Source organism: Microcoleus sp. A2-C3, assembly GCF_036706065.1.
Classification (GTDB): domain Bacteria; phylum Cyanobacteriota; class Cyanobacteriia; order Cyanobacteriales; family Microcoleaceae; genus Microcoleus.
This window is the reverse complement of the sequence record NZ_JAUBVX010000003.1, coordinates 1-56,672: the sequence shown is the minus strand read 5'-3', so window position 1 is coordinate 56,672 and position 56,672 is coordinate 1. Positions and strand designations below refer to the sequence as shown.

Below are 56,672 nucleotides of genomic sequence, written 5' to 3'. Positions count from 1 at the left end.
CATTCTCCTCAAACTCAAATTGAGCAACCTGTCGCCCCGCTAAATTCCACAGCCGCACCGTCTTGTCAATTCCCACAGTAGCCAGCCTTTCTCCGTCTGGACTAAAACTAATTGATTTGGCATCAAAATGCAAGGTTTGAAATTCATTAATTAATTGTTTTTCTGACAGGTTCCACAGCCCGACTTTGCCGTTCAATGTTACTGTAGCAAAGCGATACTGCTGTTGAGCAGGACTGAAGCTGATACCGATTGCCTGCACCGGCAGTGTTTTTTTTAGTTGTCCTGACACATTCCAAATCCGCACTGTAGATTTGCCGTCTAAAGTCGTGAGAAACTCTCCGTTAGGGCTGAAATTTACGCTTCTAACTAAGCCGTTATGACCGGGAAGTTTTACAGTAGATGATATTACTTTTGGCTGTTTTGATAGCGGCCAAATTGCAGCACTGCTGTCTATTCCTGCCGCTGCTAAAAATTTATCGTCGGAACTAAAACTGATGCTGGTAACTGAGCCTTCAAGTGCTTGAAAACTAGAAATATTTTCCCCTGATAAGTTCCAAAATTTAACTGTGCCGTCCTTTCCTGCCGTTGCTAAAAACTTGCCATCCGGGCTAAAGCTTACTATATTAACTGACTGCTGCAAAGCTTTCCATTCAGCAATTTTAGACCCGGAAAAGTTCCAAATCCGAACTCTATCGTCTATACCTGCGGTTGCTAAAATTTGTCTGTCAGGGCTAAAACTGACGCTGGTAACTGCACCTACATGAGCTTGCCACTTCACCACTTGCGGAAATGATGATGCTTTTATTTGCTGTTTTTTGCTGATTTTATCGAGAATTATTTGTAATGCTAGCAGCGGCCTTGTAGCTGGATATTGTTCTAAATTTGGTTTATTATTAACCAGGGTTTTTAATTTTTCCCCGGAGGCGATCGCCCTTAGCAAAGCTTCTGATAAAGCTTGGGTGTTTTCGGTCTTTTGAGATACCGCCAATAGTAAAGCATCGCTGCCATTTTGTTCGATCTCAATACTTGCTTGTGCGAGTTTAAACCGCTGGTAAGCGAGAGTTGAAAAGCCGATCGCCCCAATCAACGATCCGGCCAGTACCGCCGAACCAATTCCTATCCACTGTTTGGCTTTTCGCTTGGCTGCGTTAGCTTCCGTTAAGGCTTTTGCTGCATCACTCACAGCTTTTTTAGTTTCGAGTGTAGCTGCCAGCAGCAGTTGATTTTGGTCGCTCAAAATCACTTTTTGGCTAGCTGTCAAAAACTGAAAATCTTCGTTTCTCAAACTTTTATCTGCCGCCCAAACCAATGCTGACTGCAAATCTTCCCCTCGCAACAATTGCGAATCATCTTGAGAGTTAGAATTCAGCCAGAATTTGATTGCTTCCGAATAAGGCGAGAGTTTTTCTAATTTTTGGGCGATTAAGTCTTGGTTAAATACAGCTTGATAAATAGGATTAGAACTTGTGAGTTTTTCCCGGTGTTTGACGATTAATCCACTTAATCGCAATTCCATTTGTTCCGCACTACCATCGGGGACGATTTCAATTTGCTGTAAAATTTGTTGATATAATCCGAGTCTTCTGATAATTCGCTGATTTTCTCTAAAAAGCCGATCGCGAATTGTGGACAAATGTTCGGGCACATCCTGAGATTCCCAATTTTCCACAATCTTCAAGCGTACTACTTTCTCAACCCACTCTTTGGGATTTTGGATTAATCCGGCATTTTCAAAGAGAAGTTTACACAGCTTTTGAGTCAGGAATGGCTGGCCGCCCGTCCAATACAAAACCTCTCTCAAAACTTCCTGAGGGCTGTCTGTCAGCTCTGCCAAACCCGCTGCTAGGGGTTGGGCTTCTGTTTCGTCAAAACCAGTTAATTCGATCGCCTTACCGATATTAAAAGGCGTGTTGCTGCTGAGATTCTTGTCGCGGCACAAATCCGTCGGGGATGCTACGCCCAACAGAGCCCACGTCAGGCGATCGAACTCTGGATTGTTGGCGCGCTTGTTGTAGCACGATCGAATTAAGGCTAAAAAATCGTCTGCGGGAAAATCCAGGGCGAGAATGCTGTCGATTTCGTCGATAAAGATGACAATATTGCTGGAAATGTTGGCTAACAGTATGGTTTCGATAAATTCGCTCAATCTTTGAACCGGAGTTAAAAAATTGCGATCGCGCCACCAAGTCCGCACGTTGACAACATCCGACAGGTTAAAGTTATTTTCCAGAATGCGGAGTAACCCAGCATACCACTGTTCGGGAGTCACGCTGCGGTTGCCAATTTCCGAAATGTCGATCGCAGCACAAGCAATTCCTTCATCTCTCAGCCGTTGAATTGTCCGCACCTGCAAGCTAGACTTGCCCATTTGTCGGGAATTCAAAACATAGCAAAATTCCCCCCCTTTCAATCCGTTGTAGAAGTCGTCATCTGCTTGACGCTTCACATAATTCGGAGAGTTATTAGTGAGACTGCCGCCTACTTGATAGTAACTCGGTTTTGTGGTAAACTTCATATAAGTTATTCGGCGGTTAAAACCGCTACTACACAAACAAAGTCCGCCTTCGCGGACTGAAGAAGTGAGGCGGTATTAAAGCATAATTTTGTATGATAAATTGTAGCATAATACAGCATGAAAACTGATTGGACTGGATATCACCAAGAAAAAGACCAGTTAAGATCGGAAATTTGGTCTTTGCTGAAGCAGCAAGCCGCATCTATTGGCGATCCGTTCGGTCATATTCCCAACTTTGTCGGTGCACAGGTGGCTGCCGAAAACCTGGCAAAATTACCAATTTGGCAACAGGCAAAATCGATCAAGTGCAATCCCGATTCGCCGCAAAATCCAGTGCGATTGCGCGCTTTGCAAGATGGAAAACGCTTGTATATGGCTGTACCGCGCTTGACAGACGATCGCTGTTTTGTCGAGTTAACCGCCGAAAACTTGCACAATCGCAATATCCCCCTAGCCGAAGCTGCGATCGCCCGCAAAGCAGTCACCTGCGGCCGATTAGTGAGTTTTGCAGAAATGCAGCCAATTGACTTAGCAATAGTCGGTTGCGTAGCCGCGGGGCGCCACGGTGGACGCACGGGGAAAGGAGCAGGATTTGCGGATTTGGAACTGGCGATGCTGGCGGAATTTGGATTAGTTAAAAATGATACTCCGATTGTCACAACAGTGCATCCTTTGCAAATTGTCGCAGATTCGCGTTTGCCAATGCAGCCTCACGATTGGGCGCTCAACTGGATTGTAACTTCCGAGGAGGTAATTGAAACTAATACAATGTATCCGCGTCCAATTGGGTTAAATTGGGAAGAATTGCGATCGGAACAGTTAGAAAATATTCCTATTTTACGCAAATTGCAGGGGCGGGTTCAGCTTAGGATTTATGAGAAAAGCCAGTAGATGAGTGCAAAATCAGCCCTCCCCATGTAATGTTCATTTGTAAAATTCCATCAAAATTAAGGCAAAAGAGCATCTACAGCGATCGCCCCAATTTCTATCCCTTCAATAATAATCGGTATAACAGCCGATCGCCCGTAAATCAACATTTGCCCGTAATCCGGCGCTTCAGAGTCTCCCGAAGGTCGATCGTACACCTCAACCTGTCCTTCCACCAGATTGACAATCCAATAAACCGGAATTCCCGCGCGGGCATAAGTCCGTTTCTTGATAGTGCGATCGCGCCCAAGCGTAGTATCCGATACTTCGATCACAATAGCAACATCTTCAGCGCCCGGATGGCGATCGAGATATTGTCGCGTATCGCCTCGAACCACCACTATATCCGGTTCGGGTTCACTATTTTGCAGCGTAATCGGTTCCTGAGAATCAACATACCATCCGGGAGGTAAAATATTCTCTAAAGCTGTTCTAACAAGGCGAGTTGCTACTCGATGGGGCGGATTTTTGGGCATTTTGAAAACAAGCCATCCCTCTAGCAGTTCTACTGGATCGTCATCCGCCAAAATGCCAGCTTGAATCATAGCATGATACTGCTCGACGCTCAAGCGCAAAATCAAATCGTTCGGGATTGCTGCGACACTTTCAACAGGCGACATCATAGTCTGCGGGAGTTGATTACTTTCTGATTATACCTCTATCTTAACAGCTACTTTGCAGCCATAATGCGCCACATAATAAAAACAGTCAAACCGAGATAGCCAAACACCGCTATCCAGTCTAGCCAATTATCGGAAGTTATCAAAAAAATATCGTTCATGGGCTGTTTTAATCTAAAAAGAGGTAGATTGTGATTTGTCGTTTGGTGGGGGCTGGTTTATGAAATTGTCAGTTTTAGGCCATTATTTTCGGTGAACCCGCCCCTACAATATCTGGAATTATATGATAACAGAGCGATCGAACTTACCCGATCGCGCTCAAGTGCGATCGAAAATATTGCCGATACAATTCACACCTCGGAACACACTCATTTCCCTGCAACTTCACCAACCCCAAACTATCCAATTTAAACGCCTGCATCGACTTTAATTGAACAGGAATGTCCGCCGCTGCAATCTCTCTCATTCCCTCCGCTAACTCTGGATATTCTTCTAAATTCCACAGTTGGCGGCGCAGGTGGTCGCTATAAATTCCCGCATCGCTGGTAGCAGTTTCTTTTAATTCATCAAGGGTCAAATCCGATCGCGAAATGTGATATAATGCAACTCGCACTAAATACGGATGACCGCCGACCATTGCCGTCAGTTGCTCAACTTCGGCATCTGACCATTGCAAATTGTGGCGCGCTGCTAAATCTTGAATTTGCTGATGGTTGAATTCGGGCAAATCCACGGGTAGTCCGACGTTGAAAGGCGATTGATTGATGTTCATCGGGATGTAAACTTCGGTGGAGTGAACTACAATTAAGCGCAGTTTTTTCCAGATATCGCGCCGTTTTGATTCTTCGTGCCACGCCCGCAACAGTCCTAAAAAGTCTTCGGCAATATCTGGATATTGGAAAACGCGATCGATCTCGTCTAATCCTAAAATTAAAGGACTGTCGATTTGCGGCAAAATATATTTTTCAAAGTAATCTTTGCAGTTGACTTTGCTGCCAAAAATCTCGTCCCAATAATCGTCTAATTGATTTGGTAAGTGCAACTCGCGCCCGACATAAGCACAGAACCATTTTAAGAATTTATCTAAGTTGGCGAATACCGCTTTATCTACTAACTGAAAAGTTAGCGGCACCGTGCAATAACCTTGAAGGCTTCCGTGATGCAAAATTTTTGCCATCAAGGAAGTTTTTCCCATTTGTCTGGGGGCTTTGATTCTAATTAAAGCGCTGGGCTGTACAATAGTTTGATAGCAGCGTTCTTCGATGGGCTGGCGTTCTACATAAAATTGAGAAGCAACATCGACTTGTCCTCCCGGTAATTCCGGTTCGGCGACTGGTTGGGGTATTTCGTCGCTGCTAATTTCTAATACTTGGTTTGGCGTTAAGTCTTCCGCTTCTTCTGGGAGTGGTGCGGGAGTTTCTGCTAGCAAATTTAGAACTTCTTCGATGATAATTGGAGTGTCGGCGGTGGTTTTCCATTCCCTTTGTTTGATGCGGTACAGATAGCCCCGCAAGTCGTGGTTTAAAGGCGCGTTTAGCGGGAAACCGACGCGGATGGGGAGAATTATCGGTTTTTTGTCAGGACGGGAATCTTGCAGTTCTTTTGCTTGCTGAACTTGATATGTTAGTATTTCGCTTTGGCTGACTGTTGGTGGCAGTAGCAACAGCAAATAATCGCATTCTTTGAGGAAGAAGTTAATGCGATCGAACCAATTATCTCCCAATCTAATGTTATTTTCTGCTGTGAAGACTGTATGCCCGATCGCACTTAACGCCATTTCCAACTGTTTTCCCAACTCGCGATCGGGTTCAGCGCTGCGATAACTCACAAATACTTTAACACTTCTGCTGCTGGCTGTATCTTCCGCTGCGGGCAAATTGTCCGACTCGCCGACATCTCCGGCATCGTCTAGTTTAGCCGATCGATGGTCGCCATTCATCAGAGTCAGCTCAAACGCCGCAAACAACTGCCGCAGTTTACTTAAATCCGCACCTTCTCTACCCTGCTTAATTTTACTGACTGTATCTGCGCCAACGCCCGACTCTGCCTCGATTTCCGTCAGAGTACCTCTAATGTTATATCGGTCAGACCATTCTTGGAGCGCCTCGTTGAGCTTCTTTAAGCCCGGGGCTGTGAGAATTCGACCGCGATCGCGTTTTGACTTGAGCACTTCGGTTGCACTGAAAGGGGAAGGAATTTAGGAGGTTTAACGCCTTAAGTGCCTATCTTAAGCGATTTTAAGGGAGATAGTCAGCCAGCCGGAATTTAAGGAATTTTACTACGCCCGGGGTTTTGGGCGATCGATCTCCTCAAACTCTGTCCTGATAACGGCTTCAACCTTTGAATATATTTGAAAATAAAAAACTTTTCTTAACTCCCCAATCTCCCCTGCGAGTAAGCACTGATTTTTTTTAGAGTAGATACATCAAGCCAAAAAGGAGCATCACCATGAGTAAAATCTTACACAGACTCGCAATGGCAGCTTTAGGAACCGCAGCGATTTTCACAATTAATACACTTAACAATTTAACCGAAGCATCGGCCGCTGGTAAATTTGACCAACCCGAAGTTCATCAAAACACAGTTTTTCCAGTTGCATTACCTAGTCAGTTCCATAAATAGGAAATTTGTTACTTTAATCAAGGAGAAATTATGAAGTCTACACTTTACTCGCCCACAGCTACCGCCACCAAATCTGACTTAGTTGATGCTGATGCGATCGATGCCTGCACAGCCCTTGCTTGGGTTGAATTGGTAGCCCTAGATGGCAACGCTCTCACGGGTGATGATTGGCTGGTTCTGTGCGATGATATTGATAGCGGGGAAATCTACCGCGGCTGGTTTCTGTGGCACGATCGCGAAGTTAGCGGTAATTGGGAAGCTTACGACCATTTCAGCGATCGCCGATTTGTCGCCAAAAGCCAAGTTTTTGCCAAAAGTGCGATCGACTCGATCGAAGATGCGAGAAATCTGGCGATCAGACAATTAGAATTTGCTATCTAAAACAAATACAATTCGCGTCGAGGAAACAATAATTCTGCGAAGATAATTCCCGACTGAATGAACTTTCCGATCTACGCGAGACTAGAATAAAAAGGTTTAATATAACCGGATGCGATATAATTCCCGGAAACCGAATATTCTCAAAGAAAATAATAAAAATTACGGGTGCGGGCAAGAGTTAACTGTATGATGCTAGGTGGTTCGCCTCGAAAGCGGTTGAAAACGTTGTTTCAGCCACCTTGTCGCAGCCGTTAAACTCTTACTCCTCACATATGACTCCAAAACTGCGATGGCTGTTGCCAACTTTAATTAGTGTTTTGTCGATCGCCCTACCTGCAAAAGCTGATACACTAACATCCTGGCACTTCGACGCCAGCCAAAATCAACTCAACTTAACCACAGATTCAGGAGTCCAGCCGCAAGTTAAACTAATCGCCAATCCCACCCGCCTAGTAATTGACTTGCCCGGAATAGTCTTAGAATATCCCGAAAGTCCTCAAAGCTACAACTCAGCTATTCAAGAAATTAGAGTCGGGCAATTTGATAGCGAAACTACCAGATTAGTAATAGAATTAACTCCCGGTTATAAATTAGACCCGCAAAAAGTCCGAGTAATTAGAGAATCTGCCACTCGCTGGTCGTTTCAGTTACCGAATCCCGAACAAATAGCAGCAAACGAGTCTTTTCCACCAGCAGCTATTACCCAAGTAGAACAAAAATCTGGTCAAGTTCCCCTAACTGTTGCTTCAGCAAGTCCAAGAAACTATGCCGCTGATTTGGCGATGCGGGCGGGTTCGGAAATGAGCGCGATCAAGCCGCAAGTCGAAAGTGCGATCGCACAATACAAATCCCTCAGCGCCGGAATGTTCTTTCTGGATTTAGACACCGGAGACTATTTGGACATAAAAGGCGATCGAGTATTTCCAGCAGCGAGTACAATCAAATTACCAATCCTAATTGCATTTTATCAAGATGTAGACGCAGGCAAAATTAGCCTCAACGAAACATTAGTTATGAAGTCAGACTTAGTAGCCAGCGGCTCTGGAACTATGCAAGACGAACCAGATGGCACTCGGTTTAGCATCAGAGAAACCGTAGATAAAATGATTACCATCAGCGACAATACAGCCACCAACATGATTATTGAACGTTTGGGCGGAATTGCTAAAGTCAACGAGCGTTTTCGCACTTGGGGATTAACTGACACCAGAATTCGCAATTGGCTCGGCGATTTTCAAGGAACAAATACCACAAGTTCTGTCGATATGGTAAAATTGTTATCCATGCTATCTCGCGATAAATTAGTCTCTGAATCTAGTCGAGAACAAGCTTTAGAATTACTGCGGCGCACCACAACTAGAACGTTGTTGCCTTCTGGTTTGGGGGCGGGAGCAGTGATTGCTGACAAAACCGGAGATATCGGTTTTGTAGTTGGCGATGCGGGGATTATTGATATGCCGAATGGCAAGCGTTATTTAGCAGCAATTTTTGTAAAACGTCCTTACAATGACCCGATTGTCAGAGATTTTGTGCGTCGAATTTCGCGGATTGTTTACAATTATTTAGACCAGCCTGGGGCGAAAGCATCGAATTAAGCTGTTGCATATTTCTCGTTTCCAGGCTCTGCCTCCGGTAAACTGAGACGAGAAACAGCGAGACAGAGCCTCTAGATATGCGTTACTTTCGCAGAACCTGGTAACGAGAGTAATGCCATTACAAGCGAAAAGAAGCAATCTCAGACTCTGGGATTGCTTCTTTTCGCTTGTAATGAAAAATTAGATTATTGAATGACTTAATCACTGCGGACTAATTACTACTCTTTCCGCTCGATAGCTACAGTCAAATGAGCCACAACTGCCCCAACTGCCCCAAGTGCAGCAGCTATTGGAAAGATTACACTCCCTGCAACGCCGCCTACCAATCCCGCCATCAGCGGAATGTCTGCCAAAGTCCGCCCTTCTGAGTTTTTGATGACGAGGCGGCGCAGTTTTCCTTGCTGAATTAGTTCTTTGACTTTACCAATTAAACTGTCGGCGCTAATCTTAAATTCTTCGACTCTAACTTTTTCCTCTGTTACGAACTCTGAGGCAAATAAAGGTGTTTCAACTGTTGGGTTGTCTGAATTTCCGGCCGCTGCTGTTTCGTCTTGCAGGATTGTTACTTGTTGTTCTAGTTGTGAGTTCATTTTATGTAGGGCGGGCGAACACCAGCCGTTTAATTTCTATACTCCTATCTTCTGCGATCGCACTTCGCAACGACAGGCAAGAAAACCCTACAATCTGCATCGTACTTTCCACCCCCACATTTTTACTCAAAACATTATCTCTGGCTATAGCTGGGCGGGTTTATCTATTCCTAAAGGTAGAGAGGCTGTTTTTGAAACAACCCGTTGACAGTTGACAGTTGACCAATGACTAATGACCAATGACAAATGACTACTGACTAATTCCGCCTTATTTATGTCTAATTAGCTCGTAAATTTCCACATAGTCTTTAGCTGGATATTTCCACGAATTATCGCAATTCATACCTTGAATCATGAGTTTTTCAAATTCATCATGGTAGTCATACCACAATCCGATCGCCCGATCGAGCACCGACTCTAAAGCGTAGTAGTCACTTTGGTAAAATACGTAACCGTTGCGCTCTTCGGGGGGGTGGCTGGTGCCGTAATCGCGATCGAACACCGTATTCACCAAACCGCCCACACCCCGCACCACAGGCACTGTACCGTACCTCAACCCGATCATCTGAGTCAGCCCGCAGGGTTCGTAATTGCTCGGCACCACGATCATATCCGCACCCGCGTAAATTAAGTGCGACAGTTCCTCATTAAAACCTAGTTCTAAATGGCAGTCTGGATTATCATTTAAAAACTGTTTTTCGTGCTGGAAATGATCGTTAATTCCCGCTTCCGTCGCCGAACCCAAAAGCACGAATTGCGCGCCTTTACTCAGAGAATAATAAATGGCGTGGTGGAGGAGGTGAACGCCTTTTTGATCGTCCAAACGACCGATAAAGGTAATCATAGGCTTGTCAGCATCGCGCAATAAAAGCCGATCGCGCAAAGCTTGTTTAGTTTTGGCTTTTCCTGCCAGATCCTTGTCAGTGTAGTGCTGCGGAATATAGCGATCGCTCTCAGGATTCCATACATCATAATCGATGCCGTTGAGCACCCCGCGAAACTTGTCTTGATATATATGCAAAGTGTGGCCCAAACCGTAGCCGAACTCGCCGACGTGAGCTTCCCAAGCGTGGTGCGGCGAAACCGTCGTCACAAAGTTCGAGTACACAATGCCACCTTTCATAAAATTGATGGCAAAAGGGTTAAAATTGTCTTGCAGGCGATCGTACTGAAAATAATAATCATCTCGATTCAAACCCGTTGCTTGCAAAACGTCGCTACCGCCCATACCTTGATGTTTGAAATTGTGAATGGTATAGCAGACTCGCTGATTTTCCATCCAATTGTATTTGTAAATTTCAAACAGCATGACTGGAACCAAACCAGTTTGCCAATCGTGACAGTGAATCACATCCGGGCGCTTGTTGCTTCTGAGCAAAAATTCCAAAGCAGCTTTGCTAAAAAATGCAAACCGCATATTGTCATCATTGCAACCGTAATAACAGCCGCGGTTAAAAAAGTTATCTTGCGATCGAGGTTCGATGAAAAAACACAAAACCTCGTGCACCCAGCCGCAGTAGACATCACATAAGATTTCGCCACCGTACCAGGGCACCGCCAGCTCTCGATAGGCATCGTGAAGCCCCCAAATGTGGTCATACCTCATGCAGTCGTATTTGGGCAGAATAATCTCGACAGCATGGCCGGAATTCTGCAACTCCCGACTCAAACCGTAAACTACGTCCCCCAAACCCCCTGCTTTGATGACGGGGGCGCATTCTGAGGCAATTTGTACGATGTACATTTTTTTTGCTTACTCCTAGATGAATCCAAAAATATTTTCTTAACTTGACAAAGTATATGATTTCTCGGCAGATAAGCAAGCCGGCCATTGGGAATACAGGAAAAATACGCGCCGACGATCGCAAGTTGAGGTCGATTCGGGCGATCGGGCTGTTGCTTAAAATATAGGTACGGACACGGCACTCTCGTGTCCCTGCTGCTTCAAATACAGGTAGAAACGCGCACAGCGCCTTCTGCTGCTGAGGAAAGAGGCAACTCGCTGTATCATCTTGTTGCAAATATCGATCGCACAATTCCCTGTAACCTTCTACAACTACTCTCTTTATCTGTCTTCACTTCCTCTGCGCCATGCAAGCAGTTAGCTAAAAAATCAATCTAATTCACAAATGAAATAGCATTGCTTCCGACCTTTTGTACGGCGACTCTGCTAATGTTAAATTATCTAGCTATCTTAGGAATAGCAGACAATGCCGCTCCACAATTATGCGAGAAAAACTTATGTCTGCGATCGCACCATCCCCAAACCCACCAGTTTTAGAAGAAATCAACTCAGGATTGCCCAACATTTGCGGTTCCGAAGCAGAAATCAGTGCCGCAGCCAACAGCAACGAACCAGTCTTTTTACCTACAACAAATCTGCGCCTGGAAAACATTCAAGCCGGATTTGCCTGCGCCCTGCATATGCACCAACCCACAATTCCAGCAGGTGCAAACGGCGAACTTATCTGCAATTTGCAGAATATGTTTGAAAATCCCAACCAAGGAGACAACCACAACGCCGGAGTATTTGCTTGGTGCTATTCCCGCATGGGAGAATTCATTCCCCAACTGATTGCCGAAGGCTGCAACCCGCGAATTATGCTCGATTATTCGGGCAATTTATTGTGGGGATTGCGTCAAATGGGACGCGATGATGTCCTCAACAATCTCAAGCGGATTACCTGCGAACCTGAATACCAACCTTATGTAGAATGGCTGGGGACAATGTGGAGTCATGCCGTCATTCCCTCAACTCCCATTCCCGACATCAAACTTCAAATTCAAGCATGGCAACATCATTTTGCGGCAATTTTTGGCTTGGATGCTTTGAAGCGGGTTAAAGGTTTTTCGCCCCCAGAAATGCACTTTCCCAATCACCCAGACACACTTTACGAATACATCAAAGCTTTGAAAGAATGCGGCTATCGCTGGCTGATGGTGCAGGAACATTCTGTAGAAAATCCCGACGGTTCGGGATTGTCGCAAGACCAAAAATATATTCCCAACCGTTTGATGGCGCGCAATTCTCGCGGCGAAACAATTAGCATTACGGCTTTGATTAAAACCCAAGGTTCTGATACAAAATTGGTTGGTCAAATGCAGCCTTACTACGAAGCAAAAGGACGTAATAAACAGCAAATTGGCAATGTCACAGTTCCTTCTTTGGTGACTCAAATTGCTGACGGCGAAAATGGCGGCGTGATGATGAATGAATTTCCCAGCGCTTTTGTCAAAGCTTGGCACGAAAACCGGGAAAATGGCGGCGGAAAATCGGGTGTTGTTGGTTTAAATGGGACTGAATATTTGGAGATAATTGAAGCTGCTGGTGTTAATCCTGATGATTATCCTGTTTGTCAAGGAATCAACCAGCACAAAATTTGGCAGCTAGTCGATCCAGATACTGCAACACCGGAAAAAGTCGAAAGTGCGATCGCCCAAATCAAGCAAACAGACCACAATTTTCACATGGATGGTGCCTCTTGGACTAACGATTTGAGTTGGGTGAAAGGCTACGAAAATGTCTTAGAACCGATGAATCAACTCAGCGCAGCATTTCACAAAAAATATGATCCGCTGGTGCAGCAAGATGCTACTGTTACCAAGCAGTTTGAATACCAGCAAGCTTTGCTTTACAACTTGCTGTTACAAACAAGCTGTTTCCGGTATTGGGGACAGGGAACTTGGACTGATTACGCCCGCGAACTTTACAACCGCGGCGCTGCTTTAATGCAGTAACAAAATTTATGGTAGGGTGCGTCAGAAACCAACTATTTGATCGGTGTCAAATCTCTGGGCTGACGCACCTTACACCTGTTGGCAAAGTCCGGCAATTACCAATTACCAATTACCCAAATCCTACATTTCCTGCATCAATCGCAAATAATTTTGTCTCATCTGCGTCATATTTTCCATCATTCTATTAGCCATATCTTTCTCAACCTCGCTCATTTGCTGCCAAAATAAAGCTGAACGCCTCGCCAGAATTGCGTCTTCCCACAACATCTCTAAAAGTTGCGCCGCCATCGGATTTTCAGCATCTATAATCCCGCACAATTGCTCGAAAGCTCGGTGAGCTTCGGCGTGACTCCCAACATCCTGAGCGAGTGTCAGGCATTTTTTGAGTTGTACGATCGGGTTTTCAGAAGAGTAAGCCATAATTTCACTAAGTTTAAACTACCAAATTTACACTGACACCTTTGAGATTACTAGAGTTGTGACACGGCCGTACAGTTCCCCAAATACCACCGCCAAGGCAAATCAATCCCTTTAGTAATCCCGATCCGCGTAGTTTGCACCAGATTTATTGTACCTTCCTCGACAGCGGCACGAAAGTCCTCGCTCCGGTGTTCCAACCGCAGCGGTTGGCCTCCATCCAAGGGTAAACCGCTGAAAGTTCGATCGATCTCCAGTACCTTACACAGCTTCCCAGGCCCCGCAGCGAGGCGCAACTGCTTCTTCTGAGGAATTCCAGCGAACGCTTTGGGAAACGCATCTAGCTGCAAAGCTCGAATCAGCACACCGCTAGCAACCCCCTCTGCATCCGTCACCACGTTAAAACAGTGATACATCCCGTAGATTAAGTAAACGTAGCTCATACCGGCAGGCCCGAACATCGCCTGATTGCGAGGAGTGCGCCGCTGGTAAGCGTGACAAGCGGGATCTCCCGGCCCGTAAGCTTCGGTTTCAACAATCATTCCCCGAATCGTCTCGCCGTCGGGAAACTGCCGCACCAGAGTACAGCCCAGCAAATCAGGCGCTACGGTGGTAGATGGCCGCGCCAGCCAAAAAGATTCTACAATCTGAGTATTTGCACTCAATAGGAGACAGTAAATTATGGACGTTAAGTTAGTTTTAGCAGTCTTGACGGCAGTTTTCACCGTTTGCTGTCTGTTCTTCGGCACAAAAAACGGATTCTACGACAGCGACAAGTATCACGGTAACGGTTCTGCTCACTAATTTTAGCTGGCAATTAGTTGCTTAAAAAAACCGCCGCCTGTTATTCAGGCTGCGGTTTTTTTTTGAATGAACCGCAGAGACCACAGAGGACACAGAGAAAGAGAAAAGAAAGAGAAAAAGTTAACAAATTAAGGGTGAATGTTGCCATCGGGCATTTTAGTTTCCTGCATTTTAGCATTCTCAAATTCGGCGCATCCCGGCAGGTTGAAACGCATTGTGGCTCCTCGATCTGTTGATTTTATGTTGAAACCAACTACTGCATTTTCTGGGTTATTTTTTTCGGGAACGGCACTTACCTTGAAATCCATATTTGCTGCTTGACCATTGGTATCAAGATTGAAACTTATGCCACTACAGCCTAAATCAGAACCAGTCAGGTTGGCTTTGTTCAAGTTGGCATTTTTGAGGTTGGCATTGGCCAATTTTGCTTCTGATAAGTTGGCACCTTCGAGGTTGGCTCCTTGCAAGTTAAATCCTTGTAAGTCCATTCCCTTCAAGTTGACATTGCTGAGATTGCATTCGGGACACTGTTTTGTCTCTAGCAATTGCTTGACTTGGTTTTGCTGGTTTAAATCTGGTATATATTTGGTGGCAGCTAATAAAAGGGCGATCGACAATCCAACAGTAACTAAATTTTTTAATTTCATAAATATCCGAAAAGCTCCGGCGGCTTTCTCTTGCGGTTAATTATTAATACAGGAGTGCGATCGACATCTCCAGAATTTCCACAAAAAAATTGCCTGCATCTGAGACAAGCAGGGATGCGCAATTAAATCCCGCCTTCTCTCCCTCGCCAGTGCTGCTTTCGGTTTCGGACTCGCCCCGTCCGCCTGCTTCACTTCGCTTTCAGCCGTCTACCCACAAACGGAATTTATTTTTACCAGAGAGCGCGCATTTACATATACCTGCGGACTGAAATAACAGAAACTTTATTTATATCCCTGGCATGAGTAAATCTTAGAAAAATTTGAGGATGATTAAAGAGAAATGCAATACCGTACCTGCGCTGTTATAAGTTCTCAGCAACTACTTTTGTCAAAATTGCTTTGAGAAATTCATTTACTTACAAAACGGTTGGCAGCAGCTCAGGTTCCTCAACCTCGCCAGAACACACCCACCTGTAATCCCGACCATTTGGAGCCGCAATGAACACAATCAAACTCGAACCCAAAAGATCGCGCTTCATGGCTCTGCTGCTGACAACGCTGCTGACCTTTCCGTTTTTGAGTGCTTGCGGTTCTAGCCAGCAAAGTTCCACTCCCCCGCCTCCTGTTGACGACACTCGCGCTGGCTCAGTGCAAACTAATCGCGGCCCTAGTCCTACGCCCGAAGCAAAAAAAGGCTTGAACAATGCTCAAAAAGTAGGGATTACTTTAGTAGGAGCAGCAGCCCTTTACTACCTCTACCGCCAGCACCAAAACAAGCAAGAACAGGGGCCGCAGGGAAAATATTACCTTTCCAAAAACGGTCGCGTTTACTACCGCGATGCCCAGAATCGCGCTCACTGGGTAACGCCCCCGCCTGAAGGAATTAAAGTTCCAGAGTCCGAGGCAGCGCGTTACCGCGATTTCCAGGGGTACAACAACCAAACTACTGGCCGAGACCTCAGAAGCTTACCTGAAGCTACAAGTCCTGTTCCGGCACAGTAATCAAACAATTTTAGATTGCCGATTTGAGATTTTCCATAAAATCTGGAATTCCCAATCTACAACAGCAGTTTTTCAACACATAAATAAAGAGGAACTTGATCATGGTAGATGGATTTTTGCGGAAGTTAAAAGATGCGATCGTCGGGCCAGACAACGAGCAAGTCGATCCTGATGCCAATTATGACGATCGCCAAAATCCCGGACAGTTCGGCAACGTGCGTCCGGCCAGCGAAGACCCCTATGGCGACCCGGCCGACAACGTAGCGGGTGCCGGACAGTTCGGCAACGTGCGTCCGGCCAGCGAAGACCCCTATGGCGACCCGGCCGACAACGTAGCGGATGCCGGACAGTTCGGCAACGTGCGTCCGGCCAGCGAAGACCCCTACGGCGACCCGGCTGATGAGGAAACAGTTTGAGTTTGAGCGACTTAGCTAGAAAAATTACCCGGTAAGCAACATCACCCCTGCGGGGGTGTTTTTTTTTGGAAATACCAGCGGTATGTCATGTTATTTAAAGAGCAAAAAATATTTACATTCTTTTCTTGTTTTGCTTTTTTAATTCTTTTTGTTGTGTTATCATCTGAGCAGCACAGAAAATTTTAGGAGCTATGGCACAGGATGTTGGCCGGGAACAGCACGTTAAATGGCTCAAAGAGCAAATTGCCCAGCAGAAGTCGGAACTTGCTGAAATAGAGGCGAAAGCTTTACAACTAAAAGCAAGTATTGTTTATTACGAGGGTATGCTGGCGCTGGTAGTTAGTGATGAAGTGGCATTAACACTCACAGATGTGTTTTCCGAAACAGAAGCACTGACTTTGAATGGGAGCCAAGTAGCTTCAACAAGTTCTCTGGGTGCAGACGAACATCTCAAAGGAGGTATACCCAATGTTAATCTTGCTTCTCAAGATGCCAGTCTTGAAAAAGCAAGCTCTCAAAACAGACATCAGCGCAACCCTGTAGAGATGAAGCGTCCTCAGTACGTGGGGCTGACCTTTGCAGAATCCATAGAAAAGATTTTGAACGATAGTCAAGAGCCTATGCAAGTCGATCGGATTGTCGAAGCCATATTTGACGCGCCATCTGAAGAGGAATTTTGGCGAGCCAAAAACTCCTTGAGCGTAGAATTACGTCGGGGTGCAGATCCACAATTTAAAAGGTGGAAGAAGCTTAATCGATATACTTATGCTTCAAATTCGTTTAACGAACAATCAGGGTCAAATAGTGCTAGCACCATGATGACGACACCGCAAATGAGATTTTCTTCGTTAATAAACAGTGGCGATTCTTTGAGTTCCTAGTTCAAAGTATCGCCGCTGCATTTTACTTGGGGATGTGGCGGAACAGGAGAACGCATCCGGCTCCTAACCGGATAACCTGCCAGGGTTTTTGTGGGTTCGAGTCCCACCATCCCCACAGATAACGAACTTGCTCGGTAGTGGCTTTGGGTTATACACCTGAGCTGCAAGAATTTAATTTCTTGCGGTCTAGAGTTTCTTGTGCTTTTATCATAGCACATTTGTCAACCCTTAGCTACTACCACACGGTCACAAATATGTCAAGAGTGTTTTTGATTTTAGTGGAGGGTTTTTCAATATGGGCAAATTACGGAGTTACAGTATGGACTACAAAGGTTTTGCAATTCATCGTCAGCATAACGGTGGGCTAGTGTGTCTGACTGATATGTGGAGGGCTGCCGGGTCTGTCAAATCTCAGAAGGCAGATTATTGGCTTCAGCAGGAGGACACCTGTCATCTGCTGTTGCATTTTGTACTGGAAGCCAAGCCTGAGTTAAAATCTATCCTAGATAGAATTCTGGAAGCCAAGCCAACATCAGGTTGTAGAACTCAGGCCTACAGACATTGGGCAAAACAAGTTAAGCAAGTAGCTATTGATACTGGCTTGATTACCATCAAGAGAGGCAGTGCTAATGGTTGTGGAACTTACGCGATCGACAAATTAGCTATTGATTACGCTAAGTCATTGTCTCCAGAGTTCTATGTGTGGGTACTCGCTGCTGTCAAAGAACGAATTGAAGAGGATGCTGACCCAGAGCTTGGCATTCGCCGCAGTCGGCAGCGCGCAGTTAAGAATTGGGAAAAACAAGGCAAAAGCCCTGAATATATTGGAGCCCGTCTTGACTCCATTCCCAAAGAAGACCACTATGAGGCTGTTTTGTCTGAACATGGAGTTAAGGTTCCAAGCCACTTTGGTATCTGCAAGGCGAACGTGTATCAACCGATTATTGGTCGTACCCAAGATTTCCGAGCAGAAAGAGGACTAAAAAAAGGACAAAACTGCAAAGATGGTATGACAATGGAGGAACTGGCTGCTACAGATTTTGCCAAAGTTCTCAGTGCCAAGCGGATCAACACGCTCAATCCTAATGGGGTGAACTCATGCGCTAGCATCTCCCACTCCACAGCGCAGCAAGTTGCTAATCTGCTAAATCAGTAGCCCCGTTAACTTAAGACAGTACACTATGCTACTTGCTTACGTTTACAAGCTAAATCCATCGCTCAAACAAGCTCAAACAATCGAGCGGTGGATTCATTTGCTTCGCTTGCAATACAACTTCAGAGTCAGAGAGCGGACAGAAGCCTACGAGCAAGCAAGATTTCCTCGTATGGGGAACTACTGCTTCATTGAAACTCAAGCCGAGTGTTGCCCCTTCGCTTGCTCGTTAAGCAAAGGTGCTTTGTACGGCAATCCTTGGACAGCAAAAGGCAAGAAAAGGACTCCGCTCGCTCAACAAGATGCCAATTTGGTTGACTTGAAGCAGGAGCGTCCTTGGTACAGAGAAATCTATCACCATGTTTTGCAACAAATGCTGAAACAGGTTGATGCTGCTTTTGGGCGTTTTTTCCGAGGATTCGGCAAATATCCGAAAACAAAGTGGCAGGGTAAATTTCGCTCTTTCACCTACCCGCCTAGAGATGTCGGCTTTAAAGCGAATAAAGTCCGACTTCCCGGTATTGGCTGGATGTCGTTTTTTCAGTCCCGACCGTTTCCTAAGGGTTTCAGCATTCGTTCCGTCACTGTCCGGAAAAAAGCAGATGGCTTTTATATCTCTGTTCGGTTGCAAGATGAGTCGGTTCCAGATGTTCCAGCAGTGAATAAAGTTAAAACCGCAGTAGGAGTAGATCTGGGTATCAAGAAGCTAATGTCTCTGAGTACGGGACAAACCATTGTCAATCCCAGGTTTTACAAGCGGACGGAACGGAAGCGGAAGCGACTAAACCGTGCTGTCAGCCGCAAGGTTTTGCGTTCGGGCCGCAGAAGAAAAGCCAGCCAGCGCTTAGCAAGATTGGAACAAAAAGTTGCCAATCGACGAGAGGATTACCAATGGAAGATAGCTAATAGCTTGGTCAGGCAGTTTGACCTGATTGTGTTCGAGAATCTTAACATTCAAGGCATGATGGCACGCTGCAAACCAAAGCAAGATGAGTTTGGAAATTATTTGCCGAATCGTCAGTCTGCTAAATCAGCATTGAACAAAGCCATTGCTGATGCTGCTTGGGGTTCCATAAAACAGAAAGTCAAGATTTTGTCCGAAAGGGCAGGCGTTCTGGTTCATGAAGCGGTGCCTCACTTTAGCTCTCAGGAATGCAGCGAGTGCGGGTATGTTAGTCCAACCAACCGAGATAAGGAGAAGTTTATCTGTGAAGAATGTGGGCATCATGAAGATGCCGATGTGGATGCTGCAAAAGTTATTTTGAAGCGCGGTCTGGATCGACTGGGAATCTGTTTGGATGCTGTACCGAGAGTCCCTCGGAAACAGGATAAAAGTACGCCCGAGGAGCCTGTTGGAATACAGGGAAAATCATCCGCGTTAGTGGGTGAGCCTGGGAACCCTCTCTAGTTCCAGCAATTGGAGTTATTTGAGTGGAGGGGAGTTTGAGCGATCGACTCTCAGCCTTTAGGGCTGTCAATTGAAATCAGGTGTGTCTGACCAAGTTGCGATCGTCCAAAAATTGGGCATTTTCTCAAAAACGGAGAGGGTGGGATTTGAACCCACGGAACCTTTCGGTTCACTCGATTTCAAGTCGAGCGCATTCGACCACTCTGCCACCTCTCCCGGCGCATAAATTTTATCATACCAGGACTTGCCCCTAACTACAAGTAGTTGCAGATCCAGTCGGCCGATAAAGAATTTGTTCTCTTTCCACCGCGAAATCTTCCCCTACCCACACCAGAGATACTTCCGACACTGCTCCATTTTCTAGCAGGACGATCGAGAAATTGCGCAGTTTCGAGCACTCTCTCTCCACAATTCGCGGTACGCTGGCCGCATTCAAATACACCGTACCCTCAGCACTCACCAGTGACTTCCGCCACTCTTTTTTGATGTGTCGCAGTTGGTGGTGCATATGACCAAAAGTTACCAGAGGTATGTGCTTTCCCGAACTCCGAGTTCGATCGATCGCCTCCGCAAAATCCGGGTCGCCCCAATCCCCCCCTAACGGCTTCCAATCTCGCCCGCAGGGGTCTTCAGGAGCCTCTCCCAGCCCCTTCGGGCCCGTATGACCCAAAAAAATCACATTTTCGCAGTCAGCATCCGCCGCAGCCCCTGCAATGCGTCTGGCAGACTCCTCAAAACTTTCTACCCCAAACCACTCCGAGTAAAAATCCCCGTACTTCCACTCCGATCCCCCCCAAGTAAACGGGCGGCTTCCCACCACAGTTACGCCCAATTCTGGAAAATCTCGCTTCCCGTAACCGACGTGGGCTTCCCCCATTAAATCTAACTGCTGTTTGACTCGATTCTCAAGAGTGCGATCGTAAGGGCACTGACTGCGGCCCCAATCCGTCGCCGTGTACCAAGCATCATGGTTCCCAAACACTGCGGCTTTCGGAATGTCCAAAGATGCGATCGCCCGCACCACCTCCACCGACTCATTGCCAAAATCCCCCACAAACAGCACCAAATCAACGCCCAGATGCTTCAGGGCCTCGCCGTCTTCTGGTTCCCAGTGATCGTGAACGTCCCCCACCACGGCAATTTTGATAGATTTAGTCTGATTCATTTGATTTGTCATGTGCGATCGATCCCTAGCCCCTTCTTATTATCAGCATAAGAAACAGCGACCAATTTTTGCACTCTCCCCCAGCCATTTTTAGATTTTAGATTTTAGATTTTAGATTAATTCAACCCAACCACCCGCTTACCACCATTTTTGGTGAATTCAACTATAATTCAAATACACTTGAGTCTAGCCGCCACCTTCCCCGGAATATTCTAACTGTGTTTACCACCGCACCAGCTCCGAATTTTACTCAAACCAGACTGCCCGACGACTTGTTTGCAGCAATTAACGCCCTCAAACAAGAGTTAAACGCCGTCATTCTCGCCCACTATTACCAAGACTCCGACATTCAAGACATCGCAGACTTCATTGGCGACTCCCTCGAACTTGCCCGCAAAGCCGCCAACACCAACGCCGATGTCATAGTTTTTGCCGGAGTTCATTTCATGGCAGAAACCGCCAAAATCCTCAATCCAGACAAATTAGTATTATTGCCAGACTTAAATGCAGGTTGTTCCCTCGCCGACAGTTGCCCGCCCGAAGCCTTTGCAGCATTCAAAGCCGATCGACCAAAACACTTAGTTATTTCCTACATTAACTGTACTGCTGAAATTAAGGCAATGAGCGACATAATTTGCACCAGCTCCAACGCCGTTAAAATTGTCAACCAAATTCCCGAAAATCAGCCAATAATCTTTGGGCCCGATCGCAATCTCGGCCGCTACGTCATGGAACAAAGCGGTAGACACATGGAACTTTGGCAAGGAGCCTGCATCGTCCACGAAAACTTCTCAGAAAAAAAGATAGTTCAACTCAAAATCGAAAATCCCGAAGCCGAAATCATCGCCCACCCAGAATGCGAACCTCCCGTACTTCGCCACGCGAATTATATCGGTTCCACCACAGCTTTGCTCAAATATTCTCAATCCAGTTCCAGCCAAGCTTTTATTGTGGCGACTGAACCGGGAATCATTCACCAAATGCAAAAGCAAACACCGCACAAACGCTTTATTCCCGCTCCTCCCAACAATAATAGTTGTGCTTGCAACGAATGCCCGCACATGAGATTAAATACCTTGGAAAAATTGTATCTAGCTATGAAAAATAAAACCCCCGAAATTACCATGTCCCAAGAGCTGCAACTAGCGGCGTTGCAACCCATCCAACGAATGCTAGAAATGAGCTAACCGTCAATAAGTAATTTTTAGTTAATCTATTGTAGGGTGTATTGGGCGCGACGATTAACTTAAGTCACCAACAAACAAATCTTAAACCGCGCCCAACACACCAATATTCATCAGCAATCCGTGCATCATTTGTCCATTTTTCATTTTCTATTCCTCTGCAACGAAAGCGGTTCATTCCTTGAAAAATTAGGAGCGATAAATGATTCCAGTTTCACAAGGAAATGCAACTTTAGGCAAGAACCAAACCCTTAACTGATAAGTCATTCCCAATTCCCAATTCCCAATTCCCAATTCCCAATTCCCAATTCCCAATTGTCAAATGGTATGATTCCAGAAAAACTGATGGTTTTCACCCGCTATCCCGAACCGGGAAAAACCAAAACTCGACTAATTCCCGTGCTGGGAGAAACAGGCGCTGCCAACCTGCACCGCTTGATGGCCCAAAAGGCGATCGCCGGTGGCATCTCTCTCCAAAACTCCCGCCGACTATCCGTTGAAATTCACCACACAGGCGGCAGCCAACAACAGATGCAAGACTGGTTGGGAAGCGATATTATTTATCAAAATCAAATAGACGGCGATTTGGGTGCAAGAATGACAGCCGCGTTTCAAAAGTCTTTTAATTCAGGGGTAGACAAAGCTGTAATTATCGGCACTGATTGTCCTGCGTTGAAAGCAGAAATCATCGCACAAGCTTTTGACAAACTTAGCCAGCACGATTTAGTTTTGGGCCCAGCAAAAGACGGCGGTTATTATCTGATCGGGCTGCGGCGATCAATACCGGAATTGTTCAGGGGCATTAACTGGGGAACCAGTGAGGTATTTGCTGCTACGCGGGCGATCGCCCAAAATCTTGATCTCAATATTGCTAATCTTCCCACTCTTGCAGATATCGATCTACCAGAGGATTTACTCGGTTTAGATATGAATATCTTGAAATAACTAAACTATATTTAATGGATTTAATAAATCAGAAATTCTCATAGTTGATTGATTAAAAATACTTGATTGTGTAACCACAAGGTCATAATATAGTAAGTGTATTTGTCTAACCAAATGCACTGGTTAGACAGCGCTTGCGACAATAGTCGCAGGCGCGAGAAAAAGCAAATAATTAGCAAAAAATTACCAGAAAGAATTGGTTTAAAGCCTGAACCCTGATCGGGAGAAATTAAAATCAGACTCTTCATTGCTTCAATCCTCTTCCTTCCACGTAAAGTGCTGTCAACTGTCAACTGTCAACTGTCAACTGAACGATCAGTTTTGTACAAAGTCTACCCTGGCACGTTAATGCTGAATGTGAGGGCGGGTTAAGCGTAAAAAATTAGCAAATAACAGATAAGCTTTGTACAAAACCCGCCATTTCTCTTTCAAGTGGTGATCAATTCTCTATGTCGCCCGAAAATCTCAATCTCAAAATTTCCATTATCATTCCAGCCTTAAACGAAGCACCTACGATCGCCTCTGTCATCTGCACCGCCCAAAATGCCAAAAATGTTGAAATCATTGTCGCCGACGGCGGTAGCAGCGATCGCACCGCAGATATAGCGCAATCTTTAGGCGTGCGAGTTATCTCCACCGCGCGAGGTCGTGCTGCTCAAATGAATGCAGGTGCCGCCTCCGCTACTGGTGATATTCTGCTGTTCCTCCACGCCGACACTCTTTTGCCTTGTGGGTACGACTCTGGCGCACGCCTCGCACTAGCAAAACCGGAAACAGTAGGGGGGGCTTACTCACTCAAGATTGATGCCCCTCAGCACTGTCTGCGGCTGGTAGAAATAGGGGTAAACTGGCGATCGCGCTTTCTGCAAATGCCCTACGGCGACCAAGCCATTTTCCTCACCGCAGCTACCTTTGACAAAATCGGCGGTTTTCCCGACTTACCCCTGATGGAAGACTTTGAATTCGTGCGCCGATTGAAAAAACAAGGTCGCATCGAAATAGTGCCACAGCCCCTGTTCACATCCGCCCGCCGCTGGCAGCAGCTTGGGGTCATCCAAACCACCGTCATCAATCAAATAGTAATTATTGCTTATTTTTTCGGAGTACCGCCCGATCGACTCGCTTTCTGGTATAAGAGACAAAAGAAAAATTCTTCCGAAAACTAAAGAATAGTGAACTTTTCTAAAGCTAGCTGCCAATTATGCAAATAGGAAACCCGTCCCTGCGTAAAATATGACTTGAACGCCTCAAAATTTACGCACAGCGAGGAAAAAGAGAATATGGCCGATCCCAGAGATGCAGAACTTATTAAACCCTTTAACGGCGACCCCTTCACGGGTCATCTAGCAACTCCCATCAGTGCTTCTGATTTCACAAAAGCATTTATCGGGAACTTGCCAATCTACCGCAAAGGACTCTCGCCCCTAGTTCGAGGTCTAGAAATCGGTTTGGCACACGGTTATTTCCTCGTCGGCCCCGAAATCGTCTTCGGACCCCTGCGGGATTATCCAGAAGCAGCTAATCTCGGGGGACTAATTACAGCCCTCGTGATAGTTCTGCTCGGCACACTAGGTATGTCTGCCTACGGTTTGGTCTCTTTCCAGCAAGACAACATCAGCTACCCCAGTGCTAATCCCATGACTCCCGATTCCCTCAGAAATGCTGAAGGATGGAGCCAATTGACCGCTGGTTTCTTCATTGGCGGCATGAGCGGCGTCTTTGCTGCCTACTTCTTGCTCGAAAACTTTAATGGCGTTGATGCCATTTTCCGGGGTTTAGTCAACAATTAGACTCCACTCCTCGATATCCCTGTTGGAACACGCTAACTTTAGTTTGGAGAATTTGACATGACAGGTACCTACGCTGCTTCTTTCTTGCCTTGGATTTTGATTCCGGTCGTTTGCTGGCTGATGCCAGTTGTGGTAATGGGTTTGTTGTTTATCCACATTGAAAGCGACGCCTGAGCTTTACCTGCTGAGCAACACCGAAGTTGGAAGACAGACAACTGCTCTGAAACTTCTCTCCTAAATCTAGGGAAAATCAGAAAAAATTGTTTTGAGATTGCTGGTAATTAGGAAATTTGCTTTCTTTACCCCAACCCCCAGACTCGACTGTCTGGAGCAATCCTTCTGTCTTCTTCCATCTGAATTCGCCATTGCCAAAAATCCTCTGCCTTGCGGGCAGAGGATTTTTTTACAAATATTTTTATCCCGCAGGCACAAATCACCCGATCGCACAAGACAAATTGCGAAGTCGTGAGTCACAATTGTAATCGGAAAGTATCTGATAAGGAGACAACGATGCCATTTCCATCCGCGCGCAAAATCTTAGCTCCATTTCTGATGTCGGTACTCCTGTTAGTAACCGCCTGCGGTCAAACCCAAGCCCCATCCCGCTGGGACAAAGCTCAGCAGGAAAGCACCCAAACACCTGGTAAAGCCAAGCAGACAACTGCTGATAAATCAACTGCTCAAAATCCCAACCTGCCCAAGAAGGCTGTAGATGGTAGCAAGTTAAATAAATACTTCCCGTCATCCGGCGGCGGATTCAATCGCGTCTTTGCTCAAGAAAAATCAGGTTTTGCTGAAGCTAAGTTGAACAAAGGCGGTAAAAATGTCGCCATGCTCTCGATTAACGACATCGCCGGCAACCCCTCAGCAGGGACAAAATTCCAGCAAAGTACCAAGAAAATTGGCGGCTATCCTGCCGTCAATCAGGGTGCTAATATCACTGCTGTGTTAGTGGCAAATCGCTATCAGGTGAAAGTTCAATCCCGCGATCCCTCTTTTACCGCTAGCGATCGCGAAGCTTGGCTGTCAAAATTTAACCTGGGCGGCCTTGCTAGTGTTAAATAGCAATGTCTCTAGTCAAACTCCGCGCTCGACTACAGTCTGGCGCTATCACAACTTGCGTCTCCCACAATGAGACTGTGAAGTTTTTGTCATCTGCCAAAAGTAATACCTTTGATTTCTGTTCAACAAGGAGTTTTTTGTGAGCAAAACAGTCTTTGAATTAGTCGATCAACTACCTAAAGACAACATGACTGTCAAAGCCCTCCGAGCCCTTGACTTTGTGGTTCCCGGCGAGTGGAACAATTTAGTTGGTTTTGAAAATACGATTCGCACCGTTACTGGCGAAACAGACGAAGATCTGATCCAGCAAATTGGCGATCGGGCGATCACCCTCTACAACGATAAAGCTGAAGGCTACCAACGCGCTCTCTGGCTCTACCAAACCATCGACAGTGCCTCCGGTGCCCTAGGCGCGGCTGCTATGGCCAACAAAGTATCCGAAAATGTCCCGTTTTTGGGCTTCCTCGGCAATCTCACCCCGAAACCAGAAAAAGCTCAGACGATCGACCTTTCTTTGAAATTAGTCACCGAATTGCTGGCTTTTTGCCAAATCAATGGGCTTCCGGGCGATAGCATCGGCGATTTTGCCGGAGCTTTGGGAGACTACGGCGGTGAATCCCTGATGCGGATGGCTGCTTTGGTTTGTTTCGATGGTTTGATTCCCCTGGGCCCGGACTTTATTATGGCCACTCAGTCTTGGATTCAACGCCTTTCCCCGCAAGATTTGCAAGATAATGTGGCGTTTAAGTCGATCGGCGGCATGATTCCTGGTGGTAATCCCGCTGGCCAACTCGGCTTTATCGGCGAAAGCTTTAACTCGGTTTCTGGCTGGATGGGCTCTTTTGTGAGCGATCGAGGTTTGACTCCCGAAAACGTACTCGGCCACTTGCAGAATTTTGTGGAAATTTCTGCCGATAAGGTGGACTATGTGGGCGCATTCCTCGACATTTCTACCAACTACTACGAACACACCGGCGTTCAAACTCTCGCCCGCCGTTTGATTGAACGAGCTGTCGCTGAGATTTAGAATAGTCATTAGTCATTAGTCATTAGTCATTAGTTATTAGTCAGAGCCTCTGATCGTCCCGAAGAGAGAGCTTGAGTCTGCTAACTAATGACTACTGACTCCTCTACTCATCACTTTTAACAGGAAGCGTTAATGTCAGAAGAACCGAAAAATCCAACCGCTGGCGACTCCGAAACTCCCAGTGATGCGATCGAGAACGCCCCGACAAGTTCCGACGCACCGCAGACAGGCGACTTACCAAGCGCTGACAAACCTGCGGCTGCTGCTAAAAAGCCCGCAGCCAAAGCTGACGGCGACAAGCCCCCAGCTAAAGCTAAAAAGGAAAAAGCACCTGCTGTTGAAGACAAGCCCTTTGCGGAATTTATTCAACAAGATTATTTGCCCGCCTTGCAAACTGCTTTAACTAAACAGGGTGTTAAGGATTTAGAGGTAAATTTTGCTAAGCAAAAACTCCCCGTTGCTGGCATGAGTTCCGCCGGAGATTGCTGGCAGGTAATTGGTAAATTTCAAGCAGGTCAGCGCCAATTTAACCTGTATTTTCCTCAAGAAAATATTCAAAGTCAAAGAGCGTTTTCCTGCGCTGAAAATAACACAAAAACCAGCACTTTAGAGCCTTTTTTGATTGATGAACGCAAGATTACGTTAGACCTCATGGTCTTTGGTGTCGTCCAGCGGCTTAATGCTCAAAAATGGCTGAATCTTAATTAGTCATTGGTCATTAGTCATTGGTCATTAGTCATCAGTCATTAGTAGCTTGTCTCCCGATACTTGCTAATGACTGTAAGAGGGGTATATTTAGATATAAACTTTACCGATAGCCCACTCTGTAATTTTGTCGCTACTGACTAATGACTACTGACTACTGACTACTGACCAATGACCAATGACCAATGACTAATGACTGCTGACTAATGACAGATTTTCTTCAGATTCAGTCAAAAAATTGTGAGCTTGCACGATCGCATAAAGGTCTACATCTGTTTCTAACAAACAAGCATGACCGCTGTTAGCCAGCATCACCATTTCAGCATTCGGAATTACCTTGACTAAAAGCTTCGCTTCTGCTAAAGAAGGCAACAGGCGATCGGCACCACTAGCAATTACTAACGTCGGCTGTTCGATCGCACGCAACTGATTTTCGTCAACATCAAACGATCGCACTAACGCCAATCTCCACACAGACGTGTTTTGCGGTACTGCTTGCATCGCCTCTAGCAAAGCGCGCCGATCGTCGCGCGCAATCTTTCCCAACGATGCTAACATCGGCAACAGACCGATTACCGACAGCGGATAAAGGTTCGCCGGCAGCCACTGAGTCAAGTACGAACCCCACTGCACCCAAGGCTGCTGTCGGAAGGAAGAAGCTGGATTGACTAAAATTAGTCGATCGCACAATTGGGGCGCTTCTAAAACAATTTTCATCGCCAAACAGCCCCCAAAGGACTCGCCGCACAGATAAACTGACCGCTGATTGGCTTCCTTTTCTGCTGCAATTAAGGCAATTGTTTCCGTCACAAGTACCTCCCAACTAGCCATGTCGTCAGCAGGTAAAGTTAAGCAGCGAATGTCAAAATGATTTGCTAATTTAGCAATTTGCGGCCGCAGCAGTAAACCGCTACCATCCATACCCGGTAAAAATACAAATAAAGGGCGATCGCCTTTCGGCGGTTTGGGGGTTAGAAAACGAACCTTGTTAGCATTTGGCATGATTAAAATCAGAAATTAAATTGTATGAACTCTATCAGTCGGGGATTGCTGTCAAAAATAGGGGATAATCAGAGAGCAAGAACAATCAATTAAAACATCAGACGAATCTGGAATCTTAAACCAGGAAGCGACTAAGAATCAGCCGAGGACGGCGACACAAGGACAATGCAAGCCCAAATCGAAAATTTATTCCCTCTTCCTTCTTCCCTCTTCCTTCTTCCTTCTTCCTTCTTCCTTCTTTACAAACACCCTCGATCGAGTAATTGTGCAATTTCTCCCTGACAGTGTTCTGTAAGTTCCGCCACAACTACTTTGGCTTGTTTCCCTCGATACTGCTGCTGTCGATCGACTGTAATCCAGTAAGGGCGGCCGATTAAAACATTAACTCGTTGATAAACTATCACAGGATGCCACCCAGGGCGATCGAACAAAGGTTCCGAAGGATCGAACAAACTCAGTAATTTCAGCGGTAAACCCGATCGCACCGACTCTTCCTCCATCGAAGCAATCGCCACCGGCAACACCGCCAAATCCCGCACCGGCGCCCGCAAAGCCAAATGAGCAAATCCCCGCTGAAACTTCCCCATAGTATTCGGTTGAGTAAAATTCACCATCGGTTCTGCACCCTCTGGAAACACCCCCACCATTTCCCCACTTTGTAGCAGGGCTGTCGCTTGTGAGAAAAAATGCTGCTGTCGTTGCTCCGGTGCTTCCAACGGGAAAGCCCCAAAAGTCGTGACAACTTCCCGAATCACCGGAACTTGACCCATGTAGTGATGACAAGCAAACCGGATCGATCGACCCAAAGCCGCCGTCAGCAGCACAGGATCTAAAAAACTGCGATGATTGCTCACTACCAGTACCGGACTCTCTTGCGGAATCCGCTGCTGGTGGTGTACAAACATCTGTGTTCCCACACCAGCCAGGAAACAGCGCGAAATCAGCAATGTGCGATCGGAAGACATGGGCGAAAAGACAGGTGCGACGCTACAAAAATTTATTCCATACCCATGCAGCTTAACATTACTTTACAAAAACGGCGATCGGTCAAAAAGTAGACTTTCCCCTTGTACCTTGGTTTCGTAGTCCTCGACGCACGGGTTGCCAGAAACCGGGTTTTTTGCGAAAATACTTCGTATAGCCCGCCAAAACAGTAAAAAACCCGGTTTCTTTGTCGGAGTGCGTAAGTCTTGTTTCGGCAAAATTTTCCAATCAGAAACAAAAATTCATAAAGTCTTGTTGCAAGTTCTATAAAGAATGTTTAAAACAGCGCCAAAAGCAAGTTGCAGCAGCTAAAATTATAGATTCACAGTCAGTATTGACAGGCTGTCAAAGTATTTTTCGACAAGTCGTAATAGCAATCTCCCGAGGCATCAATGGATAACATTCAGAACTATCGCCTTAAATGTACCCTCACCTTTGGCGACATTTACGGTCAAATCATTATTTGGCTGATAGTCATCTTCCTGAGTCTAGCGTCAGCACTCGCCCTCTGGAGCAGCGCCCGCCAAATCTACGCCTTGGCTACCGTCGGCTTGATTTTAGTGCTTTCTCTGCCCTTTTTGCTGTTTGCTTTCGTTACCACTCTGCTCAATAACATTGAAGTGCTTTCGGTAGACCCCGCCACCGAAGATCAACCTTCTGCAACGGGAAATCAGTCGAATCAGAGGTCTGTCGAACTCCTCGGCTAGTTCAATTTGAAATTTTAGACTTGGATTTTCGATCCCAATCAAAAGTTAAAAACTTCCCGATCTTTTGGTAGGAAGTTTTTTTTTGCGTCACGATAAGTTGAGGAGAACACTCAACATTATTCAAAAAATGCTAGAACACGACGTAATCATTGTAGGCGGCGGTTTAGCAGGCTGCCGCGCAGCCGTGGAAATTGCCAGAACTGACCCCACTTTAAAGGTAGCTGTTGTTGCCAAAACTCACCCGATTCGATCGCACTCCGTCGCAGCCCAAGGCGGCATGGCCTCCAGCCTGCAAAACGTCGATCCCGAAGATAGTTGGAAAGCCCACGCCTTCGACACAGTAAAAGGTTCAGACTATTTAGCCGACCAAGATGCAGTAGAAATCCTCACCCGCGAAGCACCAGGTGTAGTCATCGATTTAGAACACATGGGAGTCCTCTTCTCCCGCCTTCCAGACGGCAGAATTGCCCAGCGCGCTTTCGGCGGACATTCCCACAACCGCACCTGCTACGCCGCCGACAAAACCGGTCACGCTATCCTCCACGAATTAGTCAACAATCTGCGCCGCTGTGGAGTGCACATTTATCAGGAGTGGTACGTCACGCGCCTGATTTTGGAAGCAGGTCAAGCCAAGGGCGTGGTTATGTTCAACCTGATAGACGGCGAAATTGCCGTGGTACGCGCTAAGGCGGTGATGTTTGCTACGGGGGGTTACGGTCGGGTTTACAACACCACCTCGAACGATTACGCCTCGACTGGTGACGGTTTGGCGATGGCGGCGATGGCTGGATTGCCGCTGGAAGATATGGAGTTTGTGCAGTTTCACCCGACGGGTTTGTATCCGGTGGGAGTGTTGATTTCCGAGGCTGTGCGGGGCGAAGGGGCTTATTTGATCAATTCGGAGGGCGATCGATTTATGGCCAATTATGCCCCGTCGCGGATGGAATTAGCGCCTAGGGACATTACATCGCGATCGATTTCCCTAGAAATTCGTGCAGGCCGAGGAATTAATCTCGATGGTAGTGCAGGCGGCCCCTTTATTTACCTCGATTTGCGGCACATGGGACGCGAAAAAATCATGAGCAAAATACCTTTTGCTTGGGAAGAAGCCCACCGCTTGTTAGGAATTGATTCTGTCAACCAACCGATGCCCGTCCGCCCGACTGCTCACTATTCAATGGGCGGAATTCCAACTAATATTGATGGGCAAGTTCGCAGCAGTGCTGACAGTTTGGTAGATGGTTTCTTTGCCGCCGGCGAAGCAGCTTGCGTCTCAGTTCACGGCGCTAACCGTTTGGGCAGCAATTCGCTATTGGAATGCGTAGTTTACGGCAAAGTTACTGGCGCAACTATAGCACAATTTGTCCAAAATCGCAAGTTGCCCGCAGTAGATGAACAGCGTTATATCCAGGAAGCCCAAGAGCAAATTCAAGCACTTGTAGACCGTCCCGGACAATACCGCATCAATCAAGTGCGGCAAAAGTTCCAAGATACGATGACCGAGTATTGCGGAGTATTTCGCAGCGCCGAATTGATGCAGGAAGGTTTGCATAAATTGGAGCAATTAGAAAAACAATATCAAGAAGTTTACTTGGATGACAAGGGTAAATCTTGGAATACGGAAATTGTAGAAGCTTTGGAATTGCGGAGTTTAATAATTGTCGGAAAAATGATTTTAACTTCTGCTTTGAACCGGCAGGAAAGTCGGGGTGCTCATTCGCGGGAAGATTTTACTCAGCGGGATGATGAGAAGTTTTTGAAGCATACGCTGGCCTATTATTCGCCTGCGGGAATCGATTTGGCTTATATGCCGGTGGCGATTACGATGTTTGAGCCGCAGGAGCGGAAGTATTAATTTGTAGGGTGTGTCAGCCCTCAATAAATTTTGTTTTTTACATGATTTTTCACTGGCTGACGCACCCTACTTACTGTTGATTTTATAAGTTATAAGTGCTAACATATCATAAATTAGGCTAAAAAAAGTTATCGTAATTCTAAGTAGCTAAAAACACATGAGTAAAACGACACAGACATCTCAATTCCAGCAAGCTCTTGAAGCTGTAGAAGTTTTATCACTAGAAGATCAAGCCATGCTTCTCGATATTCTTCAGAATCGTCTGCGACAACAGCGACGAAATGAATTACTCAAAGAAGTGGCAGAAGTTCGTCAAGAGTATGCTGAAGGCGATGTTAAATTTGGTTTGACAGCCGATTTTATGGTTGATTTGGATGAGAGTGAGGAGAAAGTGCATGGCTGATTTGCCTAATCAAACTATTACAATTATCCTAGAATTACAGCGCCGACTTGTGCAGCTAATCAATCAAGCAGGAGCAACAGAACTATCTGTTTTTGAAATATTTGGAGAAACCGAGGCAACTGCTTCTGTACTAGAACAACTGACAAACATCAGAGAACGAGCTACCTCTTCCTATTCTCGCCTTTATAACCTGCTGCTGCGAATTTCTGAATTTCAGCCGATCGCTCCTACTGCTACCATAGAACTACTGACTCAAACGATAGAACAAGCTGAAGCTACAGCCGAGGCCGGAGAAGCTACTGTCCGAGAAGCTAAAAGTGATTGGAACCTACTATGACTCAACAACCGCAACCAGAACCAGAAAAAGTTAAGCAGACAGTTGCTAAAATGCGCGAAGTCTGTCGGCAGTTTGATAGTCTTAATTTTGCACTTGATGAACTGATTGCCCAGATAGAAGCAGATATTCGGAATAGTCCTCTCACAGCTTATCGTTTAGGGAAAGCCAAGTCTGTGCCTCAGCCTGCGGAGTCAGAAAGTTAGTGGTTTGGAACTGGTATCCCTATCAAGCATCCTCCGCAACTTCCTCCACCGATAAACCTAACGCCTCCGCCACCTGTTCGGCACTCAAACCCATTCCCAACAACCGGGGAATTGCAGCCCTTCTTGCTTGAAATTCAGCTTGTCGCGCCTGTTCTGCTTGCTGTCTTGCTTGTTCTGCACACTCGGCTATTTCCCGCTGTTGTTCTCCCCGCAATCTCTCCAATTCTGCCCTTTCATCGCCAATCAATAGCAAATTACCTTCCTCATCCCACCAGCGCAGCCACAGCATCTCTTGATTTTGATAACTTCCTTGCCAAAGTCCCAATTCTACGCCTAAAAGTACGATCGCAAAATGACCCCGCTCGTTAAGTTCTAACAGCCGATAATACCCGTCAATTAACCGATAAACTTCTAATCTGCCGCTGTTAATTTCGTAGATGCCATAATAGGGGATTCGCATCACCTGTTCGTAAACCCAAAACTTTCCCGGTTTCGTTAACAGCCCTTCATCGGTGCGCGATAAAGGAGTGCGATCGCGCTCTTCATCGCCATTCCCGCTCGCAAATTCCAACGCAATTAACGGTGCTATGTGTTCCCGCCACAGCACGTAGGAACGGCGAATTTGACCGTCTAAATTCGGAGGTACATTAGGAACATAAAACCAGTCAGGAGCTTCTGCACCTTTCTCCGCCGGCTCGGTTTCTCGCCAGTAAATACCGCAGTCTTGACCGATCGCATATTGTCCGTCAGGATGCCGCTGCTGCAAAATCGGGCCGATCGAATCTGTTAAAATTAAGCTTTGCGGGTGCTCCTGAAAATTTTTCACAAAAGTACCATCCGACTCTGGTAATTGAGTGTGGTCGCCAAAAGCAGGAGGTAGAACAACGCGATCGACGCTTTGGGTCATAATTCCCTCCGAGGTCTTACCTAATTGGTAATTAGTAATCGGTAATCGGTAACAGGAAGCTCCGCGCGAGGGCTTAGAAACCCGGTTTCTTCAAGTATCCTTGCTCAACCAAGATTTATCGTATAAACCGGGTTTCTTTTCGTAAGTCCTGCGTATTTGGGAAGAAAGCGAGTAGTTTTGAGTTTTAAGTATCAAGTTTTTCACTTAAAAGTCTGGGGCGGGCACTCACAGACACCGCCCCGTATCCGCTCAAAACTTTCCTTAAGGTGTAGGTAGCGCACCTTCAGGACTAGGAGAAGCAGCAGGCTCAGGACTAGGAGCAGCAGCCGGTGCGGGACTCGCAGTAGCCGCAGTCGAAGGCTTTGGAGCATCGCTAGCTAACTGATTAATTTGGTCTTTATAGTTAGGAGGAGCTAACTCTGTAGCTTTATCAAACAGCGTTTTTGCCTCGTCTTTTTTGCCCTGTTCCTTCAATACGATCGCATGAGCTAATGTCGGACGAAAATCTTTCGGATTCGCCTTAGCTGATTCGTCGTAAATCGCGATCGCCTCTGGGTAGCGCTTCTGCACAGCATAAACCTGCCCCAAAATCAACTGCACCGAAGTTGTATCAATACTGCCCGGTTTTACCTGATTCGCACCCGGAGCAGCCTTCAGCGTATCTTGCAGTAGTCCGATCGCAGCTTCCGGCCGTTGTTGCACCAGCAGCAAATTCACCAACCCCTGCAAAGCCTTAATTTCCCCAGGCTTAGACGCTAAAATTGACCGATAAGCCTGAGCAGCCCCTTCGCGATCTGCCGTGCGTTCCTTAGCCTGAGCCAGCAAAATCCCGTATTCAGAAGTTTCAGGATTCAGTTTAGCCAACTTTTCCAACGTCGGCACCACATCCTTAATCGCCCCCACTCCTTGTCCGATCAACTCCAGCCGCACCTGCAAAAGCCCCCGCAGAGCAGTTACATTGTCAGGTTCCCGCTGCAAAACCAATTCGTACCCCCTCACCTGATCTTGCAGCAACTGCGATTGCTTATCGTTAGATGCCGCTGTCTGAGTTGGCGTTGGAGTCGATCGACTTTGGGCTTGGCTGCTCTTAAGAATACTGTCCAAAATTGGAACCAGAGAAAATCCCACAAAAGCGATGAGCGCAAGCACCACTACCACACTAATTAACCCGCGACCCTTGTTTGTTTTTTCCATAATTCAACTATCCCAACTTAAAATCTACTATTTTCTAAGAATTAACGCATCGCCTAGGGGCATCTCGATTTAACAGATCCATGCAACCATAAAAGTTCTTAACTTCAAAGTCCCAATTCAGAAACCAGTCTTTTGCTTGCAGCTAATATGGTAACAGACCCGCAACTCCCCGCTAGCCAAACTATTTTGGACACAAAGACCCGCAGCCCCAAGGAATGTGGCTTTCGTCCAATTAGAGGGTGGTCAAGCTCAAAATTACCGAAAATATGGCGGATCAGCCCGTTAGGTAATTGGATTAAGTAAAATAGGCAAGCTACTCCAGAGAGATTGGAACGGCGCTTTGGGGATTTTCCTCAAACCATTGCGAGATATTGCCGGGTTGGATGCTTAGGTATTCAACACGCTATGTCGGGATATATCCTAGATTGTCCGGACTTGAAGTATCTGAATATCCTAAATTCTATTAGCCAGCAACGCCAGCTTTCGGGCGATCGACCGATCCGTGGGTTAGCAAACTCTCAAACTCTTTACCAACAAGGATTAGAGCAGCCAGCCAATCCGGGATCGCTCGTAGCGCAGTTGAAAGTTGGCGTTGACGGGTCAAAACCAAACTCTCCGGTGCAAGCCTCAAGTTTGGTGCTAGTAGTTTTTAAATCAGTTTCTTCAGTTTATTCCTAATTTCCCTCAAGGGATGTGTCTCCGCTGCAAGGAGTTTTTATGAACCCCTCTCCCAACCCGTCTTCCAAATCGTCCAAATCTACTTCAACTCGCAAGGCCCTGCCAAGCGAGCCAGCCGTGAATCAGCCCACAACTACAGCCTCCGTGCCCGATACACCAGACGAAAGTCCCGTGGCTTCGCCGTCGTCGGCTGCACCTGTTGACCAAAATCAACCACCAGCGACAACAGAGGCCCCAGCGCTAACAGACGCCCCAACGGACGCCCTAGCGCCAAAGGATACGCTGCAACGACCACGCTACAGTTCTGCCCTCGATCAGGACAAAACAAAGCCAAAAAACACGCCCAGCGATGCTCCTGCGCTCTCGGAGCAAGCAGCGCCTGCGAAATCTACCAGTAATACGATCGCACTCACAGTCGCACCGCCCCCAACCCCCAAGCCTGCCACTAACGAAAGTCAGGCTGATGATGACACACCCTCCGTCATGCGCCAACATCCCATTCCCCCTCCCAGCGAACCCAGACAGTACCGAGCTGTTGGTTTGGTGCGGGGCCGCTACACGCAATCTGAAGAGCAATTCACCAGAGGTATGTTGATAGCTGCCGACGGAACTGCCATCGACGCAGTTTTGCTCGGTAGAGTGATGAGTTTAGTCAAAAACCACCTGGATCTCGAACAAGAACACCTGTGGGTGGTCTATCCCCGCACCAGGCAAGAAGACGGCAATTTGCACGCCCAGATTATGGGAGTTTGGGAGCCGGAAACGCTCAAGAAACCTCCCTCTGATGAGGAAAATCAGGAAGCAGGGGAGATTGAGACTAGCGACGAAGCATCGATAGCATCTTTGCCGCCCTCGGAAGCTGATGTTGAAGATGGCTATTTTTCGATTCGAGGCGAGGTGATTTATCAATCGCTAGATGAAGAAAAGTATCTCATCGTCAAAATCAAGCAAGCTCCCCGCAAGAATGACGACAAGATGAAGTTTTTTAAGCTGAAACTCAAGGGGGATGTAGGAACAAAGGCGATCGGCTTTTTTTGGGATTTCCACGTCAAATTGAAAGCTGACAGTCTGATGATTGAGCAAGCCAATAATATTGGTGCCCTACCGATTAAAAAACGGAAATTCCCCCCTGGCAGCAAGCCGCCCGGTGGTGGCTACAAAGGAGGGGGAAACAAGCGTCCCTTTACTCCTAGGCCTAGCGGTGACGGTACTCCTATAGAACGCCCTAACATCAAGCCCGCAGCAGCAGCACCTGCTGTCCCCAAGGAACCCCTTCCTAAGCCGGTCAAGAAGCCTAAGCCCGATGAATAAGGCGATTTGAGATTTGAGATTTTGGATTAGTCTTGAACGTACTAACCTAAAATCGCCAAATCGCCAATCTCAAATCCTTTATTCAATCCTGACTTGGGCGCCCCACAAATCTTGCGGGAGAAACACTCTGTCGGTGGGTAGGGGAGCAACTGGGGCCGTGAGGGTAAATTGACCAGCTTCAATTTGCTGCTTCAATTCCAATGCTACTTGCCGCGAGAGAAACATACTCGCAAGGGGGGCAGCCCGCACGGGTTTGCCTTCGATCAGAATACGACCGGTTTTTAATTGAGCATAACTAACTAAACCGAATGTGGGACGAACGCGCCGGGGGATAGAGAAATCTACCACCGGCGCTACTATTTTTTTGTCTGATACTGCACAGTGGGCGACGACTGTTTCGTTTAAGACGGGAAAGGGGATGCCTACTCCCAGCATCAAAGATGGGCCGTAGTTTTTGAAGTAGCAGCCGCGCACCCATTTTGAGTTCATCTGTTTAGCGTCGCCGATGAGTGCGAGGGTGGCAGCCGGCCCGATGGGAGTGCCGTTGGGCTGCCGTTTTTGCAGCGGGAAGTGCTGGGTTCCTTCCCAGGTGATGTAGCCCTGAGCCCCTCCTAGCAAGATGCGGGTGCCGATGCCGATGATTTCGAGGTGGGGGTCGTTGAGCAGGGGAGACATGGCTCCCAGGCTCGAATACACGGCGTTACCGAGGTTTGGTTGCAGGGGGCCGAGGTAGGTGAACAGCGGGCGATCGCCCCCGTTAACTCCCACAATAAAGTTTTGATATGCGTTCCGGGGATTGAATAAATAAAACTGGTTGATGGTATCGCGGGTAATCGTGGTTTCAAAGGAGGCGCGGGGGTAGCAGTCTGTGACTTGCCCCAAAGCTCGCAACTGCACGGGTTTGCCGGCGATTAAGTCTTCTATGACGTGTCCGCCGCCCCGTTCCCGCGATTCTTCGCCGTCTTCGGCTACTTGGGTGGCTCCCAGGTACAGGTCTACTGCACCGAAGCCGGAATAGGCTAAAACGCCGTCTAGCCAGCACTGGCGGATTTTGATCGGGGGATCGGTATGGCCAAGGTTAATGATGGCGCCGGAGGATTCCATCGGCTCGAAGGTGCCGGTGGTGATCACATCGACTTCTTTGGCTGCTTGGCTAATGCTGGTTTCTTGGACTCTACTTTTAAGTTCTTCAATTGTCCAGACTGTGGCTTTGCCTTGGCTGATTTTATCGTTGATTTCGTCGATCGATCGCATAAGACTATTTTAGATTTTAGTTTTTAGATTTTAGTTTGGTGAAATAGGTAATGTCGATCGGGTAAATGCAGTTTTGGCGATCGGTCTCGACTTGAGAACACAGCCAAATGTTATAACAGAGATCGAGATGATCTTATAAATAACATAAGGAGCGATCGGCATGACTCAAGCGATATTAAAACCAGTCACGTTCGATGAATTTATTGACTGGTATCCTGAAAATTCCGAAAACCGTTACGAACTGCATAATGGAGCTATTGTTGAGATGCCTAAAGCCACCGGAGAACATTCAGAAGTAGCTGGCTACCTCTCCCTGAAGCTAGGGATGGAAATCGAGAGGCTGGGGTTGCCCTACTTCGTACCCAAGGAATGCGTTGTCAAAGCTGATAACGAGCGCTCTGGTTACGAACCGGATGCGATCGTTTTGGACAGACAAGGGACGAACAGCGAACCGAGATGGAAAAAGCAATCTATCATTACAATGGGTAGTTCTGTCCGGCTAATTGTCGAAGTTGTCAGTACCAATTGGCAGGATGATTACGGGCACAAATTGGTTGATTACGAAGCTTTAGGCATTTCCGAATACTGGATTGCAGACTATTTGGCACTTGGTGGCAGACGCTATATTGGCAATCCTAAACAACCTACTTTTTTTGTTCACCATTTGGTTGACGGCGAGTATCAAGTCAGTCTGTTCCGAGGGTGCGATCGAATTGTTTCGCCCACATTTCCAGAGTTAAATTTGACTGTGCAACAGATTTTTAGCGCTGGACAAGATGCGGTTTAAAATTCTAGACTACAAAATAGCGATTTATAAGAGTCAAGGATTAAAATCGCTCCTATAAAAACAAATTACGTCTGCGCGGACTAAAAAAAGGCTGCTATTTAAGCCAGATTTAGGATTAGTACAAACCTGAATTATTTATTTTCAGAATCATCATTTTCTGCACGATCGGCAATCTCTGATTTGTTTTCAGGTAACTGGTTTGACCTGATTTCGGTGACTCCTATAGATTCATATTCTTCGTGGATAGCAGAATGGATAGCTGCCAAGGTTTTAGGACTCGCATCCCACTGGTTGAGAATGTCTTTAATTAAGGCTTCCCTAATCCAAACTTGAGCGACCACGGTGAGAGGGAGGGCTAGCAACAAGCCTAAAAATCCAAAGAATGTGGCGAAGAATACTTGCGCTATTAATGTTACTGCTGGCAGCAATGATACTTGCTGTGCCATGACGTAGGGGGTGAGAATGTTGCTTTCAAACTGTTGAATTAAGAAGTAAAGGATGAGGACTAAACCTGATTTTAAAGGAGAGTCTAAAAGTGCGATAGTCATTGGCGGAATGACGCTCATAGTGGGGCCTATATTGGGAATCAAATTAAGAAATCCTGCTACTACAGCATGAGCTAGCGGTAGGGGAACTCGCAAAACTGACAGGCCAATTAAGCTCAACAAAGCAATCACACTCATGCTAATCAAAGCGCCGATGACCCATCTGCCGAGAGCTACTTCACATTCATCTAAAATACTATCGATTCGCCGCCGATAAAAAGAGGGAAATAGTTGTATAAATGCTTTGCGGTAAGAGAGGGGATCTGCTAAGGTCATCAATGTCAAAACTAAGACTAACAAAAAGCTCAGGATAACGCCTAATGTGTTGCCGACAAAGGCTCCTGCACCGCCAACAAGTTGGTTGACTAAAGGTTGCAGTTGTTGCATAATGTCGTTAACATTGAGATTGGGCAGCTTACCGATTTGTCCAGAGAAGCGACTTTCGATTTGATTTACCCAATCATTTAATCTTTCTATTCCTTGAGGGGCTCTCAGGGTCAGTTGCTGGAATTGCAGGGCGAAGGGCGGTACAATTATCAGGAACATTCCTACGAAGACGAGGAATAAAAAGCTAATTGAGAACAGTACGGCGATCGACCTTTTGAGTCGTAATTTTTTTTGTAAGTAGCGTGCTAGTCTGTTTAAGGCCGTGGCTAAGACGACGGCGGCAAACAGCAGCAGTAGGGCTTGCCTGATTTGCCAGAGGATGTAACAAGATGCGATGAGGGCTAATAAGCCCATCCACTGTCCTAGCTTCATTAGATTTTAAATATTATAACGGGGAATTGCCGGCGTTGCTTTAGGGGCTGTTGCAATCGCGTCTCTACAAGATACCTTAAATGCGATCGCACATTTACAATATACTCCTACAACGCAGCCTCTTCAATTCCCTTTGGCGAACACCTGCTGCGCTGTCAGGTTCAATTCTGGGAAAGTTGGGGACTCAATTACCTCAGCCCCTCTGAATTGTTTAACTTGGTATTCCCCGTCAATTAGTTGGTAAACCGAAAAAGTTGGTTGCTTAGGATTCCCAATGAACCGTCTACCACCCAATCCTAAATAATCTACAATCCAATATTCCTGAATACCCATCAACTCGTAGGCCTCTAGTTTGCGGGCATAATCATCCGCCCAGTTAGTGCTAGTTACTTCTACGATTAGCGGGACTGATGAACCCATCGTAATAATTGATGATTTCTCCCATCGAGGCTCGTTTCCCATTGCTTGCTCGTTGAGTACAATAATATCTGGTTCATACCCAGATTCCTCGCGGATGGGTTTGATGACAGATTCTTTGGGGATGAAGTACGGCAATTGTAGCCGTCTGATTTCAAAATTTAGATCAGCTACGAGAAAACCTGTCAGTTTAGAATGTTTGCCTGTGGCTTTTGGCATCTCAACAATCTCTCCATTGTGCAATTCGTAGTGGTATTCTGAGTTTTCAGGATACCAGTCAATGAATTCATCGAATGTTACAAATTCTGGTAGGGCTTGAATCATGGTGATGGCCTCAAGTTTGGTTGCGATGGTTGTGATGGGCAGGGATTTAGTTGCGTTTAGATAAGTGTAGCTCGATCGCGCTTCTCGATCGCACTTCTTGATTGTGTCCCTACTGCCCAGAAGTGCGATCGCTCTTTCGAGGGCAGCCTTGTCCCTAGAATTGACCTTGAGTTGTATAATTAGGCATTGAGACTATTATGACAAGTCTCTACTGTGAGGCTTGGTTGGGGTTGGAAAGTAACGAAAGGGCGATCGAACTTAGATATTGCACCATTGTCAATCAGTTTTTCAAGGGCGAGACACCCCACAATAAACTTGATATTTTGTGGAACAGGCATCTTGCCTGTTCTTCAGACAGGAAAGATGCAATGAATGAGGAGATTGCCAGAAACATTATAGCTTACGGCAGAAGTAAATCATAATTGTTTAATATAATTTCAGTAGTTTAATAGAGATTGGCATGATGACACAGACACTTTTACGGCCAATAGACCAACGGTTCATTCATTCTGGGATTAGCTGGGAACAGTTCAAACTAATTGAACAGGGGTTTTCTGACTCCCCTGGAATCAAGTTGTTTTATTACAGAGGAGAGGTGGAAATCTTGGCAGTTTCCCCGGAACACGAATTTTTTAGTAGGACAATTTGTACGCTGCTGGCTATTTACTGCGCCGAAAATGATATTGAGTTTGCACCTACGGGAAGCTTTACCCAAGAAGAGGAAGGGATAGTGTCTGTACAAGCTGATGAATCTTATTTTATTGGCAGACGCATCACCCCAAATTCTCCTCCCGATTTATGTATCGAAGTAGTGTTTACTAGCGGTACTGTCAGAAAATTGGAACGCTATCGAGTATTGGGAGTTTCTGAAGTCTGGTTCTGGGAGGATGGTGTATTGGCTATGTATCGCTTGGGTTCTGAGGGTTATGCTACAATTTCTGCAAGTGTTGTTTTGCCAGATTTAGATATTAATTTACTGTGTCGCTGTTTGCTGATGGCTTCGAGTGTGGAAGCGATGAGGGAGTTTAGGAGGGGAATTGCTGGTTAGGGCGATCGGGCTTATTTTGTTATGCTTAAGTCGGTTTGAGTGGGTTGGGTTCGCCAGTCTAGAAGTGCATCTATAATGATACTGGGGCAAACAGGGCGATAAGAGCGATCGGGCGAAATTGTCAAGCTGGGAGCGCGATCGCATACTACTTACAGTTAAATTACAATTAAATTACATCCCGTGAAAACACGATCTATGACCTACACTACACCAAAATTATTTAGCTTTGAGGAGTTTATCTCCCAACATGGGGATAATACACGCTATGAACTAATTGATGGAGAACTCAGAGACAGGTCACCTACTGGTCCTCACCAAGCTGTTGCTGGGAGCATTGCCGGTAGAATTTATGTCGAAATCTTTCGGGATAACTTCAACTGGTTGGTACCAAAAAATTGTCTGATAAAACCACTATATGCTGAAGCTACAGCGCTGCGTCCTGACATAATTATTTTAGATAAAGCAGAACTAAGTCAAGAACCACTTTGGCAAAAAGAACCAGTTATTTGTAACGGTAGTACCATTAAGCTTGTTGCTGAAGTGGTCAGCACTAATTGGCAAGATGATTATGCAAGAAAAGTGGAAGAGTACGCTTTTTTGAATATCCCCGAATATTGGATTGTGGACTTTCGGGGCTTGGGTGGTTGGCAATTTATCGGCAATCCAAAGCAACCGACTTTCACAGTCTGCCAATTAGTTAATGGTGCATACCAGCAGCAACAATATCGCTTGGGAGATACTATTTCTTCTTACTTGTTTCCAAATTTACAACTGAAACTCGACGACATTATGCCAACTTAAAAATCTAGGATATCTCTTTTAGTGCCAGGGCGGTGTTTTCATCTATATCTCTACAGCAGCTAGTAGCCGTAGGGTGCGTCGCTATCGACTATCCTCAAAAAAGAGCGACAATCTCATAGCGACGCACCTGTTATTTTCAAGGGATTAGGAAACAACCCTCCGTTTCACTCCGCCCAACATTCTCAAAAACATTTATTAAAATTGCTTTAACTTTCAAGTCTTTCTCGAACAATTTTTTGATAAAAACCCTCTAAAGCTGTCACACAAATTTTATCGTCAAACAAATGATCGTGTCGCTGACTCATGCGTTGTGCAACATCTCGCCGCCACTCAGAATCTAAACCCAAATTAACAGCAATTTGAATGTATTCCTCTTCATTTTGGGCAATTGTGTCGGTTACTCCCAGCATTTTGAGAAAGCTATAAGCGTGCATTCCCCGCATAAATTCTCCCGGACAGGTTACTATAGGTAAATTACAGGCGATCGCCTCCAACGACGTATTTCCCCCCGACCAAGTGAAAGTATCCAAGAAAACATCAGCAAGAAAGTTAATTGCTATATATTCTTGTCGAGTTGCAATCGCTCGAAATACACAGTAATCTTCGCTATCGAGATTAACAGCAGCAAAAGCCCGCTTGAGCCGTTCCCGCAACAGTTCACCGCGCGGAAAAATAAACTTAGCTTGCGGAACGCGGAGGGCAATTTCTGCTAATATAAAATCATATTGCGGTAAGTATTTGAAAGGAGCTTGGCAGCAAAAATAAATGACGGCATCTTCTCGGAGGTCAAAATCTAAGCGACTTTTATTTAATTCTCCCACGGTTGGCTTTGGGTAAGAAACGCCAATATTAGGCAACTTAATTAAGGTTTCTGAGTAATGCAATTGTGCATTTTCCGGTTCCATCAATTCGCTGGAAATAAAATAGTCAATGGTTGGCAAACCAGAGGTTACAGGATGTCCCCATGCCGAACATTGCACGGGGGCAAGGCGCAAAGCTGCTAATTGTATCGTTGGTGCATCCATGCCAATTTCAGGAAATACAAGAATATGCAATTTATCCTCAATAACTTGTTTAGCTACAGCTTCTAAGTCATGAGGAATATGGCGAAATACATCACTATATTCGCGAAATTGTTCTGTAATTAAATCGGTATCATTACCTGTGTGGTAACAGTAAATTTCAATTTTGTGTGTATCGGCATAACGCAACCAGCCAGTTAACCATAAAGTGCCGCTGTAAGCATACAAGTAACTGGAAATATAGCCGACTCTGATTTTGCCATTTTCCGGCAGTGGAGGCATCTGTCGCGGTTGCACCCACTGGGGATAGTTGGCTGCCATGATTTGATGAACTAAATTGGCATATTTTGATTGTGATTCCACAACATTGTGGGCTTGATAGGCTAGGTAAAAATTAGTAAAACTCCTCAAACCGATGCAAGCATTTATTTTGTCTTCTGGAGTTATTAGAGATGTTTCACGAATTAATTTTTCTAATTCTATGACAAATCTATCTCGGTAAAAATTAATTTCTTCTAGTGTATTGTAAACTAGGGGCAATGTTAAGTGTTTTAAAAGTTTAAAAACATATTCATTCGGCAGAATATTGGCGGCTATTTCGGAGTTTGAAATAGCTTGTTTTATGCGTCCGTTTTGCTGGAAGATTTTAATCAATTCAAAGTGCAGTTTTCCGGCTGTCGGATAATGGCGAATTCCTTCTTCAAGGATTGCGATCGCTGCTGTAATTTGATTGAGGTTTCGCCAACAATCGCTGAGGCTGACAAATAGTTCTACATCTCCTATATGGGATTGTGAAAACCTTTGATAGTGCTTAATGGCTTCTTCATGTCTTCCTTGACGGTAGAGTGTGTTGCCAAAGTCTATCAACCGTGACGCTTGGGATTCAAGGGTTATATCGCTAAGTCTATCCTGTTCCAATACAGGAAGTTTGTCAGCCCCAGATTCGGCTAGTGCTGTTTGGTTTTCCGCCACTAACTTAATTCGATATTGGATTTGTGGCAAAATATCTTGCCACTGGCTTTGACTGAGGTTTTCTAATAAAATAATTTCCGGTTCTGTGCTATAATCTAAATCTTCTTCCATGCAGAGATCCATGAGAATTCCTGACAAAATTAAATTAGCATCTAATTCAGATGATTCTATAATGTCGGTGATGTCTATTAAGAGAGCTAGATAATGGCTATCGGGATGAGTTAGAATACTTTTAATAATTGCTGCTAACTCTAAATATAGCAATTCTTCTGGTTGGCTCCAATCGGGGAAAATGAGCAAGTTTAATGGTTTGAGATTTAAGGTGGTTAGATCCATTTGATAGTCTGTCCTGTATTGTTGGGTATTGTGGGGCTTTTGCTGTTTTGTGCGATACGTTCCTCACCAGCTATCTCGGCTGCTGTTGCCATGCCCGCCAGCCTAGGATCGCAGCTAGAATGATACTGGGGGAAACCACGGCGATGAGGGCGTTTAAATCGGTGGAGGGTATGGATAGGCTGGGCCCTGCGTATTTGATGGCAAGGGAAAGGGCGGCGGAGAAGCAGAATACTTTGAGGATGGGGCTGATGTTGGTGTTCATGGATGTGCTGGTTGGGCGATCGCCCAGGGATGAAATGCCTTTCCATTTTATAATACAATACGCTTAGATTAGTATTATTTATTGCCCGGAGATACCCCTAAATCCCCCTTAAGAAGGGGGACTTTGAACAACTTCTTGTCCCCCCCTTTTTTAAGGGGGGCTAGGGGGGATCTGGCTTAACTGAACCGTAGTGTTTTATAATAGGGGATGCCACCGGAAAATTTACCAAAATCAAAAGTAATTCAAAATGGAAAATCAAGAATCTGATTTAATAAACCAAATTCGCCAGCAATTTGATTATGCCCCTTTTCCCAGAATTCCTCTAGAAAAATCTCCTGAGTTTGAGTATGAGTCGCTCTACCTGCACAACCTGGTAACTGCTTACTACTTCAGAAATCGGAAAATTGTCAATACTGAAGGCAAACTGATTCTGGATGCGGGTTGCGGTAGCGGATACAAATCCTTAGTTTTGGCTGTAGCTAATCCGGGAGCTAAGATTGTGGGAATTGATTTATCAGAAGAATCTGTTAAGTTGGCCCGCAACCGCTTGGAATATCACGGCTTTGAGAATGCCGAATTTCATGCGATGAAAATAGAAGAATTACCCAGTTTAGGTTTGCAGTTCGACTACATTAATGCTGACGAAGTGCTTTATTTATTGCCCGATGCTGTTGCAGGATTGCAGGCGATGAAATCGGTTCTCAAACCTGATGGCATTATTCGGACAAACCTGCACAGTTCCATTGGTAGGGCGGGAGTATTTCGCGCTCAAGCTGCTTTCAAAACAATGGGATTGATGAATGGAACTCCAGGCGAGTTGGAGATTGAAATAGTCCGGGAGACGATGGAAGCACTGCAAGATGAAATATGGCTCAAAGCAGTTAGTTGGAATTCTGATCGCGCAAAGGATGAGGGGTGGATTCTGTCAAACTATTTGTTGCTGGGTGACAAAGGCTGTAGCGTGCCTGAACTGTTTGGACTTTTGAGAGCCTCGGATCTAGAGTTTATCAGTATGCTAGCTTGGCGGCGCTGGGAGTTGATGGATTTGTTCAAAGATCCAGATAATTTACCGGCGTTTTTGGCGATGAGTCTGCCAGAAACTTCTGTGGAAGAACGGCTGCATTTATTTGAATTGTTACATCCCCAGCACCGCTTGTTTGATTTCTGGTGCGGCAATCCCGGAACTCAGGCTTTTGTGCCTGTTGCGGAATGGACGGAGGCTGACTGGCAGTCGGCGCAGGTGCATTTGCATCCTCAACTCAGGACTTCCCAGGCGAGGGAAGATTTGACTAATTGCATTGCCAGCGATACGCCGTTTGAGATTAGTCGTTATATTATTGTGCCAACTCTAGCGCCGGTGGCGATCGACAGTACAATCGCTGCTTGCTTGTTACCTCTGTCGGATGGGTCGCACTCTGCGGTGTCGCTAGCCGAAAAGTGGTTGCAGAGTCGAGCCGAGGCTGCTGTTAATCTAGAACCCGCAGCCCTGGAGACAGCCTTTGATGAAGTCAAGGAAATGTTGACTAGGCTAGAAGTCTCTCTATACCTGCTTTTGGAGCGTTAGCCGCCAGACCTCAAAAAAAAATGGACGGGATGATAGCAAAGCCGGGGAAACTGGGTAAGTTACATATAAGAGTTAGAAACGAGCATCCCACCCCCTCAAGGAGAAACAAATTATGAAGACTGAATTTAAAGCCAAGTTCCTGCAACAGATCAACAAAAGAAGACAGGATCAAGGTTTCACCCTGATTGAACTGCTTGTTGTTATCATCATTATCGGTATTTTGTCGGCTATTGCTTTGCCCGCGTTCCTCAACCAAGCAAACAAGGCAAAGCAATCTGAAGCCAAACAGTATGTCAGTTCAATTAACAAGGGTCAGCAGGCTTATTACGCAGAGAATACTGGGTTTGGGAGTAACGTTGCAGTTTTGGGTCTAGGTCTCAAAACTCAAACCAGTAATTATACTTACGAATTGGGAACTACAGCAGATGGAGCTACGACCGTTGGAAACCCGCTTCCTGCGGCGGCTTCCGCTCTCAAAGGATATGGTGGGGCGGTTGGGTTGGTTACTGCTGGCGAGGCAAAAACTACCCAGAGCATAATTTGTCAGGTTTCGGGTGCGGGTGTCGGTAATGCGACTATGGCTCCTGTTGCTGCTAATTCAACTGAACTCACCTGTGGAACAGGCATGGAAGCAGTTACCAAGTAATTAATTGTTCAGCCTAATAAGCATGGCTTGTTGACGAGAGCGGGTAGAACACAGAGTCCTACCCGCTCTATTCTGTAAAAACGGTTTTTAACAGCTTAGTATATGGTTTCTAGTGATTTATCGGCTGTAGGATCTGATTGGCAGCAAAAAACTGATCAATTTCTGCTCCAAGGAAATTATGTTCAGGCTGCAAAGCTCTACGAACAAGCTATTGAAGATGAACCAAGTGTCAAGTCCTACTACTGGCAGTTAGGATTGATGTTGCTATTGCAGGGACAAGAGGTAGAAGCTCAGACTACTTGGCTGTTGGCAGTGGCTGAGGGAGAACCTGAAGAAATAGAGTTTTGGACCCAGGAACTAATACAGGTTCTGCAAACAGAGGCGGATAGACAACGGGATCTGGGTAACTATGCAGTGGCTTGGGCAATTCGGCAGCACATCAGGGAAATTAATCCTACAGATATCAACAACCTGTTGCATTTGATCGGGCTGTCCACTCTGCTTGAGACATATACAGGAGAGGAATTAGTAGATATAGGGGTCATTGAGCTGCTCAAGTCAGAACCAGCAAACAGCGTAGACTTTGAGCTATTGATGCAAGTATTGAAGAATGTTTTAGACAGGGGTTCTTTTTATCAGTCATCCTTTGACTTTACGGAAGCTAGTACAGCCCACGTCAAAGATATCCTAACTTTTCTGAGTATTTTAATACCATTTGTTTATAAGCTTTCTTACTCGGCAAAGCAAATTGAGTTAGCAGCACGCTTCAGTGAGTTAGCCTTGGTTGTGGCTCCCAAACATCCAGAATTACTGGCTGCTTTGTCTTGTTTTTATCAAGATAGTGCCCAGTATACCAAAGGCATAGAAACTGCTAAATTGTGCTACTCAGTTATGGAAGGCTTAGCAAATAAAGTTTATGCTAATTTCCTGATCATGCGCAGTTTGATGAGTGCTGGCGGTTATTGGGATGAATTTTGTTTAGCGTTGGTAATAAACAAATCCCTGTTAGTGTCTTTGTTGGAGGATCAACCGGACTCCCTAGGTTCATCTGCCACATCTCGCTTATTTTCAGCAGTCTTTTTTTTCCCATACTTTCAGGATAAACCCGAGGAAAATCTACAACTTCGCCGTCAAGTAGCTCAGCTTGCTAAATTAAACGTTGAAAATTACGCTAAGGAAAAGGTAGCTCGGTGCCGTAAGTGGCGTTCGCCTATGCTAAACACTGAGCAGCCTAAAAAACGGTTGAAGATTGGATATATTTCTCATTGTTTACGCAGCCATTCTGTGGGGTGGTTGGCGCGGTGGGTGTTTGAACACCGCGATCGAGATCGATTTGAAGTAAATGCTTACCTGCTTGGCTCTGAAATGAACCGCGACAAGTTAGAAGATTGGTACATTAGCAAAGTTGATAAAGCTTATAAATTAGGATTAAACGGTCAGGAAGCTGCTGAGAAAATTTACGAAGATGAAATTGATATTTTAGTCGATCTCGATAGCCTCACACTGACAAATATTTGTGAAACTATGGCCATTAAACCAGCACCTGTTCAGGTGACTTGGCTGGGCTGGGATGCGTCGAACCTGCCAACTATTGATTACTATATTGCCGATCCATACGTTTTACCAGAATCGGCTCAGGACTACTATACGGAAAAAATCTGGCGTTTGCCTCAAACTTACATAGCAGTCGATGGTTTTGAGGTTGGGGTGCCAACGCTGCGACGCGATAGTTTGGATATCGGCAGTGATGCTGTGATTTATTTTAGCGCTCAGAGGGGATATAAGTATCACCCCGACACAGCACGGCTACAAATGCAAATTCTTAAAGCTGTACCGAATAGCTATTTTTTAATTAAAGGTTTGGCGGATCAAGAATCAATCAAAAAGTTTTTTGTCCAAGTTGCAGAATCAGAAGGGGTGGAGGGCGACAGGCTGAGATTTTTACCGTTGGCTGGATCGGAGGCAGAACACAGAGCTAATTTGGGCATTGCAGATGTGGTACTCGATACTTACCCCTACAACGGAGCTACAACAACTATGGAAACGCTGTGGATGGGGGTTCCTATAGTAACGCGCGTTGGAGAGCAGTTTGCTGCCCGCAACAGCTATACGATGATGATGAATGCTGGTATTTCCGAAGGGATTGCTTGGACTGATGAAGAGTATGTAGAATGGGGAATTCGTCTAGGGAAAGATCCAGTTTTGCGGCAGCAAATATCTTGGAAACTGCGGCAGTCACGACAAACTGCGCCGCTGTGGAATGGTAAGCAATTTACGCGAGAGATGGAAAAAGCTTACGAGCAAATGTGGCAGATATATGTTGACAAAAATCATTAATAGTGCCGATCTGTCTGAGTGAGTAGTTTGTGCAGCGAGTGCTGCACAAACTCGCTAGATTCATCAGCTAGTCTCCTGCATAAAATGGTCGAGTTGAAATGCTGCAATCCTCTTACCTTCTGCTGCAATCGCCACTTTATTTTCATGCTCCAACACAATTCTACCGTGCAGGCGAGGCCTCAGAGCTTGCCACTCGATTTCGCTCAATGGTCCAAAAAGTGAAATTTTTGGCCACTCGGAGACATCTAGCTCCTCTTCCATTAAAAGGTTCATCGCGACACTAGACAAAGCGAGATTTGCATCCTCATCAGAAATCTGGCTGCTGTCTACCAGCAGAGTCATTTTATCTTTGTCTGGGTGAGTGACTATTGCTCTAATTGCCTGCGCCAACTCCTCATTCAAAGACTGTTCTGGCTGATTCCAGTCGGGAAATACTATTAAATTGATTTCTTTTAAATTCAAGTTTTGGTAGAGAGTAATTGCCTGCTCTTTAGACAAATAATTAACCTGAAAAAAACTTAAATCAGGTAACATTCCCCATACCAGCATCGCCGCTTGAGCCACATTAGATATTCCCGCTTGATCTCCATTAATCGCCCATGTAGTTATTGAGCCATTTCCGTCCGAGATGGGGCCTTGATATGGTTGGGGTTGATGCGTCTGTTTTTCGGGAATGTTAAACTCCGAAGTAGGTATTTTATGCTTCTTGGCCAATTCCTCAATTTCTTGCAAACGAGTTTCGTACTCGCCAAGATCCATATTGATACTTGAAGCACCAGCCCTGACGACAGTTAAAATATTAAAGTTAATCTCTTCATCCGCCGGAAAAAATAACTCTTTAGTGCGAACTTGCACGTCAGCAATGCTCATGAATGGGTTGATTGATGGTACTAAACTATCGTGCAGCAGTTTTTTAGTATCTTTCTTCGCATCAGTCAAAAAATCTTTAAACGGTTTTCCACCAAGGCTGGGGTAGCACGATGAAGTTCCCGTACTATGTCCAGAATTACCGGCTACTGAAAGAGGTCGAAAAGAATATAAGTAATTTTCTAAATAATAGGCATTAATTACACCCGAGTAAACATCGGGAATAGATGACATAAAATATTTACCATGAACCGATTTAATTTTTTCTATTAAGCTTCTATGAATAAAAGCATTGTATAGCATTGGGAGTTCATCATAAGAAACTTCAAAATTATAGAACTGCTTTAATTTTTGTCTTGCTTGAAATTGTAAAGCTACCTGCTGCTGCAACCGAACGTATAATTTATTTCTATGCCAAGGTACAATAGCATTTTGCCACCAATATACAGTACCGCGAGACCAAGCCACTGTCTGCACGTCATATTTATTGAGAAAATTTAAACAAATTTCCAGGCAATCTGGCATTAAAGCATCATCATCTCCGAGAACAGTAATGTATTCTCCTGTAGCGTGAGATAACCCTAGTTCCCAATTGTCAGACATGGAGAGTCTTTCAGGTGCGCGATAATACTTGATTCGCTCATCCTTAAATGAAGCTACAACTTCAGCAGTTTCGGGACTGCTAAAGTTGTCCATAACGACAAGTTCAAATTCCTTATGAGTTTGATTAATGACACTCTGAATGGAATGTTTTAATGTATCATGCCTCTGACGTGTGGGGATAATGACCGAAAATAAATTTTTTGAATACATTACTTATATCTCCTAGATACTCTAATTACTTTCCATTTTCTAGATTGCCCAAGTTCGATCGCAAAACGAGCGCCCTTCACCATTTAAAATTTGAGAACACTTCCAGCCTATGACATAAAACATGAGATTAGTCAAGAACATTTAAATGACAAGAGAAGTGTACGACCGATCGCCTGTTCATTCTCCTTGACTAAGGAAATTCGATCTTGAATGCGAGGCAGCAAAGCTTGCCACTGCAATTCGCCCAGTTTGCCAACTAGGGAAATTTCCGGTTCGCCGGTCATTTCTAAGTCTTCTTGCATCAGAAGATTCATCACAACGCCAGATACAAGTAGATTAGCATCTATTTCGGAATTTTCATCAAGATTACTGGTATCTATTAGTAAAGTTATCTGCTGGCTGTCCGGGTGAGTCAGAATAGTCGTTATCACCTTTTCTAATTCCCTGCTAATGTCTGGTTCTGATTGACTCCAATCTGGAAAAATAATGAAATTAGTCTCTCTCAATTTTAAAGGTAATAGCGTCGCTTCAATCAACACTGAGCTAACTTTTTTCGCCATTCCTGACCAGGAAAATTTGGTGGATTGCTCAAAACCCGCAGCTATCAAGGATTCCCGCACATCAGGCTTTTGAATGTTGGCAAGTGCGATCGTCATTGCTTCAACATCATCATCCTTAACATACAAAGCGGCCTCTCCCGCTACTTCAGGTATAGAAGAATTGGGACAAGTAATTATGGGACAACCGCAGGCCATTGCCTCCACAATTGGCAAACCAAAACCCTCATATTTTGACGGATAAACTAAAGCCGTAGCCCCAGAATAAGCGACTCTTAATTCTGCATCATCAATACGGGGTAACAGGTGGACATTCGTTTCCGAAACATAAGCTGCCGAACCCTCTTCTAATTTGTCTTCGCCTCCTACACAGACAATGACAAAATCATCTTGATTTTCTAGTTGATAAAATGCCTGAAAAAATAACCTTACATTTTTGTAACCGTCTCTCAAACCCACCAGCAGAAAGTACGGTTTAGCAATTCCGTACTTATTCTTCAACTCATTTATTTTTTGACAATCTGCTTGAGTGAAAATATTTTCAAATCCACAATGAGCAACCTCGATCGACTCTCTAGAAATTTCCGGGAAAAATGTTACTAAATCATTGGCTGTGTTCTCTGAAATTGCAAGATAACTAGAAGCGTGTCTAATTGCATGATGTTTATCTTGCCAAACTGGGAGATTCATATCCCATCTCATCACTTCTGGGATCATGTCATAAGCCATGAATACAGAGGGAGTTGAGATGGGAGTTGTATAATATGTTGAAATGAATAAGCTTGCCTCTTCTTCGATGCAGATTTGCTCCAGCATTTCGCGATCGGCAGCAGCATCGCTAGAATCAGATAAATAAGATGGAATTAGACGATACTGATAACCTGAGATTTTCGGAGCTGTGCCGCTGCGATCGAGGATAATAATATGTTTGGCAAAATCTGTTTTAATCCATTCTTCTAGTAAGGACTTCCATACACGAGCAATTCCTGTTTTATATATCTGAAAAAATATTGCATCAATTATAATTTTAGGACTTCTGCTATCAATTTTGTCATCTTGATATGTAAATAGCTGTTCTATATCCATTGCTAAGCTGTGAAATTTTGATCCTAGCTGATTAATCAGTTTCTCTGCAACGGAGTTAGAAGATAGCCCTTGAACTTTTGAATTTTGGAGACCCCTTAAAATCCAGCTAGACTTCTCCCGCAAGCAGATAACTGTTGATAAAGTGGCAGCATCTTTCTCGAAAGAACAGTTAATGTGCTTGTTCACAATTTTTAAATATTCGCCAATCATCTGCCAGTACAAAGAATGCGCAGACAAACCTGATAAATTCTGCATAAATATTTTTTCAAAATACTTATCCCAACTGCCGAAATCCTCCATTTTCCTAATATAAAAAAGTGGAGCGCTTATGTGAGCAAAAGCTCCCAAAAGAGATAGCTCAGCTAGGAGAATAGCGTCAGTTGCAATCACTTGCAGCCCTAGGCTAACCTTTCTTAGGGCTTGGGAACTAATAAGACCATACACAGGATAGCAGTATCCCAGCCCCCACAAAACAACGTTAAATCGGGATATTCTATTCAAACCTCTGGTTTCAACAGAGCTAGGTATTAAACCTAATGGCTGACCGTCGGTATTGATCCACATAGCTTGTGGATGGCACAAGACAAGTGATTCATCTTGCGAGAAAATTTCTAAACAGCGAGACAAAAATGTTGGATGCCAGAGATCGTGACCCGCAGCCCATACAAAATAATCTCCATGCGCTAATTCAAAGACTCTTTTGAAATTGACAGCAGCACCAATATTAGTTTCATTCCGGTAGTAATGAACCCGCCGATCTTTGGCTACATATTCTTGGCAGATATCGGAAGTGCCATCCACAGACGCATTGTCTGATATAATTAATTCAAAATTAGCATAATCTTGTGATATTAAAGAATCCAAAGCCTGACGTAGGTAGCGTTCTTCATTGTACAATGGCATACCAATGCTAACTAATGGGCTTTTGTCAGGCACAATCTCAACTCCTTTCTGGTTTTACCTATTTAGATAATAACTTTACTCGATCGCTAATCCTCACCGATCGCCCTTTCCCTACTTTTGCCCCTTCGCCTGGGCCAACAGCGCCTGATAATCAGCTCTGTCAGGATTCAACTTCACCAACTTCTCCAAAGGCTCGATCGCCCCTTTCCCATTATTCATCCCCAACCGCACATTTGCCAACCCCTCCAGAGCCGTCTGATTCTGAGGTTCCCGCCGCAAAACCGTCTCATATCCCCGTTCCTGCGCCGCCAGCAGAGACTCCTGAGAAACAGCAGCAACAGCTACAGGTTTTTGTCGGTGCTGGCTGCTCAAACCGCTGCTGAACAGACTCACCATACCAAAAATCGTAGAACCAGCAAAACCAGCCATCGATACAAACGCAAAAATCTGCTTAATTCGATCGCCCTTACGAACCCCACTCTCACCAGATTTTTTCTGTATACTTTCCATTGCCAACCCTTAGCGTCGCTGTTTTCCAGGCACTCACGAAGCACCTATCTCTAGATTGCCCAAGTTCGATCGCAAAACGATCGCCCCTCCCATTTAAAATTTGACAGCAATTCGAGATAAAACAAAAAAGCTGAGATTTGTCAAGAATATTTAGCTAAGAATAGCACGCGGGCGATCGAGATCGATGAAGTGCGATCGGCCGCTGATTTTTTAGCTGTTACCATCAGGCAATTCGCCAAACTGATCTCGATAACGCGCTAGCAAAGATTCGAGTTCAGCAGCCCGCTGACTTTCAGCTTCGGCGCGCAGGCGTTCAGTTTCGGCGCGCTGGCGTTGCGCTTCTAATGCCGAGGCTAATTCATCAGGAATCAGTAATTTTTCTCCATTATCCTCCCGATAAAAACCGATGAGTTTTCCCTCTATTTCCAAACGCAATTGCAGCACTTCACTGCGACTGTCAGTAATTAATTGATAGCCATCTTCCCACAGTCGATATCCCCGCAATTTTTCGGGTATCCATTGTCCTTTGGGGTCAAACAACCAATATTCCTGAACTTCTAAACTTTCGTACAAGTCTTTTTTCGTAACTTTATCTTCCGACTGCGTACTCGGTGAAGTAATTTCAAAAACTACCTTCGGAACTTGCCCTTCTAACCAGATTTTATAATTATCTCTGCCTCCCGGTTCCACATCATAAATTACCATAACATCCGGTGCAGTAAGCAATTTTGGGAAACCTTCAGCGTAATATAAAAACTGGTTAGCCAAAACGGTAGCGCGCTGTCCGCTCAGGTATTGCTTGAGGACTTCTAAAGTGGTTAGAATTGCATAAAGGTGGTCGTAAGTTTCTGCCACGGGTTTTCCATCCGCACTGGGGTAGATAATTTCAGATGATTTGAGGGTGGGAACGACTGTTCTCATGGTCGTGCTTCCTGTGAGTTGTAGTTCTATTATAGACCTTTTTGCTGTTACCAATTCTTCAATGATGTCACAGTTACTCAATATTTTTGACTAAGAATTGAGATCGATCGCCCTTTTGAATTCCTTAATTGCCTCAACATGACTCGGTATATTAACACACCTGACGAGTAAACCAATATCGAGTTCTGGAAGCAATTGAGAACTCGCAATCGGTTCGTATCCTTCCTGTCCCAGAGCATACAGAGAAAGTCGGCTGTTTTCCCAAAACCAGACTTCAGGGATTTGCAGCCGTTTGTAAGCCTCTAGCTTATCAATTCCGCCGCTAGTAACGACTACTTCGATCGCTAAATCTGGACGTTCTCTGTCAACCCCCAATTCGTAAGACTTATCTGCTTCACACTTTACCAATCGCGATTCATTTTCTAAAGTCAGAGACTCCGTAGGGGTGAAATCGATTCCTGTCGCCATCATGTAAGTTTCTACCAACGCACCGATACGTCCCTTGGCTGTTTCGTGTTTTCTTCCAGGCATTTTCTGAATCTCCAGTATCCCATCTAAAAATGACAGCCGAACTCCTGGAATATCCAGCATCGGTTCTAAAGTTTTGAATTGTTCCCAACTTAACCCTGGAAATAGCAACGGTTGATCTAATTTCTCTGCTAATGTTGTTGCAGTCATGGCGCTCCTTAACTGTAGTTTAGACTAACTAAAGATGAGAACGGTGGCAAAAGAAGAACTAGAGCCACCGCGCCGGGAGAGAATGAGG

Annotated in this window: 58 protein-coding genes and 2 tRNA genes (1 of these 60 running past the window's edge); 34 read left to right on the top strand and 26 right to left on the bottom strand. The window is 45.4% G+C overall.

Annotation, left to right across the window (positions count from 1 at the left end; all coding sequences use genetic code 11):
- Window positions 1–2,515, bottom strand: the 5' portion of a protein-coding gene (locus tag QUB66_RS03060) for an AAA-like domain-containing protein (RefSeq protein WP_332965979.1). The gene continues 170 nt to the left of window position 1, outside the view; 2,515 of the gene's 2,685 nt are visible here — the first part of the coding sequence; it begins with the start codon at window positions 2,513–2,515; its stop codon lies off the left edge, out of view.
- A gap of 117 nt (window positions 2,516–2,632) precedes the next feature.
- Here QUB66_RS03060 and QUB66_RS03055 point away from each other — a divergent pair, with 117 nt between their 5' ends.
- Window positions 2,633–3,406, top strand: coding sequence for a 5-formyltetrahydrofolate cyclo-ligase (locus QUB66_RS03055; protein WP_332965981.1), 774 nt, complete (start codon window positions 2,633–2,635; stop codon window positions 3,404–3,406).
- Window positions 3,407–3,462: 56 nt separating this feature from the next.
- Here QUB66_RS03055 and QUB66_RS03050 read toward each other — a convergent pair whose 3' ends face one another.
- Window positions 3,463–4,065 carry a Uma2 family endonuclease gene (locus QUB66_RS03050; protein WP_332965982.1) on the bottom strand — a complete coding sequence of 201 codons (603 nt, stop codon included), beginning with the start codon at window positions 4,063–4,065 and terminating at the stop codon, window positions 3,463–3,465.
- Between the two features lie 301 nt (window positions 4,066–4,366).
- Complete coding sequence (locus QUB66_RS03045; RefSeq protein WP_332965984.1) at window positions 4,367–6,232, bottom strand: AAA-like domain-containing protein; 1,866 nt, start codon at window positions 6,230–6,232, stop codon at window positions 4,367–4,369.
- A 278-nt stretch (window positions 6,233–6,510) separates the two neighbouring features.
- Between QUB66_RS03045 and QUB66_RS03040 the strand changes: the two genes are divergently transcribed.
- The 3 genes from QUB66_RS03040 to QUB66_RS03030 all read left to right on the top strand — a co-directional run bounded on the left by QUB66_RS03040 (window position 6,511) and on the right by QUB66_RS03030 (window position 8,660).
- On the top strand, window positions 6,511–6,684 hold the full coding sequence (locus QUB66_RS03040) for a hypothetical protein (protein ID WP_265236495.1): 174 nt from the start codon (window positions 6,511–6,513) through the stop codon (window positions 6,682–6,684).
- A 30-nt stretch (window positions 6,685–6,714) separates the two neighbouring features.
- Entirely contained in the window at window positions 6,715–7,065 is a 351-nt protein-coding gene (locus tag QUB66_RS03035) for a hypothetical protein (RefSeq protein ID WP_265236497.1), read from the top strand.
- Between the two features lie 272 nt (window positions 7,066–7,337).
- Window positions 7,338–8,660: a serine hydrolase gene (locus QUB66_RS03030; RefSeq protein ID WP_332965985.1), complete on the top strand. Its 1,323-nt coding sequence runs from the start codon at window positions 7,338–7,340 to the stop codon at window positions 8,658–8,660.
- A 218-nt stretch (window positions 8,661–8,878) separates the two neighbouring features.
- On the opposite strand, the gene QUB66_RS03025 is transcribed toward QUB66_RS03030, so the two are convergent.
- From QUB66_RS03025 to glgA, 3 genes are all read right to left on the bottom strand, one after another.
- A complete protein-coding gene (locus tag QUB66_RS03025; protein ID WP_265236501.1) occupies window positions 8,879–9,250 on the bottom strand; it encodes a DUF4342 domain-containing protein in 372 nt (123 codons plus the stop codon).
- 1 nt (window position 9,251) lies between these two features.
- Complete coding sequence (locus tag QUB66_RS03020) at window positions 9,252–9,380, bottom strand: hypothetical protein (RefSeq protein WP_265236503.1); 129 nt, start codon at window positions 9,378–9,380, stop codon at window positions 9,252–9,254.
- A gap of 138 nt (window positions 9,381–9,518) precedes the next feature.
- Window positions 9,519–10,994 carry a glycogen synthase GlgA gene (glgA, locus tag QUB66_RS03015; protein WP_332965986.1) on the bottom strand — a complete coding sequence of 492 codons (1,476 nt, stop codon included), beginning with the start codon at window positions 10,992–10,994 and terminating at the stop codon, window positions 9,519–9,521.
- Between the two features lie 497 nt (window positions 10,995–11,491).
- On the opposite strand from glgA, the gene QUB66_RS03010 reads away from it, so the two are divergent.
- Entirely contained in the window at window positions 11,492–12,988 is a 1,497-nt protein-coding gene (locus tag QUB66_RS03010; protein ID WP_265236583.1) for a glycosyl hydrolase family 57, read from the top strand.
- A 120-nt stretch (window positions 12,989–13,108) separates the two neighbouring features.
- Here QUB66_RS03010 and QUB66_RS03005 read toward each other — a convergent pair whose 3' ends face one another.
- From QUB66_RS03005 to QUB66_RS02995, 3 genes are all read right to left on the bottom strand, one after another.
- Window positions 13,109–13,408 (bottom strand): hypothetical protein, encoded by a 300-nt coding sequence (locus QUB66_RS03005; RefSeq protein WP_265236506.1) that lies wholly within the window; start codon window positions 13,406–13,408, stop codon window positions 13,109–13,111.
- A gap of 50 nt (window positions 13,409–13,458) precedes the next feature.
- Window positions 13,459–14,070 (bottom strand): DNA-3-methyladenine glycosylase, encoded by a 612-nt coding sequence (locus tag QUB66_RS03000; RefSeq protein ID WP_265236508.1) that lies wholly within the window; start codon window positions 14,068–14,070, stop codon window positions 13,459–13,461.
- A gap of 267 nt (window positions 14,071–14,337) precedes the next feature.
- Window positions 14,338–14,856: a pentapeptide repeat-containing protein gene (locus QUB66_RS02995; protein ID WP_332965987.1), complete on the bottom strand. Its 519-nt coding sequence runs from the start codon at window positions 14,854–14,856 to the stop codon at window positions 14,338–14,340.
- 498 nt (window positions 14,857–15,354) lie between these two features.
- On the opposite strand from QUB66_RS02995, the gene QUB66_RS02990 reads away from it, so the two are divergent.
- From QUB66_RS02990 to QUB66_RS02965, 6 genes are all read left to right on the top strand, one after another.
- Entirely contained in the window at window positions 15,355–15,858 is a 504-nt protein-coding gene (locus QUB66_RS02990; RefSeq protein WP_332965989.1) for a hypothetical protein, read from the top strand.
- A 101-nt stretch (window positions 15,859–15,959) separates the two neighbouring features.
- Window positions 15,960–16,274, top strand: coding sequence for a translation initiation factor (locus tag QUB66_RS02985; RefSeq protein ID WP_265236514.1), 315 nt, complete (start codon window positions 15,960–15,962; stop codon window positions 16,272–16,274).
- 191 nt (window positions 16,275–16,465) lie between these two features.
- Window positions 16,466–17,155: a hypothetical protein gene (locus tag QUB66_RS02980; RefSeq protein WP_332965991.1), complete on the top strand. Its 690-nt coding sequence runs from the start codon at window positions 16,466–16,468 to the stop codon at window positions 17,153–17,155.
- Between the two features lie 28 nt (window positions 17,156–17,183).
- Window positions 17,184–17,270, top strand: a tRNA-Arg gene (locus QUB66_RS02975).
- A 204-nt stretch (window positions 17,271–17,474) separates the two neighbouring features.
- Window positions 17,475–18,311, top strand: coding sequence for a KilA-N domain-containing protein (locus tag QUB66_RS02970; RefSeq protein WP_332971194.1), 837 nt, complete (start codon window positions 17,475–17,477; stop codon window positions 18,309–18,311).
- Between the two features lie 25 nt (window positions 18,312–18,336).
- Complete coding sequence (locus QUB66_RS02965; RefSeq protein ID WP_332965995.1) at window positions 18,337–19,716, top strand: RNA-guided endonuclease InsQ/TnpB family protein; 1,380 nt, start codon at window positions 18,337–18,339, stop codon at window positions 19,714–19,716.
- 131 nt (window positions 19,717–19,847) lie between these two features.
- Here QUB66_RS02965 and QUB66_RS02960 read toward each other — a convergent pair.
- Both QUB66_RS02960 and QUB66_RS02955 read right to left on the bottom strand, forming a co-directional pair.
- Window positions 19,848–19,932, bottom strand: a tRNA-Ser gene (locus QUB66_RS02960).
- A 34-nt stretch (window positions 19,933–19,966) separates the two neighbouring features.
- Entirely contained in the window at window positions 19,967–20,881 is a 915-nt protein-coding gene (locus tag QUB66_RS02955; protein WP_265236516.1) for a TIGR04168 family protein, read from the bottom strand.
- Window positions 20,882–21,099: 218 nt separating this feature from the next.
- Between QUB66_RS02955 and nadA the strand changes: the two genes are divergently transcribed.
- The 5 genes from nadA to QUB66_RS02930 all read left to right on the top strand — a co-directional run bounded on the left by nadA (window position 21,100) and on the right by QUB66_RS02930 (window position 24,974).
- Window positions 21,100–22,068: a quinolinate synthase NadA gene (gene nadA, locus QUB66_RS02950; RefSeq protein WP_332965996.1), complete on the top strand. Its 969-nt coding sequence runs from the start codon at window positions 21,100–21,102 to the stop codon at window positions 22,066–22,068.
- A gap of 324 nt (window positions 22,069–22,392) precedes the next feature.
- Entirely contained in the window at window positions 22,393–23,010 is a 618-nt protein-coding gene (locus tag QUB66_RS02945) for a TIGR04282 family arsenosugar biosynthesis glycosyltransferase (RefSeq protein ID WP_332965997.1), read from the top strand.
- A gap of 449 nt (window positions 23,011–23,459) precedes the next feature.
- Window positions 23,460–24,176 carry a TIGR04283 family arsenosugar biosynthesis glycosyltransferase gene (locus QUB66_RS02940; RefSeq protein ID WP_265236522.1) on the top strand — a complete coding sequence of 239 codons (717 nt, stop codon included), beginning with the start codon at window positions 23,460–23,462 and terminating at the stop codon, window positions 24,174–24,176.
- Window positions 24,177–24,290: 114 nt separating this feature from the next.
- Complete coding sequence (locus QUB66_RS02935; protein ID WP_265236524.1) at window positions 24,291–24,800, top strand: photosystem I reaction center protein subunit XI; 510 nt, start codon at window positions 24,291–24,293, stop codon at window positions 24,798–24,800.
- Between the two features lie 57 nt (window positions 24,801–24,857).
- Window positions 24,858–24,974 (top strand): photosystem I reaction center subunit VIII, encoded by a 117-nt coding sequence (locus QUB66_RS02930; RefSeq protein WP_194063327.1) that lies wholly within the window; start codon window positions 24,858–24,860, stop codon window positions 24,972–24,974.
- A gap of 66 nt (window positions 24,975–25,040) precedes the next feature.
- On the opposite strand, the gene QUB66_RS02925 is transcribed toward QUB66_RS02930, so the two are convergent.
- Window positions 25,041–25,274 carry a hypothetical protein gene (locus QUB66_RS02925; protein WP_265236527.1) on the bottom strand — a complete coding sequence of 78 codons (234 nt, stop codon included), beginning with the start codon at window positions 25,272–25,274 and terminating at the stop codon, window positions 25,041–25,043.
- Window positions 25,275–25,310: 36 nt separating this feature from the next.
- On the opposite strand from QUB66_RS02925, the gene QUB66_RS02920 reads away from it, so the two are divergent.
- From QUB66_RS02920 to QUB66_RS02910, 3 genes are all read left to right on the top strand, one after another.
- The gene (locus QUB66_RS02920; protein ID WP_332965998.1) at window positions 25,311–25,865 is read left to right on the top strand and encodes a hypothetical protein; all 555 of its coding nucleotides are present in this window, start codon (window positions 25,311–25,313) and stop codon (window positions 25,863–25,865) included.
- 136 nt (window positions 25,866–26,001) lie between these two features.
- Window positions 26,002–26,889, top strand: coding sequence for a hypothetical protein (locus tag QUB66_RS02915; RefSeq protein WP_332965999.1), 888 nt, complete (start codon window positions 26,002–26,004; stop codon window positions 26,887–26,889).
- Window positions 26,890–27,021: 132 nt separating this feature from the next.
- On the top strand, window positions 27,022–27,597 hold the full coding sequence (locus QUB66_RS02910) for a DUF2996 domain-containing protein (protein ID WP_265236532.1): 576 nt from the start codon (window positions 27,022–27,024) through the stop codon (window positions 27,595–27,597).
- A gap of 186 nt (window positions 27,598–27,783) precedes the next feature.
- Here the strand turns inward: QUB66_RS02910 and QUB66_RS02905 are convergent, their stop codons facing one another.
- The 3 genes from QUB66_RS02905 to QUB66_RS02895 all read right to left on the bottom strand — a co-directional run bounded on the left by QUB66_RS02905 (window position 27,784) and on the right by QUB66_RS02895 (window position 29,561).
- Window positions 27,784–28,596, bottom strand: a complete 813-nt coding sequence (locus QUB66_RS02905; RefSeq protein ID WP_265236534.1) for an alpha/beta fold hydrolase — start codon at window positions 28,594–28,596, stop codon at window positions 27,784–27,786.
- A 115-nt stretch (window positions 28,597–28,711) separates the two neighbouring features.
- A complete protein-coding gene (locus QUB66_RS02900) occupies window positions 28,712–28,867 on the bottom strand; it encodes a hypothetical protein (protein ID WP_332966000.1) in 156 nt (51 codons plus the stop codon).
- Window positions 28,836–29,561 (bottom strand): lysophospholipid acyltransferase family protein, encoded by a 726-nt coding sequence (locus tag QUB66_RS02895; protein WP_265236538.1) that lies wholly within the window; start codon window positions 29,559–29,561, stop codon window positions 28,836–28,838. The genes QUB66_RS02900 and QUB66_RS02895 overlap by 32 nt, the downstream gene beginning before the upstream one ends.
- A 411-nt stretch (window positions 29,562–29,972) precedes the next feature.
- On the opposite strand from QUB66_RS02895, the gene QUB66_RS02890 reads away from it, so the two are divergent.
- The 5 genes from QUB66_RS02890 (at window position 29,973) to QUB66_RS02870 (ending at window position 33,085) form a co-directional block, all read left to right on the top strand.
- Window positions 29,973–30,287: a hypothetical protein gene (locus QUB66_RS02890; RefSeq protein WP_265236540.1), complete on the top strand. Its 315-nt coding sequence runs from the start codon at window positions 29,973–29,975 to the stop codon at window positions 30,285–30,287.
- Window positions 30,288–30,414: 127 nt separating this feature from the next.
- On the top strand, window positions 30,415–32,142 hold the full coding sequence (locus QUB66_RS02885) for a succinate dehydrogenase/fumarate reductase flavoprotein subunit (protein ID WP_332966031.1): 1,728 nt from the start codon (window positions 30,415–30,417) through the stop codon (window positions 32,140–32,142).
- Window positions 32,143–32,299: 157 nt separating this feature from the next.
- On the top strand, window positions 32,300–32,545 hold the full coding sequence (locus QUB66_RS02880) for a hypothetical protein (RefSeq protein ID WP_265236542.1): 246 nt from the start codon (window positions 32,300–32,302) through the stop codon (window positions 32,543–32,545).
- The gene (locus QUB66_RS02875) at window positions 32,538–32,882 is read left to right on the top strand and encodes a hypothetical protein (protein WP_265236544.1); all 345 of its coding nucleotides are present in this window, start codon (window positions 32,538–32,540) and stop codon (window positions 32,880–32,882) included. Before QUB66_RS02880 ends, QUB66_RS02875 begins: the two co-directional genes overlap by 8 nt.
- Window positions 32,879–33,085 (top strand): hypothetical protein, encoded by a 207-nt coding sequence (locus QUB66_RS02870; RefSeq protein WP_265236545.1) that lies wholly within the window; start codon window positions 32,879–32,881, stop codon window positions 33,083–33,085. Before QUB66_RS02875 ends, QUB66_RS02870 begins: the two co-directional genes overlap by 4 nt.
- A gap of 22 nt (window positions 33,086–33,107) precedes the next feature.
- Here the strand turns inward: QUB66_RS02870 and QUB66_RS02865 are convergent, their stop codons facing one another.
- Both QUB66_RS02865 and QUB66_RS02860 read right to left on the bottom strand, forming a co-directional pair.
- Window positions 33,108–33,992 carry a Uma2 family endonuclease gene (locus tag QUB66_RS02865; RefSeq protein ID WP_332966003.1) on the bottom strand — a complete coding sequence of 295 codons (885 nt, stop codon included), beginning with the start codon at window positions 33,990–33,992 and terminating at the stop codon, window positions 33,108–33,110.
- 261 nt (window positions 33,993–34,253) lie between these two features.
- A complete protein-coding gene (locus tag QUB66_RS02860; RefSeq protein ID WP_265236548.1) occupies window positions 34,254–35,186 on the bottom strand; it encodes a tetratricopeptide repeat protein in 933 nt (310 codons plus the stop codon).
- Between the two features lie 405 nt (window positions 35,187–35,591).
- Here QUB66_RS02860 and QUB66_RS02855 point away from each other — a divergent pair, with 405 nt between their 5' ends.
- A complete protein-coding gene (locus QUB66_RS02855) occupies window positions 35,592–35,864 on the top strand; it encodes a hypothetical protein (protein ID WP_332966006.1) in 273 nt (90 codons plus the stop codon).
- Window positions 35,865–35,903: 39 nt separating this feature from the next.
- Window positions 35,904–37,175 carry a hypothetical protein gene (locus QUB66_RS02850; RefSeq protein WP_265236552.1) on the top strand — a complete coding sequence of 424 codons (1,272 nt, stop codon included), beginning with the start codon at window positions 35,904–35,906 and terminating at the stop codon, window positions 37,173–37,175.
- A gap of 78 nt (window positions 37,176–37,253) precedes the next feature.
- Here the strand turns inward: QUB66_RS02850 and QUB66_RS02845 are convergent, their stop codons facing one another.
- Window positions 37,254–38,429 (bottom strand): homocysteine biosynthesis protein, encoded by a 1,176-nt coding sequence (locus tag QUB66_RS02845; RefSeq protein ID WP_265236553.1) that lies wholly within the window; start codon window positions 38,427–38,429, stop codon window positions 37,254–37,256.
- Between the two features lie 160 nt (window positions 38,430–38,589).
- Here QUB66_RS02845 and QUB66_RS02840 point away from each other — a divergent pair, with 160 nt between their 5' ends.
- Window positions 38,590–39,216, top strand: a complete 627-nt coding sequence (locus QUB66_RS02840; RefSeq protein WP_265236554.1) for a Uma2 family endonuclease — start codon at window positions 38,590–38,592, stop codon at window positions 39,214–39,216.
- 131 nt (window positions 39,217–39,347) lie between these two features.
- Here the strand turns inward: QUB66_RS02840 and QUB66_RS02835 are convergent, their stop codons facing one another.
- Window positions 39,348–40,520: an AI-2E family transporter gene (locus QUB66_RS02835; protein WP_265236555.1), complete on the bottom strand. Its 1,173-nt coding sequence runs from the start codon at window positions 40,518–40,520 to the stop codon at window positions 39,348–39,350.
- 123 nt (window positions 40,521–40,643) lie between these two features.
- Window positions 40,644–41,261: a Uma2 family endonuclease gene (locus QUB66_RS02830; RefSeq protein WP_332966009.1), complete on the bottom strand. Its 618-nt coding sequence runs from the start codon at window positions 41,259–41,261 to the stop codon at window positions 40,644–40,646.
- Between the two features lie 197 nt (window positions 41,262–41,458).
- Between QUB66_RS02830 and QUB66_RS02825 the strand changes: the two genes are divergently transcribed.
- From QUB66_RS02825 to QUB66_RS02815, 3 genes are all read left to right on the top strand, one after another.
- Window positions 41,459–41,683 (top strand): hypothetical protein, encoded by a 225-nt coding sequence (locus QUB66_RS02825; protein ID WP_332966011.1) that lies wholly within the window; start codon window positions 41,459–41,461, stop codon window positions 41,681–41,683.
- 38 nt (window positions 41,684–41,721) lie between these two features.
- Complete coding sequence (locus QUB66_RS02820) at window positions 41,722–42,309, top strand: Uma2 family endonuclease (protein WP_332966012.1); 588 nt, start codon at window positions 41,722–41,724, stop codon at window positions 42,307–42,309.
- Window positions 42,310–42,504: 195 nt separating this feature from the next.
- A complete protein-coding gene (locus QUB66_RS02815) occupies window positions 42,505–43,110 on the top strand; it encodes a Uma2 family endonuclease (protein ID WP_332966013.1) in 606 nt (201 codons plus the stop codon).
- A gap of 206 nt (window positions 43,111–43,316) precedes the next feature.
- Here the strand turns inward: QUB66_RS02815 and QUB66_RS02810 are convergent, their stop codons facing one another.
- Complete coding sequence (locus QUB66_RS02810) at window positions 43,317–45,440, bottom strand: O-linked N-acetylglucosamine transferase, SPINDLY family protein (RefSeq protein ID WP_332966014.1); 2,124 nt, start codon at window positions 45,438–45,440, stop codon at window positions 43,317–43,319.
- A 119-nt stretch (window positions 45,441–45,559) separates the two neighbouring features.
- On the opposite strand from QUB66_RS02810, the gene QUB66_RS02805 reads away from it, so the two are divergent.
- The 4 genes from QUB66_RS02805 (at window position 45,560) to QUB66_RS02790 (ending at window position 50,249) form a co-directional block, all read left to right on the top strand.
- On the top strand, window positions 45,560–45,769 hold the full coding sequence (locus QUB66_RS02805) for a hypothetical protein (protein WP_332966015.1): 210 nt from the start codon (window positions 45,560–45,562) through the stop codon (window positions 45,767–45,769).
- Window positions 45,770–45,949: 180 nt separating this feature from the next.
- Window positions 45,950–47,266, top strand: coding sequence for a class I SAM-dependent methyltransferase (locus QUB66_RS02800; RefSeq protein ID WP_332966016.1), 1,317 nt, complete (start codon window positions 45,950–45,952; stop codon window positions 47,264–47,266).
- Window positions 47,267–47,378: 112 nt separating this feature from the next.
- Window positions 47,379–47,912, top strand: coding sequence for a type IV pilin-like G/H family protein (locus QUB66_RS02795; RefSeq protein WP_332966018.1), 534 nt, complete (start codon window positions 47,379–47,381; stop codon window positions 47,910–47,912).
- A gap of 102 nt (window positions 47,913–48,014) precedes the next feature.
- Window positions 48,015–50,249: an O-linked N-acetylglucosamine transferase, SPINDLY family protein gene (locus tag QUB66_RS02790; protein WP_332966020.1), complete on the top strand. Its 2,235-nt coding sequence runs from the start codon at window positions 48,015–48,017 to the stop codon at window positions 50,247–50,249.
- Between the two features lie 63 nt (window positions 50,250–50,312).
- Here QUB66_RS02790 and QUB66_RS02785 read toward each other — a convergent pair whose 3' ends face one another.
- From QUB66_RS02785 to QUB66_RS02765, 5 genes are all read right to left on the bottom strand, one after another.
- A complete protein-coding gene (locus tag QUB66_RS02785) occupies window positions 50,313–51,929 on the bottom strand; it encodes a glycosyltransferase family 2 protein (RefSeq protein ID WP_332966021.1) in 1,617 nt (538 codons plus the stop codon).
- A 131-nt stretch (window positions 51,930–52,060) separates the two neighbouring features.
- Window positions 52,061–54,508: a glycosyltransferase gene (locus QUB66_RS02780; RefSeq protein WP_332966023.1), complete on the bottom strand. Its 2,448-nt coding sequence runs from the start codon at window positions 54,506–54,508 to the stop codon at window positions 52,061–52,063.
- Between the two features lie 78 nt (window positions 54,509–54,586).
- Window positions 54,587–54,985, bottom strand: coding sequence for a tetratricopeptide repeat protein (locus QUB66_RS02775; RefSeq protein WP_332966024.1), 399 nt, complete (start codon window positions 54,983–54,985; stop codon window positions 54,587–54,589).
- A 210-nt stretch (window positions 54,986–55,195) separates the two neighbouring features.
- A complete protein-coding gene (locus QUB66_RS02770; RefSeq protein ID WP_332966026.1) occupies window positions 55,196–55,906 on the bottom strand; it encodes a Uma2 family endonuclease in 711 nt (236 codons plus the stop codon).
- Between the two features lie 90 nt (window positions 55,907–55,996).
- Window positions 55,997–56,584, bottom strand: coding sequence for a Uma2 family endonuclease (locus QUB66_RS02765; protein ID WP_332966028.1), 588 nt, complete (start codon window positions 56,582–56,584; stop codon window positions 55,997–55,999).
- Window positions 56,585–56,672: the final 88 nt, after the last annotated feature.

Excerpts from the sequence above, each read along its gene's own strand:
- QUB66_RS03055 (WP_332965981.1), top strand. The coding sequence starts at position 2,633 with ATGAAAACTGATTGGACTGGATATCACCAAGAAAAAGACCAGTTAAGA.
- QUB66_RS03050 (WP_332965982.1), bottom strand. The coding sequence starts at position 4,065 with ATGATGTCGCCTGTTGAAAGTGTCGCAGCAATCCCGAACGATTTGATT.
- QUB66_RS03040 (WP_265236495.1), top strand. The coding sequence starts at position 6,511 with ATGAGTAAAATCTTACACAGACTCGCAATGGCAGCTTTAGGAACCGCA.
- QUB66_RS03035 (WP_265236497.1), top strand. The coding sequence starts at position 6,715 with ATGAAGTCTACACTTTACTCGCCCACAGCTACCGCCACCAAATCTGAC.
- QUB66_RS03030 (WP_332965985.1), top strand. The coding sequence starts at position 7,338 with ATGACTCCAAAACTGCGATGGCTGTTGCCAACTTTAATTAGTGTTTTG.
- QUB66_RS03025 (WP_265236501.1), bottom strand. The coding sequence starts at position 9,250 with ATGAACTCACAACTAGAACAACAAGTAACAATCCTGCAAGACGAAACA.
- glgA (WP_332965986.1), bottom strand. The coding sequence starts at position 10,994 with ATGTACATCGTACAAATTGCCTCAGAATGCGCCCCCGTCATCAAAGCA.
- QUB66_RS03010 (WP_265236583.1), top strand. The coding sequence starts at position 11,492 with ATGTCTGCGATCGCACCATCCCCAAACCCACCAGTTTTAGAAGAAATC.
- QUB66_RS03005 (WP_265236506.1), bottom strand. The coding sequence starts at position 13,408 with ATGGCTTACTCTTCTGAAAACCCGATCGTACAACTCAAAAAATGCCTG.
- QUB66_RS02995 (WP_332965987.1), bottom strand. The coding sequence starts at position 14,856 with ATGAAATTAAAAAATTTAGTTACTGTTGGATTGTCGATCGCCCTTTTA.
- QUB66_RS02990 (WP_332965989.1), top strand. The coding sequence starts at position 15,355 with ATGAACACAATCAAACTCGAACCCAAAAGATCGCGCTTCATGGCTCTG.
- QUB66_RS02985 (WP_265236514.1), top strand. The coding sequence starts at position 15,960 with ATGGTAGATGGATTTTTGCGGAAGTTAAAAGATGCGATCGTCGGGCCA.
- QUB66_RS02980 (WP_332965991.1), top strand. The coding sequence starts at position 16,466 with ATGGCACAGGATGTTGGCCGGGAACAGCACGTTAAATGGCTCAAAGAG.
- QUB66_RS02970 (WP_332971194.1), top strand. The coding sequence starts at position 17,475 with ATGGACTACAAAGGTTTTGCAATTCATCGTCAGCATAACGGTGGGCTA.
- QUB66_RS02965 (WP_332965995.1), top strand. The coding sequence starts at position 18,337 with ATGCTACTTGCTTACGTTTACAAGCTAAATCCATCGCTCAAACAAGCT.
- QUB66_RS02955 (WP_265236516.1), bottom strand. The coding sequence starts at position 20,881 with ATGAATCAGACTAAATCTATCAAAATTGCCGTGGTGGGGGACGTTCAC.
- QUB66_RS02945 (WP_332965997.1), top strand. The coding sequence starts at position 22,393 with ATGATTCCAGAAAAACTGATGGTTTTCACCCGCTATCCCGAACCGGGA.
- QUB66_RS02940 (WP_265236522.1), top strand. The coding sequence starts at position 23,460 with ATGTCGCCCGAAAATCTCAATCTCAAAATTTCCATTATCATTCCAGCC.
- QUB66_RS02935 (WP_265236524.1), top strand. The coding sequence starts at position 24,291 with ATGGCCGATCCCAGAGATGCAGAACTTATTAAACCCTTTAACGGCGAC.
- QUB66_RS02930 (WP_194063327.1), top strand. The coding sequence starts at position 24,858 with ATGACAGGTACCTACGCTGCTTCTTTCTTGCCTTGGATTTTGATTCCG.
- QUB66_RS02920 (WP_332965998.1), top strand. The coding sequence starts at position 25,311 with ATGCCATTTCCATCCGCGCGCAAAATCTTAGCTCCATTTCTGATGTCG.
- QUB66_RS02910 (WP_265236532.1), top strand. The coding sequence starts at position 27,022 with ATGTCAGAAGAACCGAAAAATCCAACCGCTGGCGACTCCGAAACTCCC.
- QUB66_RS02905 (WP_265236534.1), bottom strand. The coding sequence starts at position 28,596 with ATGCCAAATGCTAACAAGGTTCGTTTTCTAACCCCCAAACCGCCGAAA.
- QUB66_RS02895 (WP_265236538.1), bottom strand. The coding sequence starts at position 29,561 with ATGTCTTCCGATCGCACATTGCTGATTTCGCGCTGTTTCCTGGCTGGT.
- QUB66_RS02890 (WP_265236540.1), top strand. The coding sequence starts at position 29,973 with ATGGATAACATTCAGAACTATCGCCTTAAATGTACCCTCACCTTTGGC.
- QUB66_RS02885 (WP_332966031.1), top strand. The coding sequence starts at position 30,415 with ATGCTAGAACACGACGTAATCATTGTAGGCGGCGGTTTAGCAGGCTGC.
- QUB66_RS02880 (WP_265236542.1), top strand. The coding sequence starts at position 32,300 with ATGAGTAAAACGACACAGACATCTCAATTCCAGCAAGCTCTTGAAGCT.
- QUB66_RS02875 (WP_265236544.1), top strand. The coding sequence starts at position 32,538 with ATGGCTGATTTGCCTAATCAAACTATTACAATTATCCTAGAATTACAG.
- QUB66_RS02870 (WP_265236545.1), top strand. The coding sequence starts at position 32,879 with ATGACTCAACAACCGCAACCAGAACCAGAAAAAGTTAAGCAGACAGTT.
- QUB66_RS02865 (WP_332966003.1), bottom strand. The coding sequence starts at position 33,992 with ATGACCCAAAGCGTCGATCGCGTTGTTCTACCTCCTGCTTTTGGCGAC.
- QUB66_RS02860 (WP_265236548.1), bottom strand. The coding sequence starts at position 35,186 with ATGGAAAAAACAAACAAGGGTCGCGGGTTAATTAGTGTGGTAGTGGTG.
- QUB66_RS02855 (WP_332966006.1), top strand. The coding sequence starts at position 35,592 with ATGTCGGGATATATCCTAGATTGTCCGGACTTGAAGTATCTGAATATC.
- QUB66_RS02850 (WP_265236552.1), top strand. The coding sequence starts at position 35,904 with ATGAACCCCTCTCCCAACCCGTCTTCCAAATCGTCCAAATCTACTTCA.
- QUB66_RS02845 (WP_265236553.1), bottom strand. The coding sequence starts at position 38,429 with ATGCGATCGATCGACGAAATCAACGATAAAATCAGCCAAGGCAAAGCC.
- QUB66_RS02840 (WP_265236554.1), top strand. The coding sequence starts at position 38,590 with ATGACTCAAGCGATATTAAAACCAGTCACGTTCGATGAATTTATTGAC.
- QUB66_RS02835 (WP_265236555.1), bottom strand. The coding sequence starts at position 40,520 with ATGAAGCTAGGACAGTGGATGGGCTTATTAGCCCTCATCGCATCTTGT.
- QUB66_RS02830 (WP_332966009.1), bottom strand. The coding sequence starts at position 41,261 with ATGATTCAAGCCCTACCAGAATTTGTAACATTCGATGAATTCATTGAC.
- QUB66_RS02825 (WP_332966011.1), top strand. The coding sequence starts at position 41,459 with ATGACAAGTCTCTACTGTGAGGCTTGGTTGGGGTTGGAAAGTAACGAA.
- QUB66_RS02820 (WP_332966012.1), top strand. The coding sequence starts at position 41,722 with ATGATGACACAGACACTTTTACGGCCAATAGACCAACGGTTCATTCAT.
- QUB66_RS02815 (WP_332966013.1), top strand. The coding sequence starts at position 42,505 with ATGACCTACACTACACCAAAATTATTTAGCTTTGAGGAGTTTATCTCC.
- QUB66_RS02810 (WP_332966014.1), bottom strand. The coding sequence starts at position 45,440 with ATGGATCTAACCACCTTAAATCTCAAACCATTAAACTTGCTCATTTTC.
- QUB66_RS02805 (WP_332966015.1), top strand. The coding sequence starts at position 45,560 with ATGATACTGGGGGAAACCACGGCGATGAGGGCGTTTAAATCGGTGGAG.
- QUB66_RS02800 (WP_332966016.1), top strand. The coding sequence starts at position 45,950 with ATGGAAAATCAAGAATCTGATTTAATAAACCAAATTCGCCAGCAATTT.
- QUB66_RS02795 (WP_332966018.1), top strand. The coding sequence starts at position 47,379 with ATGAAGACTGAATTTAAAGCCAAGTTCCTGCAACAGATCAACAAAAGA.
- QUB66_RS02790 (WP_332966020.1), top strand. The coding sequence starts at position 48,015 with ATGGTTTCTAGTGATTTATCGGCTGTAGGATCTGATTGGCAGCAAAAA.
- QUB66_RS02785 (WP_332966021.1), bottom strand. The coding sequence starts at position 51,929 with ATGTATTCAAAAAATTTATTTTCGGTCATTATCCCCACACGTCAGAGG.
- QUB66_RS02775 (WP_332966024.1), bottom strand. The coding sequence starts at position 54,985 with ATGGAAAGTATACAGAAAAAATCTGGTGAGAGTGGGGTTCGTAAGGGC.
- QUB66_RS02770 (WP_332966026.1), bottom strand. The coding sequence starts at position 55,906 with ATGAGAACAGTCGTTCCCACCCTCAAATCATCTGAAATTATCTACCCC.
- QUB66_RS02765 (WP_332966028.1), bottom strand. The coding sequence starts at position 56,584 with ATGACTGCAACAACATTAGCAGAGAAATTAGATCAACCGTTGCTATTT.